The sequence below is a fragment of the Gluconobacter sp. Dm-44 genome, assembly GCF_018256175.1.
Classification (GTDB): domain Bacteria; phylum Pseudomonadota; class Alphaproteobacteria; order Acetobacterales; family Acetobacteraceae; genus Gluconobacter; species Gluconobacter cadivus.
The window spans coordinates 341,202-397,877 of sequence record NZ_JAERLZ010000002.1; the positions used below are offsets into that span (position 1 = coordinate 341,202).

General features: G+C 61.0%; 50 protein-coding genes, 3 tRNA genes and 1 pseudogene (2 of these 54 running past the window's edge). 27 read left to right on the top strand and 27 right to left on the bottom strand.

Features of this window, described 5'->3' with window-relative positions:
* The 3 genes and pseudogenes from JK213_RS04655 to JK213_RS16165 form a co-directional block, all read right to left on the bottom strand.
* Nucleotides 1-581 carry the 5' portion of an LON peptidase substrate-binding domain-containing protein gene (locus JK213_RS04655; protein ID WP_194261216.1) on the bottom strand. The gene continues 106 nt to the left of window position 1, outside the view, so only the first 581 of its 687 coding nucleotides appear in the window; its start codon is at nt 579-581; its stop codon lies off the left edge, out of view.
* 4 nt (nt 582-585) lie between these two features.
* Nucleotides 586-1,116 carry a tetratricopeptide repeat protein gene (locus JK213_RS16160; RefSeq protein WP_408872059.1) on the bottom strand — a complete coding sequence of 177 codons (531 nt, stop codon included), beginning with the start codon at nt 1,114-1,116 and terminating at the stop codon, nt 586-588.
* 39 nt (nt 1,117-1,155) lie between these two features.
* Nucleotides 1,156-1,539: pseudogene (locus JK213_RS16165) on the bottom strand (thioredoxin family protein); the annotation flags it as partial.
* 171 nt (nt 1,540-1,710) lie between these two features.
* On the opposite strand from JK213_RS16165, the gene JK213_RS04665 reads away from it, so the two are divergent.
* Nucleotides 1,711-1,785, top strand: a tRNA-Gly gene (locus JK213_RS04665).
* Between the two features lie 125 nt (nt 1,786-1,910).
* Nucleotides 1,911-1,985, top strand: a tRNA-Gly gene (locus tag JK213_RS04670).
* A 178-nt stretch (nt 1,986-2,163) separates the two neighbouring features.
* Here JK213_RS04670 and JK213_RS04675 read toward each other — a convergent pair.
* From JK213_RS04675 to JK213_RS04690, 4 genes are all read right to left on the bottom strand, one after another.
* The gene (locus JK213_RS04675; RefSeq protein ID WP_194261218.1) at nt 2,164-3,750 is read right to left on the bottom strand and encodes a carbohydrate porin; all 1,587 of its coding nucleotides are present in this window, start codon (nt 3,748-3,750) and stop codon (nt 2,164-2,166) included.
* 222 nt (nt 3,751-3,972) lie between these two features.
* Nucleotides 3,973-4,494 (bottom strand): inorganic diphosphatase, encoded by a 522-nt coding sequence (ppa, locus tag JK213_RS04680; protein ID WP_062030065.1) that lies wholly within the window; start codon nt 4,492-4,494, stop codon nt 3,973-3,975.
* A 174-nt stretch (nt 4,495-4,668) separates the two neighbouring features.
* On the bottom strand, nt 4,669-5,070 hold the full coding sequence (adhS, locus tag JK213_RS04685; protein WP_011252329.1) for an alcohol dehydrogenase subunit III: 402 nt from the start codon (nt 5,068-5,070) through the stop codon (nt 4,669-4,671).
* Between the two features lie 146 nt (nt 5,071-5,216).
* On the bottom strand, nt 5,217-7,385 hold the full coding sequence (locus JK213_RS04690; RefSeq protein WP_194261343.1) for an FUSC family protein: 2,169 nt from the start codon (nt 7,383-7,385) through the stop codon (nt 5,217-5,219).
* Nucleotides 7,386-7,603: 218 nt separating this feature from the next.
* Here JK213_RS04690 and JK213_RS04695 point away from each other — a divergent pair.
* The 4 genes from JK213_RS04695 to JK213_RS04710 all read left to right on the top strand — a co-directional run bounded on the left by JK213_RS04695 (nt 7,604) and on the right by JK213_RS04710 (nt 10,463).
* Nucleotides 7,604-7,677, top strand: a tRNA-Ile gene (locus JK213_RS04695).
* 78 nt (nt 7,678-7,755) lie between these two features.
* Nucleotides 7,756-9,435: an energy-dependent translational throttle protein EttA gene (ettA, locus tag JK213_RS04700; protein ID WP_141350458.1), complete on the top strand. Its 1,680-nt coding sequence runs from the start codon at nt 7,756-7,758 to the stop codon at nt 9,433-9,435.
* Between the two features lie 75 nt (nt 9,436-9,510).
* On the top strand, nt 9,511-10,008 hold the full coding sequence (locus tag JK213_RS04705; protein WP_194261219.1) for a GNAT family N-acetyltransferase: 498 nt from the start codon (nt 9,511-9,513) through the stop codon (nt 10,006-10,008).
* 122 nt (nt 10,009-10,130) lie between these two features.
* Entirely contained in the window at nt 10,131-10,463 is a 333-nt protein-coding gene (locus JK213_RS04710; RefSeq protein WP_194261344.1) for a pilus assembly protein N-terminal domain-containing protein, read from the top strand.
* A 47-nt stretch (nt 10,464-10,510) separates the two neighbouring features.
* Here the strand turns inward: JK213_RS04710 and JK213_RS04715 are convergent, their stop codons facing one another.
* A complete protein-coding gene (locus JK213_RS04715) occupies nt 10,511-11,104 on the bottom strand; it encodes a phospholipid-binding protein MlaC (RefSeq protein WP_194261220.1) in 594 nt (197 codons plus the stop codon).
* A gap of 10 nt (nt 11,105-11,114) precedes the next feature.
* The gene (locus tag JK213_RS04720) at nt 11,115-11,933 is read right to left on the bottom strand and encodes a VacJ family lipoprotein (RefSeq protein ID WP_194261221.1); all 819 of its coding nucleotides are present in this window, start codon (nt 11,931-11,933) and stop codon (nt 11,115-11,117) included.
* A gap of 316 nt (nt 11,934-12,249) precedes the next feature.
* On the opposite strand from JK213_RS04720, the gene JK213_RS04725 reads away from it, so the two are divergent.
* Complete coding sequence (locus tag JK213_RS04725; protein WP_194261222.1) at nt 12,250-13,410, top strand: aldose epimerase family protein; 1,161 nt, start codon at nt 12,250-12,252, stop codon at nt 13,408-13,410.
* A gap of 44 nt (nt 13,411-13,454) precedes the next feature.
* On the opposite strand, the gene cysE is transcribed toward JK213_RS04725, so the two are convergent.
* From cysE to JK213_RS04740, 3 genes are read right to left on the bottom strand one after another with little or no spacing between them, the layout of a single operon-like run.
* Nucleotides 13,455-14,234 (bottom strand): serine O-acetyltransferase, encoded by a 780-nt coding sequence (gene cysE, locus JK213_RS04730; protein WP_408869883.1) that lies wholly within the window; start codon nt 14,232-14,234, stop codon nt 13,455-13,457.
* Nucleotides 14,231-15,448: a UbiH/UbiF/VisC/COQ6 family ubiquinone biosynthesis hydroxylase gene (locus tag JK213_RS04735; protein ID WP_194261223.1), complete on the bottom strand. Its 1,218-nt coding sequence runs from the start codon at nt 15,446-15,448 to the stop codon at nt 14,231-14,233. The genes cysE and JK213_RS04735 overlap by 4 nt, the downstream gene beginning before the upstream one ends.
* Nucleotides 15,449-15,502: 54 nt before the next feature.
* Complete coding sequence (locus JK213_RS04740) at nt 15,503-16,180, bottom strand: hypothetical protein (RefSeq protein WP_194261224.1); 678 nt, start codon at nt 16,178-16,180, stop codon at nt 15,503-15,505.
* A 267-nt stretch (nt 16,181-16,447) separates the two neighbouring features.
* On the opposite strand from JK213_RS04740, the gene JK213_RS04745 reads away from it, so the two are divergent.
* The 5 genes from JK213_RS04745 (at nt 16,448) to JK213_RS04765 (ending at nt 20,820) form a co-directional block, all read left to right on the top strand.
* A complete protein-coding gene (locus tag JK213_RS04745) occupies nt 16,448-17,671 on the top strand; it encodes a mechanosensitive ion channel family protein (RefSeq protein WP_194261225.1) in 1,224 nt (407 codons plus the stop codon).
* Between the two features lie 138 nt (nt 17,672-17,809).
* Nucleotides 17,810-18,148, top strand: a complete 339-nt coding sequence (locus JK213_RS04750; RefSeq protein ID WP_174694216.1) for a P-II family nitrogen regulator — start codon at nt 17,810-17,812, stop codon at nt 18,146-18,148.
* Entirely contained in the window at nt 18,148-19,422 is a 1,275-nt protein-coding gene (locus tag JK213_RS04755; RefSeq protein WP_194261226.1) for an ammonium transporter, read from the top strand. Before JK213_RS04750 ends, JK213_RS04755 begins: the two co-directional genes overlap by 1 nt.
* 73 nt (nt 19,423-19,495) lie before the next feature.
* Nucleotides 19,496-20,041: a hypothetical protein gene (locus JK213_RS04760; RefSeq protein ID WP_194261227.1), complete on the top strand. Its 546-nt coding sequence runs from the start codon at nt 19,496-19,498 to the stop codon at nt 20,039-20,041.
* 191 nt (nt 20,042-20,232) lie between these two features.
* Nucleotides 20,233-20,820 (top strand): NMCC_0638 family (lipo)protein, encoded by a 588-nt coding sequence (locus JK213_RS04765; RefSeq protein WP_194261228.1) that lies wholly within the window; start codon nt 20,233-20,235, stop codon nt 20,818-20,820.
* Nucleotides 20,821-20,835: 15 nt separating this feature from the next.
* On the opposite strand, the gene JK213_RS04770 is transcribed toward JK213_RS04765, so the two are convergent.
* Both JK213_RS04770 and JK213_RS04775 read right to left on the bottom strand, forming a co-directional pair.
* Complete coding sequence (locus tag JK213_RS04770) at nt 20,836-21,750, bottom strand: retroviral-like aspartic protease family protein (protein ID WP_194261229.1); 915 nt, start codon at nt 21,748-21,750, stop codon at nt 20,836-20,838.
* Nucleotides 21,747-22,700 (bottom strand): tyrosine recombinase XerC, encoded by a 954-nt coding sequence (locus tag JK213_RS04775; protein WP_194261346.1) that lies wholly within the window; start codon nt 22,698-22,700, stop codon nt 21,747-21,749. The genes JK213_RS04770 and JK213_RS04775 overlap by 4 nt, the downstream gene beginning before the upstream one ends.
* Before the next feature lie 45 nt (nt 22,701-22,745).
* Here JK213_RS04775 and JK213_RS04780 point away from each other — a divergent pair, with 45 nt between their 5' ends.
* The gene (locus JK213_RS04780; RefSeq protein ID WP_194261230.1) at nt 22,746-24,986 is read left to right on the top strand and encodes a primosomal protein N'; all 2,241 of its coding nucleotides are present in this window, start codon (nt 22,746-22,748) and stop codon (nt 24,984-24,986) included.
* Nucleotides 24,987-24,996: 10 nt separating this feature from the next.
* Here JK213_RS04780 and JK213_RS04785 read toward each other — a convergent pair whose 3' ends face one another.
* The 3 genes from JK213_RS04785 to ykgO all read right to left on the bottom strand — a co-directional run bounded on the left by JK213_RS04785 (nt 24,997) and on the right by ykgO (nt 26,129).
* Nucleotides 24,997-25,239 carry a hypothetical protein gene (locus JK213_RS04785; RefSeq protein ID WP_194261231.1) on the bottom strand — a complete coding sequence of 81 codons (243 nt, stop codon included), beginning with the start codon at nt 25,237-25,239 and terminating at the stop codon, nt 24,997-24,999.
* A 93-nt stretch (nt 25,240-25,332) separates the two neighbouring features.
* Complete coding sequence (locus JK213_RS04790; protein WP_228125304.1) at nt 25,333-25,986, bottom strand: tetratricopeptide repeat protein; 654 nt, start codon at nt 25,984-25,986, stop codon at nt 25,333-25,335.
* A 17-nt stretch (nt 25,987-26,003) separates the two neighbouring features.
* Nucleotides 26,004-26,129 (bottom strand): type B 50S ribosomal protein L36, encoded by a 126-nt coding sequence (gene ykgO, locus JK213_RS04795; protein WP_007281615.1) that lies wholly within the window; start codon nt 26,127-26,129, stop codon nt 26,004-26,006.
* 215 nt (nt 26,130-26,344) lie between these two features.
* On the opposite strand from ykgO, the gene JK213_RS04800 reads away from it, so the two are divergent.
* From JK213_RS04800 to JK213_RS04815, 4 genes are all read left to right on the top strand, one after another.
* Nucleotides 26,345-26,782: a hypothetical protein gene (locus JK213_RS04800; protein ID WP_194261232.1), complete on the top strand. Its 438-nt coding sequence runs from the start codon at nt 26,345-26,347 to the stop codon at nt 26,780-26,782.
* A gap of 167 nt (nt 26,783-26,949) precedes the next feature.
* On the top strand, nt 26,950-28,959 hold the full coding sequence (locus JK213_RS04805; RefSeq protein ID WP_194261233.1) for an FUSC family protein: 2,010 nt from the start codon (nt 26,950-26,952) through the stop codon (nt 28,957-28,959).
* Nucleotides 28,953-29,153, top strand: coding sequence for a DUF1656 domain-containing protein (locus tag JK213_RS04810; RefSeq protein ID WP_062027417.1), 201 nt, complete (start codon nt 28,953-28,955; stop codon nt 29,151-29,153). The genes JK213_RS04805 and JK213_RS04810 overlap by 7 nt, the downstream gene beginning before the upstream one ends.
* A gap of 39 nt (nt 29,154-29,192) precedes the next feature.
* Nucleotides 29,193-30,143, top strand: a complete 951-nt coding sequence (locus tag JK213_RS04815) for an HlyD family secretion protein (RefSeq protein ID WP_062027419.1) — start codon at nt 29,193-29,195, stop codon at nt 30,141-30,143.
* 107 nt (nt 30,144-30,250) lie between these two features.
* On the opposite strand, the gene JK213_RS04820 is transcribed toward JK213_RS04815, so the two are convergent.
* Nucleotides 30,251-32,362 carry a S9 family peptidase gene (locus tag JK213_RS04820; protein ID WP_194261234.1) on the bottom strand — a complete coding sequence of 704 codons (2,112 nt, stop codon included), beginning with the start codon at nt 32,360-32,362 and terminating at the stop codon, nt 30,251-30,253.
* A 197-nt stretch (nt 32,363-32,559) separates the two neighbouring features.
* Here JK213_RS04820 and JK213_RS04825 point away from each other — a divergent pair, with 197 nt between their 5' ends.
* Nucleotides 32,560-33,051 (top strand): DUF2501 domain-containing protein, encoded by a 492-nt coding sequence (locus JK213_RS04825; protein ID WP_194261235.1) that lies wholly within the window; start codon nt 32,560-32,562, stop codon nt 33,049-33,051.
* A gap of 85 nt (nt 33,052-33,136) precedes the next feature.
* Here the strand turns inward: JK213_RS04825 and mdoH are convergent, their stop codons facing one another.
* From mdoH to JK213_RS04860, 7 genes are all read right to left on the bottom strand, one after another.
* The gene (gene mdoH, locus JK213_RS04830; protein ID WP_194261236.1) at nt 33,137-35,323 is read right to left on the bottom strand and encodes a glucans biosynthesis glucosyltransferase MdoH; all 2,187 of its coding nucleotides are present in this window, start codon (nt 35,321-35,323) and stop codon (nt 33,137-33,139) included.
* Nucleotides 35,299-36,879: a glucan biosynthesis protein gene (locus JK213_RS04835; protein ID WP_194261237.1), complete on the bottom strand. Its 1,581-nt coding sequence runs from the start codon at nt 36,877-36,879 to the stop codon at nt 35,299-35,301. The genes mdoH and JK213_RS04835 overlap by 25 nt, the downstream gene beginning before the upstream one ends.
* A 162-nt stretch (nt 36,880-37,041) precedes the next feature.
* Nucleotides 37,042-37,692, bottom strand: coding sequence for a dethiobiotin synthase (gene bioD / locus JK213_RS04840; RefSeq protein WP_194261238.1), 651 nt, complete (start codon nt 37,690-37,692; stop codon nt 37,042-37,044).
* A gap of 2 nt (nt 37,693-37,694) precedes the next feature.
* Entirely contained in the window at nt 37,695-38,492 is a 798-nt protein-coding gene (locus JK213_RS04845) for a methyltransferase domain-containing protein (RefSeq protein WP_194261239.1), read from the bottom strand.
* Nucleotides 38,479-39,105 (bottom strand): biotin synthase, encoded by a 627-nt coding sequence (locus tag JK213_RS04850; protein ID WP_194261240.1) that lies wholly within the window; start codon nt 39,103-39,105, stop codon nt 38,479-38,481. Before JK213_RS04850 ends, JK213_RS04845 begins: the two co-directional genes overlap by 14 nt.
* Nucleotides 39,102-40,280 carry an 8-amino-7-oxononanoate synthase gene (locus tag JK213_RS04855; RefSeq protein ID WP_194261241.1) on the bottom strand — a complete coding sequence of 393 codons (1,179 nt, stop codon included), beginning with the start codon at nt 40,278-40,280 and terminating at the stop codon, nt 39,102-39,104. The genes JK213_RS04850 and JK213_RS04855 overlap by 4 nt, the downstream gene beginning before the upstream one ends.
* Nucleotides 40,277-41,542: an adenosylmethionine--8-amino-7-oxononanoate transaminase gene (locus JK213_RS04860; protein ID WP_194261242.1), complete on the bottom strand. Its 1,266-nt coding sequence runs from the start codon at nt 41,540-41,542 to the stop codon at nt 40,277-40,279. The genes JK213_RS04855 and JK213_RS04860 overlap by 4 nt, the downstream gene beginning before the upstream one ends.
* A gap of 222 nt (nt 41,543-41,764) precedes the next feature.
* On the opposite strand from JK213_RS04860, the gene JK213_RS04865 reads away from it, so the two are divergent.
* Nucleotides 41,765-41,971, top strand: coding sequence for a hypothetical protein (locus tag JK213_RS04865; RefSeq protein WP_099285674.1), 207 nt, complete (start codon nt 41,765-41,767; stop codon nt 41,969-41,971).
* Nucleotides 41,972-41,989: 18 nt separating this feature from the next.
* On the opposite strand, the gene JK213_RS04870 is transcribed toward JK213_RS04865, so the two are convergent.
* Both JK213_RS04870 and JK213_RS04875 read right to left on the bottom strand, forming a co-directional pair.
* A complete protein-coding gene (locus JK213_RS04870; protein ID WP_194261243.1) occupies nt 41,990-43,444 on the bottom strand; it encodes a YdiU family protein in 1,455 nt (484 codons plus the stop codon).
* Nucleotides 43,445-43,523: 79 nt separating this feature from the next.
* On the bottom strand, nt 43,524-44,441 hold the full coding sequence (locus tag JK213_RS04875) for a LysR family transcriptional regulator (protein ID WP_194261244.1): 918 nt from the start codon (nt 44,439-44,441) through the stop codon (nt 43,524-43,526).
* A gap of 120 nt (nt 44,442-44,561) precedes the next feature.
* Here JK213_RS04875 and JK213_RS04880 point away from each other — a divergent pair, with 120 nt between their 5' ends.
* The 8 genes from JK213_RS04880 to JK213_RS04915 form a co-directional block, all read left to right on the top strand.
* On the top strand, nt 44,562-45,335 hold the full coding sequence (locus JK213_RS04880) for an SDR family oxidoreductase (RefSeq protein WP_194261245.1): 774 nt from the start codon (nt 44,562-44,564) through the stop codon (nt 45,333-45,335).
* A gap of 315 nt (nt 45,336-45,650) precedes the next feature.
* Entirely contained in the window at nt 45,651-47,801 is a 2,151-nt protein-coding gene (locus tag JK213_RS04885; protein ID WP_194261348.1) for a peptidase domain-containing ABC transporter, read from the top strand.
* A gap of 2 nt (nt 47,802-47,803) precedes the next feature.
* On the top strand, nt 47,804-49,267 hold the full coding sequence (locus JK213_RS04890) for an HlyD family type I secretion periplasmic adaptor subunit (RefSeq protein ID WP_194261246.1): 1,464 nt from the start codon (nt 47,804-47,806) through the stop codon (nt 49,265-49,267).
* Nucleotides 49,268-49,361: 94 nt separating this feature from the next.
* Complete coding sequence (locus JK213_RS04895) at nt 49,362-51,134, top strand: tetratricopeptide repeat protein (RefSeq protein ID WP_194261247.1); 1,773 nt, start codon at nt 49,362-49,364, stop codon at nt 51,132-51,134.
* A gap of 5 nt (nt 51,135-51,139) precedes the next feature.
* Nucleotides 51,140-54,103 carry a glycosyltransferase gene (locus tag JK213_RS04900; RefSeq protein WP_322783013.1) on the top strand — a complete coding sequence of 988 codons (2,964 nt, stop codon included), beginning with the start codon at nt 51,140-51,142 and terminating at the stop codon, nt 54,101-54,103.
* A 183-nt stretch (nt 54,104-54,286) separates the two neighbouring features.
* Nucleotides 54,287-55,288 (top strand): hypothetical protein, encoded by a 1,002-nt coding sequence (locus JK213_RS04905; RefSeq protein WP_211571286.1) that lies wholly within the window; start codon nt 54,287-54,289, stop codon nt 55,286-55,288.
* A 133-nt stretch (nt 55,289-55,421) separates the two neighbouring features.
* Nucleotides 55,422-56,669, top strand: coding sequence for a glycosyltransferase family 4 protein (locus tag JK213_RS04910; protein ID WP_194261249.1), 1,248 nt, complete (start codon nt 55,422-55,424; stop codon nt 56,667-56,669).
* A protein-coding gene (locus JK213_RS04915; protein ID WP_211571287.1) for a hypothetical protein crosses the window boundary here: on the top strand, nt 56,659-56,676 show its start. The gene runs 342 nt beyond the window's last position; the window shows 18 of its 360 coding nt (coding positions 1-18); it begins with the start codon at nt 56,659-56,661; the stop codon falls past the right edge of the window. Before JK213_RS04910 ends, JK213_RS04915 begins: the two co-directional genes overlap by 11 nt.

The following is a 56,676-nucleotide window of genomic DNA, read 5'->3' on the forward strand; positions in this document are numbered from 1 at the left end:
ATCGGCAGGACAACCAGCAGCGTCTCATCGTCCATATCCTCGATCAGCGGCCAACTTGCCTGAAGGTCGCGGGACTCGAGATAGGTTTTCAGCCCCTCCAGCAGCAGATCGCGATTGATCGGCATCGGATCTTCCTCGACCAGATCGGCGGCGAATGGGGTGGCATCAATGATGCCTTCGCGCCATCCGTGCTCGGTCGGGGTTTCGCGGATTAGACGGAAGCGGGAAATTCCGAGCAGGGTGACGGTGAAGGTGCCATCCGTATGTTCAGCAAATTCCGTGATGCGGCCCAGGGTTCCTGTCCGGTAGAGCAGGGGGTGCTCGTCCGTATCAGGGTCCATGAGGGGCTGGATGACGCCGATCATCCTGCGTCCGGCCAGCGCATCTTCCAGAAGCGCTACATAGGGCGCTTCAAAGACCAGCAGCGGCAAATGACCGCCGGGCAGCAGCAACGCGCCTGACAACGGAAACAGGCCGACGCGGGGCGGAATATCGGCCAGCGTCAGTTCCGTCAGGGGCGGAGCGCGTCGGGCGGGCTCGTTCGATACGTCGTCAGGCGGGAGATCGGGGGTTTCGGTCATCGGCTCACGAGAACAGAAGGGAAGAGAGTTTGCGTCTTGCGGCCAGCGTATCAGGATCCGTATGTCCCCACGCCTCAAAAAAGCGCAGAAGCTCGGTTTTTGCTGCGCCATCGTTCCAGTCCCGGTCGGTACGGAGAATGTCTAGCAGTGTATCGGCGGCCTGTGCCCGCTGACCGGCTCCGTTAAGGGCGGCGGCCAGTTTGATGCGCAGATCGAAATCATCGGGTGCCGCGGCGCTCTGCTGACGTAGCGTGTCGAGTTCCGAGGCGGCTTTGGTGCCTTCTACATGCAACGCCAGCGCGGCGCGGGCGCCTGTGATTTCCGGATGGGTGTCCAGTTTGGTCGGAGCCTGCGAGGAGGCATCTTCGGCGGCTTCCGGCTCGTTCAGGGCAATGAGCGCACGGATCATGCCACCCCAGCCTTCGGGGCTTTCCGGTTCTGCTTCCAGAAGCTGCGAGAACAGACCGGCCGCCTGATCCGCATGGCCATCTGACAGCGCCTGACGGGCGGCTGTCAGAATTTCCGTGGCGGGCATGACATCTCCGGCCAGTTTGAGCAGGGACTCCACAAAGCGGCGGATTTCGCTTTCCGGCTGGGCACCTTGAAAAAGGTCCAGCACCTGCCCTTTCCAGAACGCCACCACGACGGGAATGGACTGAAGCGGCAGTCCAAGTTGTTCGAGCTGTGCGGCGAGGGCCTTGTTGGCTTCCACGTCCACTTTGACGAGTTTGACTCGTCCTCCGGCCGCGCGGACGATTTTTTCCAGAACGGGCGTCAGCTGTCTGCATGGGCCGCACCACGGCGCCCAGAAATCGACCAGAACCGGAATCGTGCTGCTGGCGTCGACCACGTCCGCCATGAAGCTGGACTGATCGGCGTCGATGATGGTGGCGGTTGCGCCTGCCGGGGGTGTTTTGGGGGATTGGCCGATAATGTGTTCGTCGAATGTGCTGCTCATGGGGGCGGGGACCGTTCGCTGGGAAAACAAGTTCCCTGAAAGATCGGATGTGTGTGCCTGTGGTGCAAGTCCACACCCTGTCGGAGAGGGCGGGAAGCAGATATTGCATCAGAATCGAAAAATCCCTCTTGCGCGGTTCTGCTGATTCAGCCATAAGCCCCTCCACGGAGTGCGGGTGTAGCTCAGGGGTAGAGCACAACCTTGCCAAGGTTGGGGTCGTGGGTTCGAATCCCATCACCCGCTCCAATGAAAAAAAGGCACCTTCGGGTGCCTTTTTTCGTTTCTGCACTCTGTCGCCAAAGTGGTGTTGGGATGGCCTCTTCTTCTCTTGCGCCGGGGCTCTGATTCGGCCATAAGCCCCTCCACGGAGTGCGGGCGTAGCTCAGGGGTAGAGCACAACCTTGCCAAGGTTGGGGTCGTGGGTTCGAATCCCATCGCCCGCTCCAGAAAAAATCCAGCATATTGAAGTGATCAACCAGTCCCTTCCGCGGTGCGGGCGGGGAATTTCCGCTGCATTTTCGAACACTGTTCGAAACTCAGGATGGTCTGGAAAAACGCCGTGCGGGCAGGCGGTTTATCCGGGAAGCCGTCTGTTGAGATCGTGCTTCCCGGACGAAGTGTTGTTCAGAAGAACTGGATGTGGCTTTTGAAGCCAAGCATTGCGGCGTCCTTGAGGGCTTTCTGTGCGCCCGGACGGAAATAGTACTGGAAGTCAGGCGCGAAGGTGACGCCGCGCATCACATGGATGCGGTATGTGGCTTCCAGAACTTCGCCAAATGTCTGGGGCGTCAGGGAGCCTGCCATGAGCGGCACACCGTACAGGGCCTGAAGCCGTTCCGTTGCGGTCGCGTTCTTGGAAACGCGGACATAGGAGAAGTTGATACCGATCGTATCCAGCGGGCGTGAGGCCCAGAATCCGGTATCGATCAGGCCCGCGAAATATTGCTGGCCACGAAGCTGGGTGCGCGGGCTGTTGGCGTACATGCCGCCCAGCAGGATCAGGCCAGCATCGGCATTGCCCTTGACGTGATGGCGCAACACCATCTGATCGGCCAGAACCCAGGCAGACCATGAATAGTTCACTGTCCGGGCGGGCAGGCCGCTGATGACATAGGGCTGCCCGTTCATGTCATAGTAGTTGTCCTTGTGGGGCGCGTTGTCGATGGCGTAACCAACTTTGTAGTGACCGGGCAGCTTGTCTTTGCCGAACAGCGGTTCCCACCCGGCTTCGACCGGGATTGCTTCGCCATGGATGTCTCCGCCGTTGAACTTGAAGCCCGTGCGATACTGCGCGTTGCCGTAAATCCCGGCCTGCGCGAAATAGACACCGGTCTGAATGTAGGTGCTGACGGTTGGCCGGGTCCGGGCGCGGAAGGCCCAGCCCGCATCCGGGTAGGATGAATGGGTCGTGTTGTCTGACGATGCTTTCGGGTTTCCGCAGAACGCATTGTTCTGGAAGGTGCAATACAGCGGATTGGACGAGAAATCGTTCAGGAACGGGATACGCCCAGCCGCAAGGTCCACGCGGCCCTTGGCGATTGTCTCTTCGGCATAGGCATAGACGAGATGGACGACCACGTTGCCGCCTGCGCCGTAGATTTCGGAGCTGGGGTTGAGGTTATCGCCAAACATGCGGCTGCCGGGGATACCGTACCGGCCCACGACAAGTGCATGGGTCGAGAAGCCGCGGACATTGGCGAGCTTTTCCCAGTCGATATCGTTCTCAAGGCTGTACTGGCCAGCGTTGCTGCTGCCCTGTTTCAGACCATAGCCCGGTGTCGGGCTGGTGATGGCGCCGGAAAACTCGTTGGTGGTGTCCATCGTTAACGCGATGCCACGGTCGCGCAGCCAGGTATTCCAGCCGAACGGGTTCGTCAGAAGAGCTTCGGGTTTTGGAAGGGGAGGAACCCATTCATTGCCGAAATAGATCTGGTTCAGAGGCGTGTTGACTCGCTCGCTGGGGAGTTCCGAGTTTTCGGACGGCCAGATGACGGGCGGAATTCCCTGCTGCGGGGCTGTGACCTTGATCTGTGTGACTTTTGCGTCCGGGCTATAGGCCTGAAAGGTCGAGAGCGTCCGGTCTGAAGCGGATCCCGTGCTGGGTGTTGAGGAGGTCCCTGAGGTGTTCTGGGTCCCAGCACTCTGGGCCATGACGCAGGACGGAAGAATTGTGGCCAGGCAGAAGGCTGCGTGGAGATGAACTCGAGACAATCCGCTGATTCCTTGGAAAAGCAGGTTAGCATCTCGGAGGTAACATATATTTACCGGTAAAGAACATAATATAATGTTACTTGTATCATAAATTCCCACAAATATATGTGATATCGAACAAAACCCCCTGCCTCCGGGGGAAGCAGGGGGTTTTGAAAACGTACCCGTCAGGGTGTCCGTCGGGGGCACGCTATGGGCGTTCCTCCGACGGAAGCCGGGGGCTTACTTGGCGGCGGCGACCGAAGCCATGATGACTTCGCCTGCGGCGGCCTTGTCAGCCCAGCCCGTGACCTTGACCCACTTGTTGGGTTCCAGATCCTTGTAGCGCTCGAAGAAATGCGTGATCGCCTTCTTCGTGATTTCCGGCAGGTCGTCCACGGAATGGACGTTCGTGAACTGCGGGTGGACCTTGTCGTGCGGGACGCAGATGATCTTTTCGTCCTGTCCGCTTTCGTCTTCCATCTTCAGCATGCCGATCGGGCGCGCACGGATCACGGCACCCGGCACGACGGCGGACGGCGTCAGGACAAGAGCGTCAGCCGGATCGCCATCGGCGGCCAGCGTGCCCGGAATGAAGCCGTAAGCAGCCGGATAGGCCATCGGCGTGAAGAGGAAACGGTCAACGACGAGGGCGCCACTGTCCTTGTCCACTTCGTACTTCACCTGCGATCCCTGCGGGATTTCGATGACGACGTTGATGTCGTTGGGCAGGTCTTTGCCGGGCGAGATCTTGGAAACGTCCATGATGTTCATGTCCTGAACTGTTTGGAGAGGCGGGGATATTACCGGCGCCTGTGGCCCGTGCCCAGAGCGGAAAGGAGGGAAGTCCGGTCTGATGGCGGGAAGCGGGCATAAAAAAACTCCCCGTGCCGTGGGGCAGGGGAGTTTTTGCGAAAATCCGGGTCCTGCGGGCAGGGCTCAGAGCATCGGCTGTGCGGCCTTGACGGCGGCGTGACAGGCGGCGCGGCGGTCGTCTTCATTCGTGTAGGCCACGAGGTAGAAGCGCTTGCCGTTGCTGTCGAAGTAACCGGCGGTGCCGAGCGCGTAGTCGAAATTGCCGACCGTCTGTTCGGTGGCCTTGTACTTCTCGCTCAGCCCGTAAAGAACCGGGTTGCCTTCGTCATAGGACACATACTGCTGTTCGACGCAGTAGTTCATGATGCCAGCGAGGTTGGCGGGCGAGACGCCCGTGAAGTCCTTGCCGGGCGTACCCTGAACGGCCGGCGGGGGCGGGGGGGACTGTTCCTGTGCCATGGCGGCCTGGGAAGCCAGACCGAGCCCGAGGGCGAGGCCGAGGACGGGCACGATACGACGAAACATCACGGTATCCTTAGTTCTGAAACCCAGTAGGTCTTAAACCTGTCGTCCGCGGTATCCCGCGGCTGAAAACGAACAATTCCCCCGTTTCCCGGAAAAGGGAAGTGTGTTTCAGAACATTTCTTCGTGATCGGTTCGTGAGGATTGTGTCAGCCAGTCGATTCCAGTTCCTCGGAGCGGACGGACGGATCGAGGTACGGGCTGTTCGCGTCGAAGAAAACGCGGTTCGTGTCCAGCTCCGTGGCGATAACGTCCAGACTGGTCAGGGCGGCGATCAGGATGAAGCGTTCGCGGGGGCGGGACTCGTTGCGCTCGCATGTCCGCAGATGCAGGATTGCGAGCTTTGTCGCCCGTAGGGTGCGGCCGTAATGGCCGTGATAGCGTCCGCTGAAATGGCTCATGCGCCCCATGACGAGGGAAAGCGCCTTGCTGGCCTCCCCGACAAGCCGCGTATCGCGGCGGATGGCCTGAAGGCGCAGAAGATTGAGCATGACGCGCATGCCCGACAGAATTCCTGTCAGATAGGCCTGAATAACGGGCGAGGGGGTTGAGCCCGAATTGGTCATGAGCCGCACGAAGCGGTCCACATTACGCGAGACCACGCTGTCCACTGTTTCCCGTGCGCTACCATCCGCGATCCGATGTAGGTCACGCAGGATGTTCTCGCGCATGGTCCAGCGTTGATGGGCGGGGTCGTAGGGCAGAAAAACGCGATACATCCACGAGGCGTAGAGCAGGCCCAGAACGAGCGGCATGGCCGTGTTGAAATAGGTAATTTCGTCGGTTTTGGCCTGATTGGACGGGCCGATCAGAATGGGCAGGAACAGGTTGTACGATACGGCCGGGAGGGTCAGGGGCGGGTAGGCAAAGGCCAGTCCACCGATCATCATCGCAAGGCCCGACCACATGCCCAGCATTTCAAACGTCGTCGATTTGCCCATCAGGGCCAGATTGAGGATGCCCGCTGCGACGACCGCACAGCAGGCTCCGCGCAGGAACGCCTGCGTGGCCAGCGCGGGGCGCTCCAGTGTCGAGAATAGGCTGCACACGATGCAGACGAACATGATGAAGGTCAGCCCGCTGGGCCAGGCGGTGCAGATCCAGATCAGCCCTGCTCCGAAGACCGTGACGGATGAGCGCAGGCTATTGGTAATGGCCTGCTGCCAGTCGCGGTAGGAGCGGATCGGCGCATGGAAATGGTCGTGCGCTTCGGGGTGTCGGCTGGCTTCGAACTGGCTTAACGCCATGCGGAGTGCGTCGATCAGTTCGACGAGGGCCTGCTGAAGCATGCCGTGGCGAAGGACGGCTTCGCGCGCGGCATCGTCCGGCTGAGCGGTGTTGAAATCAATCACCACCTTCTGGCGGCACTGACGGCGCAGGGCCAGCAGATCGGCCAGAAGGACGCTCATAGTCTCCGTCCCTTCCAGCCGGGCGGGGAGTTTGAGAAACACGTCCCGGATGGCCTCGGCTTCCTGATGGAACATGTCGTCCTGACTGAGCGGCAGGCGCATGAGGGTCGCCAGATCGAGGGCGCGGGCGAGGAGGACGGCGATATCCGCCAGCGCCGCGCGGGCATGGTCTCCGGCATGATCGCGGCGGCCAAGCTCGACTTCCGCGAACTCCACCTGATCGCCGAGCGTCGTGATCTGGGTGAAGATACCCTGCACGTTCTGCATTGCCCCCTCCTTGCCGATCAGGATGTCCGCGATGGCGGTCAGGGCGGGTTTGAGCGTGTCTTCAAACGTGCTGGCAAGCTGGTGGCGCGTGCGTTTGGTCAGGCCGAGCTGAAACAGTCCGGAAATCGAGGCTTCGAGCACGATGCCCAGCAGAATGTAGGTGGCGCGCGCCATGGCGATGGCGAAGATGTGGTGCGGGTCCGCGATGCCGTCGAGGGAGACGATGGCGTAGGTGAAGCCCGAGGCCCGCATACCGTGGATGCGGTAGTTCGTCATCGATGCCGGACCGGGCATGAATGTGCCGATCATGCAGAACGCGCCGATTCCGCCTGCCAGCAGGAGAATGAACATCAGAGGCGACTGCGGAAAGGAAGCGACCAGTATGATTCCGCTGATGACGCCGACCACCATGCCGAACAGGTGCCATTTGGCTTTCGCAAGGCTGCGTCCGCGTGTGCCCTGTGCCACCATCCAGACGGTCAGCGCGGCCCATTGCGGGCTGCCAAGCTCCATCCGCAGCGCGATTCCGAGTGCGAGCAGCGAGGTGAACGTCGTCCGGAGCGCATATCCGGCCATGACCGGATCGGGAGCGTAGAGCCAGCGCAGTTTGCGGATAAGCGCGACCGGCCCGGTCTGTATCATGTCTGCGGAGTACTGCTGGGTATTTTCGCGATATTTGCAGGCATCGGACATCCCTTCGGGCAATACGGACCAGTGAGGCCATCTCGCAACGGCAGCAAAGGTCGCCTGAACGGCCTTTAGGGAACGGGAAGGCGTGACACACTAACTTAAAAAGACACATTCCACCATGTCAGCCCTTGCAAAAAGACCCGAGTTGGGCGATTGCGGACTGCACCCGCGCGCCTGTAGCTCAATTGGTTAGAGCCGGCCGCTCATAACGGCTTGGTTGGGGGTTCGAGTCCCTCCGGGCGCACGGTGTGCCGATCTGATCTGCGTGGAACGGATGTGTTCCGCGTCTTCCCCGCCCATCCACCGATTGAGGAGACCTCCCATGGCCGCCTACCAGTACGTCTATGTCATGAAGGACCTTACGAAGGCCTATCCGGGTGGGCGCGAAGTCTTCAAGGGCATCACGCTGTCCTTCCTGCCGGGTGTGAAGATCGGTGTGCTGGGTGTGAACGGCGCGGGTAAGTCCACGCTGCTCAAGGTCATGGCGGGCATTGAAAAGGAATATGGCGGCGAGGCCTGGGCCGCCGAGGGCGTCCGCATTGGCTATCTCGAACAGGAGCCCAAGCTCGACGAGAGCATGACGGTTGGCGAGAATGTTGCGCAGGGCTTCGGGGACCTGAAAAAGGCCGTGGACCGCTTCAACGAGATTTCGATGAAGTTCGCCGAGCCGATGTCGGACGACGAAATGACCGCGCTGCTCGCCGAGCAGGCCGATCTTCAGGAAAAGATCGACGCTGGCGACGGCTGGGAACTGGATCGCAAGCTGGAAATCGCGCTCGATGCGCTGCGTTGCCCGCCCGCCGACAGTCCGGTCACGAAGCTTTCGGGTGGTGAACGCCGCCGCGTGGCGCTGTGCCGCCTGCTGCTCGAAAAGCCCGATATCCTGCTGCTTGACGAACCGACCAACCATCTCGACGCCGAAAGCGTGAGCTGGCTCGAAAAGACGCTGCGGGACTATCAGGGCACCGTCATGGTCATCACCCATGACCGTTACTTCCTTGATAACGTCACGAACTGGATTCTCGAACTCGAGCGTGGCCGTGGCTATCCGTTCGAAGGCAATTACTCCTCCTGGCTCGTTCAGAAGCGCAAGCGTCTGGCGCAGGAAGAGAAGGAAGAAAGCTCCCGTCAGCGTGCTCTTGCTGCCGAGCAGGAATGGATTTCCAGCTCGCCCAAGGCCCGTCAGGCCAAGAGCAAGGCGCGTATCACGAAGTATGAGGAAATGCTGGCCGCCAATGCTGAAAAGGCAGGCGGCACGGCGGATATCGTAATTACGCCGGGCCCGCGTCTGGGTGGCACGGTTATTGAAGCCGAAAATCTCAGCAAGGGCTTTGGCGATCGTCTGCTGATCGACAATCTCAGCTTCAAGCTGCCGCCGGGTGGCATCGTGGGCGTGATCGGACCGAACGGTGCAGGTAAGTCCACGCTGTTCAAAATGATCACGGGCGATGATGCGCCGGATGGCGGGTCGCTCAAGATCGGCGAGACGGTGAAGCTGGGATACGTCGATCAGTCCCGCAACACGCTCGATGACAACAAGACGGTCTGGGAAGAAATTTCCGGCGGTACGGACGTCATCCAGCTTGGCAAGCGTACGGTGCCATCGCGGGCCTATGTGGGCGCGTTCAACTTCAAGGGGGCGGACCAGCAGAAGCGCGTGGGCATTCTGTCGGGTGGTGAGCGCAACCGCGTCCATCTTGCCAAGATGCTCAAGCAGGACAGTAACGTCATCCTGCTCGACGAACCGACCAACGATCTTGACGTCGATACGCTGCGTGCCCTCGAAGACGCTCTGGCGGAATTTGCCGGTTGCGCCGTGATCATCACCCATGACCGCTGGTTCCTTGACCGTCTGGCCACGCATATCCTTGCGTTCGAGGGTGACAGCCATGTCGAGTGGTTCGAGGGCAACTTCCAGGACTACGAAGCCGACAAGCGCCGTCGTCTGGGCCCGGACGCCACCGAACCCGGCCGCATCAAATACCGCCCGCTGGCCCGCTGATCCGGCGTTTTCCGTTCAGCGGACGGGGTGATCCTGTCCGCTGAAGGTTTCTGCTGATGGTCTGGGGAGAGCTGCGTGCTGGGGCGTGAAATCCGAACCGCCCGTCTTGTCCTGACTCCGGTCAACTGGCCGGATCTAGAAGACATGATCAAGCTCAAGGGCGATGCCGGTGCCTTTGCCAAAATGTTGGGCGGCGTACGCAACCGGACCATGACCGAACAGGAAATGGCGGAAGACGTCAGTTTCTGGGCACGGTGCGGTGTGGGGATCTTTGCGATCCGCGAAAATGGCCGTTTTGTCGGCATTACCGGTGTTCACGAGCGCCCTGACGGGCGTGGTCTGGGCCTGAGATTTTCCATTTTTCCATGGGCTGCCGGGCGCGGCATTGCCCGCGAAGCCGCGGCCGCGGCCCTGCGCTATGTGCTGGATACGGGCGAAAAGCGCATCGTGGCCGTGGCCAGGGAAGACAATCTGGCCTCCCGCACGGTTCTGGGTAGTCTGGGACTGCGTCATACGGCCACTTTCGACCGCGATGGCGATACGATGTTTCTCTACGAAATCACGGCGGACTGACAAACCTGCACCGATTTTTCCGGACGGCCAAAGCGGCCGTTGTGTTTTCAGATGCTCCTGCCTATCCATAACAAATCGAAAAATTTTGTTACAATTGGGGCAGGAGTTTTGTCGTGAGATTTATGAGTGTCTGCACACGAGGTCTGGGACTTGTCGTTCTGATTTTTGCTTCTCAGGCCTCTGCCGAGATCTCAAAGCCCGTTGAGAGCGTGGTCAATGGCGTGCATATCATGGACCGGACCATCACGCTTCAGGCAGGTGCGAGCGAGATTGTGGCGCTTCCCCCAAACGTCCAGTCAGCCTCGACGCCGCTTCCGGATATTCTGAGTATCAATCTCGTGTCCCATCAGGTCGCGGAAATCATGGGACGACGGGAAGGGCGGACAGACGTCCTGTTTACAGGTCGGGATACGATCTATCGTTATCATGTCACGGTGCAGCGCCCCGTGCGCTGAGCCGCACCGGCAGGACCGGCCCGTGTCGGGCGGCCCTGCCTGATGTCTTACTTGTGGGCTGAGAGCTGTCGTTCGAGAGCGGCGTTCAGGGCGTCGACGTCGCCGTTATGGCGCGCGAGATAGGAGCTGTAGTCGCCGCGCTGGTTCATGCGCAGGCTGGCACCTTCGCCATACATGTCCATGACCTTGGGCGGGTTACCGCCGATGACCAGCTGCATGTTGACTTCCGGCTGGCCCGGACGGTCGATCAGCGCATTGACGCGTTCGCCTTCGGGCGTGGTCGTTGTGGATGTGACGCGGAAGCTCACGCCCTGATAGCTGCCGATCTGGTCCGTGATGGTGTTGACCAGAACCTGATCGAACAGGGAGAGGTACTTGTCACGCTGGGCCTGCGTTGCGGTCCGCCAGTATTTGCCGAGGCAGTAGCGGCCAATCCCGGCGATATCGACATTCTCTTTAAGCAGCGGAAGGACTTCCTTCTTCTTCTGCTCAAGCGGCTCTTTGGAGTTGACCACGCCTGCCAGACGGCCCCCGAAAGAGTTTACGAAGTCCGTCGCCGGGTTGGCGTGTGCGGCTCCGGTGGCGACGGCGAGGGAGACAACGGCCCCGAGAATGGTGCGGCGCGAAAATACGTTGAACATGTCGTTGTCCTCAGTTGTACCAGTCGGGGGTCGTGGCGCGGTCGTCGTTCTTGATCGTGTCGATCTGGCTCTGGCGGTTCTGCTGCCATGCACTCCGGATATAGGAGTACGGGTCCAGACTGTCCTGTTCGACATGGTCGATCTGGTCGATGGAGCTGGCATAGCCTTCCATGGTCCCGGCCACGTTGTAAGCCCAGTTGAAGGTTAGCAGATCATAGCCGCGCGGCACATAGTTGATCGGCGTCAGGCCCTGACCGATGCCGTAACCGGCACCATCACGGAAATTGGACGGGCCGACAAACGGGATGAACAGGTAAGGCCCGCTCGCCACGCCCCAGGTGCCCATTGTCAGGCCCGGATCGGTTTCATGCTGGTTGTAGCCGACCAGCCCTGCGACATCGAAGAAACCGCCAACGCCTGCGCTCATGTTGATTGCAAAGCGCATGAAGGCATCGCCTGCGCGGCGCGGCTTGCCTGCGCCGACGTCGGAGAAAAACACCGCAGGCTCGCGCCAGGTTTCGTTGATGTTCGCAATGGAGTGACGCACGGGCTTGGGAATGGCCCAGATCCATGCCTTGCCGACCGGACGCAGGACCTTGTGATAGGCCCACATCTGGACGTTGTACATCTTGCGGTTCAGGGGCTCGTAGGGGTCGTTCGCGGCCTTGTAGTCCGCAAGATCGTCCGGATCTGTCGGGGGAGGGTTGCGCAGTGAGCCACAGGCGCCCAGTGCCAGCAGGGCGAGCGTACCTGCGAGAGCTCTGCTGCGACGTGACACACGGCGTGAGCGCGTCTCCCGGATTGCGTTGTCGTCCTGCCGAAAGTCCATAACCATCCCCAAAATACCCTTCCCGGCCCAGTGCTCACGAAGAAGTCACCGGAAAACGGAAATTTTCGTAATCCGTTCCCTGAAGGACTCCATGAACCCCGATCGGCCACGCGCCATCCGTCGCGGAAAACTGCGGAGGGGCGTAGTCATAACGTATCCTCCGATAGCGTGCATCCCTGTATGTCTGCAAATGCTGCTCGTTTGAAGAGGCCAGATGCTTTAACGATCCAGATGCTTTCTGGCTGCTTTCCGGGCTTTGACCCCTCGGGATTTTTGGGATCAGTGTGGCCTCAACTCAACACCCGGGAGGTTTTCAATGTCCAGATTCTTCGGCTCGAAGGGTACGTTTCTCGCCACTGTCGCAGCTTTGGCCCTGAGCGCCGGTGTGGCGCAGGCGCACCCTACCGTGGCCAATCAGCCCTGGGGCAGCACGCCGGATGGCAAGCCCGTGCGGATCGTGACCCTGAAGAACGGTCTCGGTACCACGGCCCGTATCATCACCTATGGCGGCATTATCCAGTCCGTCGAGACGCCGGACCGCGAAGGACATGTTCAGGACGTGGTTCTCGGGTTCGACAATCTGAAGGGCTATACGGTCGACAGCGCGAAGGGTGGTCTGTTCTTCGGCGCCATCATCGGTCGTTACGCGAACCGTCTCGCCGGCGGCAGCTTTCCCGTGGACGGCAAGATCTATCATACGGACGTGACCGCCCCGCCGAATGCGTTGCATGGCGGCAAGAAGGGCTTCGACAAGAACGTCTGGACGATAGAGAAGACCGGCACCAACGACAATGGCGCGTATGTGACGCTCAAGCTGGTCAGCCCGGACGGTGATCAGGGCTTTCCGGGCAAGCTGACGACGCATGTGACCTATACGCTGGGCACGGACAACGCCCTGTCGCTGCATTATGTTGCCACGACTGACGCGCCGACGGTTCTGAACCTGACGAATCACAGCTACTGGAACCTGAACGGCGAGGGTTCGGGCTCCATTGAGCCGGAAATTCTTCAGATCAACGCCGATGGCTTCACGCCGACCGACGCAACGTCGATCCCGACTGGCCAGATCGCGCCTGTCGCCGGGACGCCGCTTGATTTCAGCAAGCCGACCGTCATCGGCGATCGTCTGCGCAGCAACGACCAGCAGATGATGTATGCGCGTGGTTATGACATGAACTGGGTCGTCAACGGGCCGTCTGGTCAGGCGCCGCGTCTGGCGGGCAAGGTCTATGATCCGCGTTCGGGCCGCAGCATGGAAATCCTGACGAACCAGCCGGGGCTTCAGGTCTATACGTCCAACTCGCTGGATGGTGGTTATGCCGGGGTGTCCGGTCATGCCTATCGTCAGGGCGACGCGATTGCGTTCGAGGCCGAGCATTATCCCGACAGCCCGAATCACCCGTCTTTCCCGACGACTGAACTCAAGCCGGGCCAGACGTTCGATTACACGACGATTTTCAAGTTCTCGAACAAGTAAGAGACATCAGGGTCCGGGGCGCAGGCTCCGGACCCTGACTGCTTTTATGCCGGGCGAGGAGTGGTGCCCACGATCCGTGCCGGATTGCCGACGGCGGTGGAATAGGCCGGGATATCTTCAAGCACCACCGAAGCCGCGCCGATCCGCGCATATTCCCCGATGACGAGGCGACCGAGGATTCTGGCGCCTGCGCCGATCATGGCCCCGCGTCGCACGATGGGGTGACGGTTGCCGCTCAGCTTACCCGTGCCGCCCAGCGTGACATCCTGAAACAGCGAGACGTCATCTTCGACGATGCAGGTTTCGCCAATGACGATGCCTGTTCCGTGGTCGATGCTCAGCCGACGCCCCAGACGGGCCGCGGGGTGAATGTCGATGGCGAAAAGCTCGTTGATCCGGCTCTGGAAATGATGGGCCAGATGCTGACGGCCCCGCGTCCAGAGATGATGCGAGATCCGGTAGGCCTGAAGCGCCTGCCATCCCTTGAAGAACAGGAAGGGCGTGACGAGGTCCGGGCAGGCCGGGTCGCGGTCATAGGTCGCGAGAATATCGGCGGCGGCCGCTTCGGCGATGTCGGGATCGGCGCTCAGGATTGAAGCGACGAGCCGGGTGATGCTTGTCGCCGGGATGGAGCGGTCCGCGAGTTTAGTGCCCAGCAGGGAGGCCAGCGCGGATGCAAAATCCGGGTGGTCTCCGATATTGGTGGAAAACACGTCCTGAATCAGCGGATCGTGGCAACTGCAGGCCTGCGACTGCATGTCGTGCCAGAAGGCTGTGAGGTCCGATGTTCTTTCGAAGGGCGTTTCGATGATGGCTTCCGTCATACGCCCATGGCCTTTCGGACGAAGGCCCGGCGCAGGGCGGGGAAGCGCTGAACGCCTGCGATACCGATATCGCGCAGGCGGCGCAGGACCGGATTGTCGTTGCCGAACAGACGTTCGAGCGCATCCGTAGCGGCCAGCATCGCCATGTTGCCGGGACGGGTGTTGCGCTGATAGCGGACGAGAAGCTCGCGGCTTCCCATGTCCTTGCGTGTGCGATGCGCCTCGATCAGCAGGTCTGCGAGCGAAATCACGTCCCGGAAGCCGATATTCAGACCTTGCCCTGCGATCGGATGGATGCCGTGCGCGGCGTCACCCGCCAGAGCGAGGCGCGGGCCGATATAGCTGTGGGCGTACTGTGCCGAGAGCGGATAGATCCAGCGACGACCGGTCGGGGTGATCTCGCCCAGATCCTCGTCCGCCATGCGGGCCTTGATTTCGCGGGCGAAAATCTCGTCCGGCAGATCATGGAAGCGCTGGGCTCGGCCTTCGCCTTCGGCCCAGACGATGGCGGAACGGTGCGGGTGTTCGGCGGTGCCGGGCATGGGCAGGCGCGCAAACGGGCCTTCCGGCAGAAAATGTTCGAGCGCCACGCCATGATGCGGCTTTTCATGCGCGATCGTCGCGACGATACCGTACTCGTTATACGGAATCTTGGTCAGGCCGATCCGCGCCTGACGGCGAAGCGGTGAACGGCGTCCTTCCGCAGCGACGGCCAGCTTCGCCGTCACGGTGTTGCCCGACGCCAGACGGATGGAGACATGATCGGGGTGGAACGTGAAGGTTCCCAGATCCGGCGCATGCACATCAAGCGTGTCGTACTGCTTAAGCGTCTGGTTGATCGCCAGACGCAGATCCCGCGCCTCGACCATCCAGCCGAAGCTCTGGCCTTCGGGAGCGTCTTCCGGGCCGAAATGCAAGGTCAGCGGGGAGGGTGCCTCATGCGGGCGTCCGTCCGACACGCAGATTTCGTGGATCGGCTGGGCCACATTGGGCAGATTGTCCCAGATGCCTGCGTCCGCGAGCATCCGGCGGGAGCCTTCCGCGATGGCATAGGCCCGCCCGTCCAGAGCGGGATCTTCCATGCCGGGCAGGGCATTGCGGTCGATGAGCAGGACGCGCACGCCCTCTGCCGCCAGACGACACGCCAGCGTAGCGCCCACAGGGCCGGCGCCGTTGATGCAGAGGTCGTAATGGGTTTTTTTCATCGTACTCATCTCCCTGCCCCTGTCCTACTCCTGCGAGGGTTCGAGCGGAAGGGGGCGCTTTCCTTATGGAGGGCAGCGGGCGAGACGCATCTGAAGCAGGGTGAGGGCAGCCTGATGGAAACTGCGTTCGGGGTGTTCCCGGCAGTACTGGGCAAGAAAGGTTTGATCCTCGCGCACCACTTCGGCGTTTAGATCAAGTGTCATAACGCTTTTTCCGTCCTGGTGGCGGGCGGCGTTAACGGCCGTTACTACCCCGAGATACCAGTTGTAGAATATGACGCTTTTGGGGGATGCCGCGTCGGTGATGGCCTGTGTGAAATCCGCGCAGGACCGCGCCCCTGCGCCGTAAACCATGGGTCGCGGAAGGTCCGCAGGCGCTTTCTCGTCGACCACGACCTTGCCGTTCGGGTCCAGATCGTAGCGTTCGCCATTGTCGCCAACGACAACCGCCTTGAGGCGACGGCTGATCTGGACCATTTTGGCCATCTGCTGTTCATCGGGATATTTGCAGCTGATGGCGTTTCCTGCCCAGTAGAACAATGTGTCTTCCGGCTTTTTGGAGGCGGTGGGATGATTGAGCCATTCCGCGTCCTGTGTCGGATATTTCTTTGGCTGGCTCGATACAGCGAACTGGAGTTCGTCATCCTTCTGGATGACGTCGAACCACTCTTCCAGCAACAGGGGGGTGCCGGGCCTACCAGACCAGATGGGGTTGCGCGTAATCTCTAGATTGTACCCCATGGAGGCATCCTTGAATTGCTGAACTATAACGTTCAAGACAGACTGAAAACGGATCTGCGGTCCATAGTCAAAATGTCTTCTTTATGTGAAAAATGGGTGTTGTGGTCCTCCGTGTGAGGATTCTGTGCTTTCACGGAAGGGAATTCGACAGGCACGCTCCTGAATGATTTCAATCCGCGTACGCGATTCGGGAACGATCTGCAGCGGATGATGTTGTCTTGCGGAGACCCGCGCCAGACAGCAAGAAGATAAGGAACCGCAGAACGCATGATTGAAAACTCTTACGTCAGGTCCATCAGACGGATCGGGCATCTGCTGGACTGGCTTCCGGCTCCGCTGGGCTCGATTCTGATTCTGGTGTTCGCGGCGGGTATCGCGCTGCTGTCCAGCCGCATCATTACGGATGCCCTCCCGCGGCTGCCGGGGCTGCGGCGTGTCCAGTTCATTCATGCCATTATTGCGCGGCTGCGGGCGCCTATCCGCAATGGCCTGATGATCATTGCCGCCAGTGCCGCCCTTCAGGCCACGATCGGTTTTACGGATGCAACGACCTCGTTTCTGGAACAGGTCTTCATCTGCCTTTTCATTCTCAATCTTGGCTTTGGCATCATCCGGACGTTCCGCCTGCTGACAGATCAGTATCTGACGCGGATCAGCGCCAAGGAGCATATGGATGATATCTCGGTCCGCTCGCACCAGACGCAGATCCGAGTTCTGCGCCGCCTGATCGAGATTTCTTTCGGTGTGCTGACAGTCGCGTCCTCGTTGATGGTGTTTCACTCGGTGCAGAAATTCGGCGTGTCGCTGTTTGCGTCTGCTGGTGCGGCATCCCTGATCGTCGGTCTGTCGGCCCGTCCGGCCCTGACGAACCTGATCGCGGGCATCCAGATTGCCGTCACCCAGCCCATCCGCATGGAGGACATGCTGATCCTCAACGGAGACTGGGCGTGGGTGGAAGAAATCAACGCGACCTATGTTGTTCTGCGGACGTGGGATCGCCGCCGCTATATCGTGCCGATCTCGTATTTCCTTGAAAATCCGTTCCAGAACTGGACGCACAGTTCGCCGTCCCTGATCGCCTCCTTGTTTCTGTGGCTGGACTACCAGACGCCGGTTGATCGCCTGCGGGAGATGTATTTCGAGGAACTGGCCAAATGCCCGGACTGGGATCAGGACAAGACCTCCATCGGCTGTCAGATCGCGGACAGTAATGCGCAGGTCATGTCTATCCGTCTGATCGCAGGGGCACCCGATGCGGATTCGATGTGGAATCTGGCCTGCGACATTCGCGAGCGCATGTTGCGTCGCCTGCGTCTGGAAATGCCGGAATGTCTGCCGCGTGGTCGCACGGCCATCGTCTCGGGTGCGCCGGATCAGAACGCCTGGCCGGATGCTCTGGTTGCGCCGCCAGTCAACCGGCCGCAGGATGGTCCCTATCGCGGCCCCGATATGCCGGGCTCGCCACCCGCCGCAATGCCCGGACGTGCCTGAGGCGAAGCGTTCAGGCAACGCGTCATGGGAATTTCAACACCAACGGCATGATCAGGCTGCCAATATCATTATGAGACTGGCATGATCTGAGGCATACTCTGACAAAGATTACCCGATCGCAACGAGGATATGCCGTTCGTGAAGCTCGTTACTGCCATCATCAAACCCTTCAAGCTTGATGACGTCCGCGAAGCCCTGACCCCGCTGGGTGTTCAGGGTCTGACAGTTACCGAAGTCAAAGGTTTCGGTCGCCAGAAAGGCCAGACCGAAATCTATCGTGGCGCCGAGTATCACGTCAGCTTCCTGCCCAAGCTTAAGATCGAGGTCGCCGTTTCCAACGCGATCGTCGAGGACGTGATCGAAGCCATCATGACAGCAGCCCGTACCGGCAAGATCGGTGACGGCAAGATCATGGTCTCCAGCCTCGACCAGCTCATCCGTATCCGCACGGGAGAAACCGGCGAGGGCGCGCTCTGATGCGCGCGCCGATTGATACGGGCGATACGGCCTGGATGCTCGTCAGCACGGCTTTCGTGCTGATGATGACCATTCCCGGTCTTGCGCTTTTCTATGGCGGCATGGTCCGCAAGAAGAACGTGCTGGCGACGCTGATCCAGTCCTTCATGATCTGCTGCATTGCCAGCCTCGTCTGGATGGTCGCAGGTTACAGCCTTGCGTTCTCGACTGGCTCGCCATGGATCGGGGATCTGTCGCGCGTCATGCTGCATGGCGTGGCGGATAATTTCCGCGCAGGCGTCGATTCCGCCTTCACGCTGGGCGCTGGAACGCCCGCTGCCGTGACGATGACGATCCCTGAGAGCGTCTTCATGATGTTCCAGATGACGTTTGCCGTCATCACCCCCGCCCTGATCACGGGCGGCTATGCGGATCGCATGAAGTTTTCCGCCATGTGCCTGTTTAGCGTGGCGTGGCTTCTGCTCGTTTATGCCCCGGTCGCGCACTGGGTCTGGAGCCCGACTGGTTGGGTCGCCGGGCTTGGTGCGGTGGACTTTGCGGGCGGGACGGTCGTGCACATCAATTCCGGTGTGGCCGGTCTGGTCTGTGCCATCATTCTTGGTCGCCGCAAGGGTCTGGGGCATGAAGACTTTTCGCCCTTTAATCTGACCTACGCCATCATCGGCGCGTCCCTGCTCTGGGTGGGCTGGTTCGGCTTCAATGCCGGGTCTGCTCTGGGCGCCAATGGCCGTGCGGGCATGGCGATGCTGACAACGCAGGTCGCGGCAGCTGCGGGCGGTGTGGCCTGGATGGTTGTCGAATGGGCGCGGACGGGCAAGCCGACGGCTCTGGGCATCATTTCGGGTGCGGTGGCCGGTCTGGTTGCCATCACGCCAGCGGCGGGTTTCGTACTGCCGGGAAGTGCGGTCGTCATCGGCCTGATCGCCGGAGCGGGATGTTTCTGGAGCGCCACATGGCTCAAGCATCGTTTTGGCTACGATGACAGTCTTGATGCGTTCGGCGTTCATGGAACAGGTGGCATCATCGGCGCCATTCTGACGGGTGCGTTTGCCTATGGTCCGCTTTCGGCCACGGCGTCCAACCCCGAAGGAACGGTCGCCAGTGCTCATCAGGTCATCGCGCAGACCGAGGCCGTAGGGGTGACGATTGTCTGGTGTGTTATCATGACAACCGTGATCCTGAAGGTTCTGGATCTGGTGATGGGCCTGCGGGTGTCGCCGGACGAAGAGCGCGAAGGTCTCGACATGGTTCTGCACGGTGAGCGCATTAACTGATCGCGCTTCTCTGACGCTCAAGCTGCGGGGGGCTGTCATCTCCCGCCGATTTCAGAATGAAGGTTCTTTCTGCATGACGTTTACAAAAGCCTTTTCCGGCCTCTCCCTCGCCGCCTTGCTGGCCGCAGGACTGAGCGTCGCACCCGCTCACGCCCTGACCGCCAAGGAATGCCATGCCGCGTTCAAGACGGCCAAGCAGAACGGCTCCCTGAACGGCCAGTCCTATAAGGCATTCAAGGCCGCTTCCTGTGGCGATACAGCCAAGGCCGCCGCCCCGGCTGCCGCAGCCAGCACAACGCCTGCGGCTGCTGCTCCGACAACGGCACCAACCACGACGGCCCCAGCCGCCCCTGCAAGCGCCGCGCCTGCGGACTCGTCTCCGGCCGGTACGAAAGCCCCGATCGCTCCGAAGGCTGCCGTTGCGTCCTCGGGCAATGTCGTGTTTCCGACTGCCATTTCCCCCGAGTTCAGCAAGCTCTCCGCCGGTCGCGCCCGCCAGAAGACCTGCGTCGCCCAGTACAACGCCAACAAGGCGAATGGCGGCAATGGGTCGCTGAAGTGGATCCAGAAGGGCGGCGGCTACTGGTCGCAGTGCAATTCCCGCCTCAAGGGTGAATAATCTGACACCTTAGTCGAGCCTTATCGGCCTGAAAGCTCCTCCTTTGCGGGAGGAGCTTTTTTTTATTTCTGAGGGTCAGTTCAAGGCATGCCCAGCTGATTTATGGAATTTCCGCAAGGTTTTCCGGGTTTCTGGTGAACAGTTTCGGAGTGTAACATGTCGGTCAGTGGTGAAGGAAAGAAAGAGGGACCATGACATTAAGATTTTGCGGAATAATCGGGCCGACCTCCGTTCTTGTCGCTCTTCTGTTCTGCGTTCCGGCCTCAGCCCGCGATTTGGGCGCGGCGAATGCTGTGGGTCTATTTGGTCAGAGCTGTCTTTCCTTTACGGGTAACCCTTCCGGTTTGCGGGAATGGGCTGCACGCTATCACCTTCCTGAAGGACCGCCCCCGACGCGGGAGGGGTTTCTGCACGGCAATCAGGGACGTGTTTATGTGGCCAGTACGGTCTATGGACAGATGGCTCTTGTGTCGCTCGACAAAGGGTATTGTCAGGTCGTGATGCGGCAGGGAAACGTCGCGAACGTTCAGACGGAATTGCGGGATCAGCTTCTGGCCCGCCATGCCACGCTCAACCTTCTCCTGCAGCAGCAGGATCCGCAGCGTGGTGCGGCTCAGAAAATTTTTGCCTATGAGCAAGGTGCTGTGCATCTTCAGCTTTCCATCACGGCTCATGGAATTTCCGGGCCTGTGGCAGAAGTTATTCTGACATCGACCTTGCCTCCCGAGAGTTCAGACCCGCCAGCGCGATCTCCTGCGCCAGCCGGTAATGGGTCTTAATATCGTCGGCAGAATCTACCGAAAGAACAACCGCCCACTGGCATAGGACAGCCAGATGTCGTGATGGGCGAACCAGTCGGAGCCCAGCAGCATGTCGGCCTGATCGTGGACCGGGGCGACGGTCAGGACGGGACGGGGCCAGACGGTACCGCCCAGTTCGAAGCGTTTGAAATGGTGCCAGTGATACGCGCGTTCGTGCAGATCCACGCCCGAGGTCATGCCGCCGGGATCAAGGGCGAGCTGCTCGTCCGTCAGGCCAAGGCGATGGGCGAAATCCGTGCTGACGATATGCGAACGCGCACCGCTGTCCAGAAGCGCCGTTCCGCTTAATCCGTCCAGTGTGAAAGGCACCGTCAGGCGGCCTGAGATCCGGCGGACAGGCACACTTTTCCAGTGGCCGCTCCAGACGGGTGGGGGCTGGCAGGCATGGGAGCCCAGACGGACGCGCCATAATGTCAGGCGCTGGCGCGGGACGTCGAATTCCAGATCGTAATCCGCCAGCACATCCGCGCCGAGCAGCCCGAAAACGGGCGGCGTGATCATGGGAGAGCCGGGGAGAGCGCCAACCGCCATCGTTCCGGCCCCGAGCGCGAGTTCTTCCGAACGCGGTGTGCCGAGTTTCAAATCCTGTATCCGGACATTCGGCACGACGCGCGGGGCACCGTTCGGGCCCTGCATCATTGTCCGATGCTGGGGATCGGGCGGCAGATGGAAGGCTGCGACGCCTGCCGGAGTCATGAGGCTGCCTTCGGAGCCAGTATCGACGATCATCGAGGCGTCATGGCCATTTACCGTTACCGGCACGCTCAGATAGCCGCCATCGTCGCGCAATGGCAGCACCACGGCGCGGCTCATCTCGCAGACCGGAGCCGCATGGGCTGTCGTCATGCACAGGCCCAGAATCAGGGCAGCGGACAGGAGGCGTTTCATGACTCCTGATCCGCGCGGGGATGGGCCTTGCGCCACACATCCAGCAGGTGTTTTTCGTCCGCCAGCGTATAGGCCTGCGTGGTCGAGAGGCTGGCGTGGCCCATGAGTTCCTGAATGGTGCGCAGGTCTGCCCCGCCTTCCATCAGATGCGTGGCGAAGGAATGGCGCAGGGCATGGGGCGTTGCGGAATCGGGCAAACCTTCGCCTTTGCGCCAGTTACGCATGGCGCGCTGGGCCACGCCGGGATTGAGACGTCCGCCCCGCACGCCGCAGAATAGCGGCGCATCGGGCGCGGGGGAAGGATGGGCCACTTTCCAGCTTTCCAGCGCCTCGATTACCGCAGGAAGCAATGGCACGAGCCGTTCCTTGCCGCCTTTGCCAACCACACGCAGCATGTTCTGCCCCGCATTCGTCAGGTCCCGAATGTCGAGCGACAGCGCCTCGCCGATCCGCAGCCCCGTGCCGTAAAGCAGCGTGAACAGCGCGTGGTCGCGCAGAGCGGCCTGACTGGTCTCGGCGTCATCGGAAATGCCTTCCGGGGCCGCCAGTGCCGCCTCCTGCCCCAACGGACGGGGCAGGCGTTTTTTCATGCGTGGCGTGGCCAGCAGGGACGGGGCGGGGTTGGAGAGATCATGCCGCAGGGCCAGATACCGGAAAAAGGACCGTAGTGCTGAGACATGCCGTGCCCGGGAGCGTGCGCGCGAGTCGGCACTGGTGGCGCGACGGGTCGGTTTTTCGCTGCGGGCCGTTTCATGGGCGAGCCAGGCGCGCAGGTCGGCGAGAGAGAGCTTTCCCAGATCGGCCAGCGTGACCTCCCCGCCCAGATGCTGCTGGAAAAACGTGAGCGCCAGAAGGATGTCGTGGCGATAGGCCTCAACCGTGCGCGGGCTGGAGCGCTTTTCATGCGTCAGCCATTCGGTCCAGTCGCGCAGGGCATCGAGCGCCATCAGGGATGCGGTCATGGCATTTCGGAGCGGGGGAGGTTAGACACGGTCATGGCATCCAGCAGCCTATCCAAGCCTGATCCCCGGCGAAAGCCACCTTGCACCGGAACGCGTGTTTCGGTGCTCGTGCCGCTGCCTTTTCCGGGACCGCTCGACTATCTGGCCCCCATGCCGCTTGAGCCGGGAGACCTCGTGACGGTCCCGCTCGGCCGCCGGGAAACCGTGGGCTGCGTGTGGGAAACCGATCGCACGGTGCCGCCGGATTTTGCGCTGCCGGTGGGGCGTGAACTTCCGCTCGAACGTCTGCGGCCTGTCGTCGGGAAGCTGGATGTGCGCCCGCTCCCGCAGAGCCTGCGCCGCTTCATCGACTGGGTGGCGGCCTATACGCTCACGCCGCCGGGGCTGGTTCTGGCGATGGCGACGCGCATTCATCTGAAGGATGCGCCCAAGCCCACTCTGGGCTGGGTGCGGACGGAAGCGCCGGAAGGCGATCTGCGGATCACGCCCGCGCGCCGGTCCGTGCTGAATTTTGCGTCGTCCACACCCATGAGCACTGCCGAACTGGGAGATCGCAGCGGGGCGAGTGCGGCCGTTATTCGCGGTCTCGCTACGGCCGGTCTGCTGCGGGAGGCTGTCATTGCTCCGGCCGCTCCGTTCGGTTTGCCAGACCCGGCGCATGGCGCGCCGAAGCTTTCCGAAGAGCAGGCTGAGGTCGCGCAGGAATTGTGCAGCCCCGTCGAGGCCGGGCGGTTTCAGGTCACGCTGCTGGAGGGTGTGACCGGATCGGGCAAGACGGAGGTCTATTTCGAGGCCGTGGCCGCCTGTCTGGCCAAGGGAAAGCAGGTTCTGGTCCTGCTGCCGGAAATTGCGCTTTCCGCCCAGTGGACGGACCGGTTCATCCGGCGTTTTGGGTCTGAACCTGCTGTCTGGCATTCCGATCTCGGAGCCAAGCGTCGGCGCGAGACTTGGCGCGCCGTGGCGGAAGGGAGCGCCCGCGTTGTAGTTGGGGCGCGATCGGCTCTGTTCCTGCCGTTTGCTGATCTGGGCCTCGTCGTGGTGGACGAGGAGCATGAAAGTGCCTTCAAGCAGGAAGAGGGCGTCATGTATCATGGGCGGGATATGGCGGTTGTTCGCGCCCGTTTGGCGGATGCACCCGCCATTCTTGTCTCCGCCACGCCATCGCTTGAAACGCTCGCGAATGTAGAGAGCGGCCGGTATCGGCATGAACTTCTGACCGCGCGGCATGGTGGGGCGACCCTGCCGGATGTCTCGCTGGTGGATATGCGGTCCGATCCGCCCGAACGCGGCCTGTTTCTGTCTCCCAAGCTCTGTACGGCGATTGATGAGACGTTGGAGAAAGGGGAGCAGGCCATGCTGTTCCTCAACCGGCGCGGCTATGCGCCGCTGACACTGTGCCGGGCGTGCGGGCATCGGATGCAGTGCCCGAACTGTTCGGCCTGGCTAGTGGAGCATCGGGCGCGGGGTATCCTGACCTGCCATCACTGCGGGCATAACGAGCGGATTCCCAAGGACTGCCCGGAATGTCACGCCGAGAATTCGCTCGTGCCCATCGGGCCGGGAATCGAACGCATTACGGAAGAAGCAAAACTACGCTTCCCGGAGGCGAAACTGCTGGTGATGTCCTCCGATACGCTTGGCTCTCCGGCCGCCACGGCGGAGGCGGTGCGGAAGATTTCGGACGGGGAAGTCAATCTCATCATAGGCACGCAGATCGTGGCCAAGGGCTGGCATTTCCCGAAACTGACACTTGTGGGCGTTGTGGATGCCGATCTTGGTTTGGGCGGCGGGGATCTGCGCGCGGCGGAGCGGACGGTGCAGCTTCTGCATCAGGTGGCGGGCCGTGCGGGCCGTGCGGAGCATCGCGGGCGCGTGCTGCTTCAGAGCTATGTGGGCGAGCATCCGGTCATGACGGCGCTGGTCTCTAACGATTTCCAGACCTTCATGGAACAGGAAGCGGAGCAGAGGCGCCCGTCTTTTTGGCCGCCTTACGGACGACTTGCGGCGCTGATCGTGAGCGCGCCCAGTGCGGACGCGGCGGACGCATTGGCGCGGGAGATTGCGCTCTCCGCGCCGGAGCGGGAAGGAGTGCAGGTTCTGGGACCTGCTCCCGCCCCGCTCGCCGTCTTGCGTGGACGACACCGGCGCAGACTGCTGCTACGGACGATGCGGGGCATTGCCGTACAGCCGATCCTGCGTCAGTGGCTGGGAGATATCAAGCCCATGGGCGGAGCGAAGGTCGATATTGATATCGACCCCATTTCCTTCCTTTAGGGCTGGAAAATCAGCCCTTGCGCTTGCGGAAGAACTCGACCGTGGCGGTCACGACTGCGATGACTGCCAGAATCTGCTGGAAATACGGGCGGAAACGCTTGGGTCCGAACGTCGCCATGGCGGTCATGCCAGCGAGGCCGATTTCACGGGCGCGCGTAGCCTTCTGACAGCAGGTCTTCATTTTGGAGCAGCAGCTTTTCTTGGAGCTGACGTCTGCGATGGCGATTTCGGCGGCGGGGGATGGCTTGGTCATACGGGATCTCCTGAAAAATGGAATCAGGGGATCAACACATCACATTACAAGGGGTTGCCAGAGCAACTCGTGGAAGAGAAGGGCGCGGAGGCGTCAGTCCTGCTGGCCGTCGCGGGCCTTTTCCAGTGTTTTAAGCTGCGTGTCGGAATCGGGTGTTTTCGGGTTCAGAAGCAGCATCTGGTGGAAAGCCTGAAGGGCGGCTTCGGGCTCATGCCGGTCATGTTCGGCTTCCGCGAGCATCCCCCATGCCATGGGGTCGCCGGGATCGGCCTGAAGGGTGACGCCCAGATCGGCAATAGCGCCGTTATTGTCGCCCGCTGCCAGCCGGATGGCTGCGCGCTGACGATAGAGGATGGGCTGGTCGGGCTGGATGGTGATGGCGGCGGTCAGATCGTCCTGTGCCTGCTGGAAATCATGTTTTTCCAGCGCATCGTGCGAATCGGTAATGAGTATCTGCACGCTGCCGGTCAGGGCGCGGCTGCGGAGGCCTTCGGCACGCTCGGAAATCTCGCCAGCCTGTTTTTCGTTCCCGGCCATGGCGAGCGCTTTTTCCGCGTCCATGAGGCGGTCATGAAGCGTTTTGCGCGGGGGGCGGGGCGCGGAGGCGGGCGGTTTGGCAGTCGGAGAGACTGCGGGGCCGGGCGCGGCAGGATTTGCGGCGGGTGCGGCCTGAACTGGCAGAAAAGTCAGGGCCGGGCTACAAAGCAGAACGGCGCCAGCCATCAGCCAGCGCCGTTTGTCCGTCATCCGGCAGACCAAGGGGTTCAGCCCTGGCGAGCCTTCATGCGCGGGTTCTTCTTGTTGATGATGTAAACGCGGCCGCGGCGGCGGACAACGCGGCAGTCCTTGTCGCGGACCTTGGCGGACTTCAGGCTGTTGCGGATCTTCATGGTTGCAGGCTCTCGACGGGTAAGGCCCTTGCGGACCGGACAGCGGGCCAAAACGCCCGCGAAAGAATGGCCCCGATTACCCATCCCGCCCTGTAGAGTCAAGCTGACAAGCCATTCGTGTGGCGGAATTCCTTGATGCTGCCGATTTGCAACAACCTGCAACAGCGTCGTTCAGGGTCTTTGTCCGGCCGGGATTTTCTCCTAACGTCAGTTTCATGATCAAGCGCCATTCCCGCCCCGCCCTGCTGCTGGCTCTTCTTCCTCTCGCCGTCGCCCTTGCCGTGCCCGTGGCCGCAAGAGCGGATGACGGAGAGGCCAAGACTAACGACGACGATCCGACGATCAACCAGCAGGGTTTCGCCATCAACAAGATCCTCCGGGTGCTCCAGACCAATCCGGATGCCGCGGGCGACTCCTGTATCAACGCGCTCAAGGAGATGCATCAGGCCCAGACGGCTCTGGGCAAGGAGGAGGGCATCGACCCCGAACACAATCAGGATATTGGCGTGGCGCGCGATGTCCTGTCCTCTGAAATGGAGGATGTCACGAATATGTGTGGTGCCGATGCACGGACTTACTGCCGCAAAGCCACCGATCATCCGGACCCCAAGCTGACAGCGGCCTGCAACGCCCTGCCTGCCGAAGAAGACTGAGTGGTGCGCTCTGGCAGAGGGATCGGGGCCGTCTGTCAAAACATGTCCAGAAGATTCGAGGACTAACTTTTCCGGTCCACTGCTCTTAAGGTCGGAAGTCTGATTCTGGTAATGAGGGCCGTGGGACTGTTTCTGATGAAGTCTGTGTCGGGTGGGGGGCATCGCTCTTGACCGCTGCACTACAGTCAGTCTTCCGCCCCGGATGGGTCCAGTTCAGTCTCAGAACATGGTCTGCACTTGTTCTGGCACTGGGAACGGCCTTCTGGTCCCAGCTTGATTCACCCGCCAGTGCGGGCGTGACGGTCATGATCCTCGCGCAGCCTCTGCGGGGACAGGCGCTGTCCAAGGCGTTTTACCGTCTGGCCGGGACCGTGCTTGGTGTCGGCGTTTCCATCATTCTCGTGGCGATGTTCAATCAGGAGCGCGCCCTGTTTCTCGGCGGCGCGGCCCTGTGGATTGCGGCCTGCGCGTTCGTGGGGTCGCTTGAGCGCGATTTCCGCTCCTACGGCGCGCTGCTGGCGGGGTATACCGTCGCACTGGTTGCGCTCCCGACGATGGATGATCCGCAGAACATCTATCCCGTCAGCATCGCGCGCGCGTCTGATATCGCCATCGGCGTTGCGTCTATTGCGGTTGTGAACATTCTCTCCGGGTCTCCCGAAGCCTGGCGCAGGCTTTCGAAGGCCATGGAGACCCTGTCGCATCGCGTGAGGCAGACCGGCAAGTCCGCCATTATGGGCGATCCGATTGCCACGCCTGAGGAAATGATCGGGTTGAGCGGCGAAATCCTCGCGCTTATGACCCAGATTTCCTACGCCAGAACAGAAGTCGAGCGCGGGCGTTTGCGGATGGCGGGCGCGCGGCTGGGTATTATTGGCATGCTCACGGTTCTGACCACGAGCCGTGCAATCGCATGGCTGCTGGAGACCGGCGGCATTTCCGACCTGCTGATCCGTCACGTTCGGGCCTGGCACGAGCGCTCCGAGGACGGCACGACCCGTCTTGAGACGATGGACACGATTCTGGATAAAATTCGTGCGGAAGACCCGGATTTCGTTCCCTCCGCCCGCGAAGCATGGTTTCTGGAGCGGTGTTCGACGCTTCTCAGCAACCGTCTGCATATCCGTACCGGCATGAATACGCTCCTGCGCGCCACACCGGCGGGCGATGCGCTCAAGCTGGCGCATCTTGCAAGCAATCCGGATTACGTGACGGCCTTCATCAACGCCATGCGCGTGTTGCTGGGCTTCAGCGTTGCGGCCGCTCTGTGTCTGGCCTCCAGCATTCCGGCCTCCGTGACATCCCTGTCCCAGACGGCGCTGGTCCTGACGCTGGCCTCCACCGCGATCGACACGGCGGAGTTCGGCAAGGGCGCTATTATCGGGATGCCCGCAGGTATTCTCGTGGCGGCGTGGCTGGATTTCATGATCCTGCCGCATGTGGGCAGCATGCTGAGCCTTGCGCTGGTGCTGCTGCCGCAGACCGTGATTTCCTGTCTGCTGTTGATGAACCCGAAAACCAGCGCCATCGGCTTTAATTATGGTGTGTTCTTTCTGGTGTTCATCGCGCTCGGCAACCATCACAACTACGATCCGCTGGCCTTCATCACGCGCAACACGTTCTATGCGATGGCGGCCGTCCTTTCTTTCGTATTGCTGGTGTTGCTCTGGCCACCGACCGCGCGACGGCATCGGTTCCGGCTGGCGGTCTCCATCGCCCATGATCTGGAACTGCAACTTGCCGGTCATGGTGAGAGGATGGGGCCGCCGCTGCTGAGCCGGAAATACGAGCGCCTCAGCCAGTTTCTGATGTGGACGGAGCGGCTGCACGATCCGGGGCTGCGTTCCCGTCGGGTTTTCAACCGTTTCGTCGCGTTGGAGGATTTTTCCAGCACCATTGCCCGCGTCCGGAATTATCTGGATCAGGCGGGGCATCTTCCCGGCCTCAAACCTATGGTGCGGCATGTGCGGCGTCTGCTGGCGCATGACAGGCTCGGTCTTCTGGAAGCTGAAATCCCCGAGCTTCAGGCCATGTTTTACGAGCGGCTTTCAGACGGCATCCGCGAGGAGCAGTCCATGATCATCAACTGTATCGGCGGTCTGGAATCGGTGCGGACCATGGTGCGTCTGAATCGCTCAGCCGTGCATCACTATGGAATAGGACGCAAGCGATGGTGACGACACAGGTCGTTGACCTTGATGGCGTTCTGGTGTCGGCCTTCGTCATCAATCTGGCCTTGGCCCTGCTGACACTGGCCGTTCTGCGCTGGATTTTGGCCTGGTTCGATCTGTGGCGTTTCGTCTGGGATCCGCCTCTGGCCCAGTTCGGCATCCTGATTTGTCTGATCGGCCTTTACACCCTGATCCTCTGACCTTTTCCTGTTTCGAACCGAACCCAAGGTGACCGTCCCGTGCTTTCCAGTGCCCATCGCCTGATCCGCCTGACCATCACGCTCTGCATCCTTGCAGTAGCAGCGCTCGTGGTCGTCATTCTGTGGGATTACTACACCGCCTCGCCCTGGACGCGGAACGGACAGGTGCGTGCGCAGGTCGCCAATATCGCGCCGCGCGTTTCGGGACAGATCATCGAGGTTCTGGTGAAGGACAACCAGTTCGTCCACAAGGGTGAGGTGCTCTACGTCATCGACCCGTTCGATTTCAAGGTGGCGCTGGAGACGGCCAAGGCCCATGTGGCCGAGCGCAAAGCTGATCTGGAATTCCGCCTCGTGCAGTCCCAGTGGCGCAAGGCCATTCCCGGCACTGCCGTTTCAGTTGAGGAAAAACGGCAGTACGAAGCGCTTTCGCAGCAGATGCAGGCCCAGTACGCCGCAGCCGAAGCCGCGGAGCATCAGGCCGAAATCAACCTTGAGCGAACGCAGGTCCGCAGTTCCATCGACGGCATCGTGACCAACCTCATCATGCGGCCCGGCGATTTCGCCACTGCCGGTGTGGTCAACATCCACATCATCGACACCAGTTCTTATTGGGTGGACGGTTATTTCGAGGAAACCAAGGTCCATGATCTTGATGAGGGCGATCTCGTTCGCATGGATCTGATGGGGTATCACGATCCGCTGTTCGGGCATGTCGAAAGCATCACGCGCGGTATCGCCAGCAACAATGCGCAGGTGAACAAGCAGGGCCTGCCGGAAGTGGACCCGGTCTATACTTGGGTGCGTCTGGCGCAGCGTATTCCGGTGCGCGTGAAGATCGACAAAATCCCTGATGATCTGACGCTGGCGGCCGGTATGACGGCGACCGTGACCGTCGTGTCAGAAGAGGGCAACCGCCGGCACCGCTCCACCCACGCTGCCTTCCAGCATTTCGGCGACGACATCCGGCATCTGTTCGGGCATCGGTAAGGATTTTGGAATAAAAGTTTTTGGTGAAGCTTTTTTCAAAAAGCTTCGACGTTCTCCGCCTTTTTGTAAAAAGGCGGAACCCAAAAACTTTTATTCGTCGGGCCTTTTCAGGCTTGGTCGATGGTCCAGATGGCGAAGGCCTGAACGAGGGCGACTTCTTCCAGGCGTTTAAAGCGGCCTGACGAACCGCCATGTCCGGCTTCCATGTTGATACGGCACAGGAACGGGCCGCCGGACGTCACTTCGCGCAGTTTGGCGATCCATTTCGCGGGTTCCCAGTACGTTACGCGCGGGTCGGACAGGCCGCCCATTGCCAGAACCGGTGGGTAGGTTTTGGCGGCGATGTTGTCATAGGGCGAATAGCTGGCGATCAGGTCATAGGCGGCGGGGTCTTCCAGCGGGTTGCCCCATTCCGGCCATTCCGGCGGCGTCAGCGGCAGGGAGACGTCGGACATGGTGTTGAGCATGTCGACAAACGGCACCTGCGCGGCAATGCCTGCGAACAGTTCGGGCGCCATGTTCGTGATTGCGCCCATCAGCAGACCACCGGCCGAGCCGCCCTGCGCGACGATATGTCCGGCCGAACCATAGCCTTCCGACACGAGATGCCGGGCGCAGGCGATGAAGTCGATGAAGGTATTGGGCTTCTTCGTCCCGCGGCCGTCCAGAAACCAGTTCCAGCCCTTTTCGGAGCCGCCGCGGACATGGGCGATGGCGTGAATCCAGCCCCGGTCCACCAGGCTGAACACGGTCGTGGAGAAATCGGCATCCATGGCGATGCCGTAAGAGCCGTAGCCATACAGAAGCAAGGGGGCTGAGCCGTCCAGAACCTGACCTTTGCGCATCAGGACCGTGACGGGAACCTGCGCGCCGTCAGGCGATGTTGCGAATAGGCGGCGCGTTTCGTAGCGGCTCGCATCATGGCCGGACGGGACCTCGCGGATTTTGCGGAGGATGCGCTCGCCGCTGGCCATGTCGTAATCGTACCAGTGTGCCGGATTGGTGGGGGACTGATAGATGTAGCGCAGGATCGGGGCGTCATATTCCAGCGTGCCCAGCATCGTCAGGTCATAGGCCGCTTCGTCCATGCCGATGGCTTTTGCCTGCGTCCGGACATCGCCCTGCGTGCCTTCGGGGATCACGAGGATATGGATGTTTCCGTCCCGCCGCTCGGCCCAGGCGAGATGCCCGCGCGAGGCACTGGCGCCCAGCAGGTAGTGGCCCTCGCGGTACGGCACGAAGGGCGTCCAGTTCTCGCGCCCTGTGGCCGTGTCCGGTGTTTGCATGAACTGGAAGTCCACGGCGCCACCGGCATTGGTCAGGATGATGAAGCGGTCATTCCAGTGCGTCAGGGAATAGCGCTCACCCCGCACTAAGGGGGCCGCCACAACAGGCAGGGCTGTCGGATCGGAAGCCGGGATGAGCAGCGTTTCGTTCGTATCGTGGTCACCGCGCTCGATGACGATCCATGTGCGCGACGCGCTGACGCCGATGCTCAGGAAGAAGCCCGGATCGGTTTCGTCGAACACCAGAACATCCTCGCCCCCCGTCAGCGGGCGGCGATAGATCTTCGAAGGGCGGCCATTATCGTCGCGATAGATCCAGAACAGCCACTGGCTGTCCGGTGAAATGGCGAAGCTGCCCGTCGTGCTGGGCACGGGGTCGGCGCAGAGCGTTTCTGTTTCCAGATCCGCGACCTGAATGCGATAGACTTCGGAGCCCTGAATGTCTTCCGCGTAGACGAAATAGCGGTGATCGGGCGAGTGGTCCGTCTGTGAGAGCGCGTAATAGTCATGCTGTTTGGCCAGCGCATCGGCATCGAGCAGAACCTGTTCCGCTCCGCCGCCGCGTGGGGAACGCACCCGCAGCGGATGCTGGGCACCGTCTTCGAAACGCACAGAATATTCCCACGGGCCGTCGGGAACCGGAACCGAGGATTCTGCAGGCGGAATACGGCCGATCATTTCCTGAAGCAGCGTTTCGCGCAGCGGCTCCATTCCGGCGAGAACGGCCTCCGCATAGGCGTTTTCCGCCTTCAGATGCGTGGCGATGTCTGCGCGCAGAACCGACGGGTCCCGCAGCACCTGCTGCCAGTTCTCGTCCTTCATCCACGCATAGGAATCCGTGCGCGTGCGGCCAAACTGCGTGGTGCTCAGTGGCTCACGACGGGCAACGGGAGGAACGGGTGCGGCGGAGGGGGCATCGAGGCGCTGTGACATGACCAAACTGTGACGCAGAAACGCCCGGCATTCAATCGGACTTTGATTGGAAAAGAGGCCCCTTCAAGAAACTGTAACTGCTCTCAAGTGTTATTCAGGGCAACGGAGCGTTCTCAAAGATGCTCCAGACCGGATGAATTCTGTTTCTCCTTTTGGGGCGCAGACAGAACATCCTGTGATGTGGAAAGAAGAGTATCATGATTTCAAGCAAGTATTTTGCTGTTCTTGCCGCCGCCGGCCTGAGCATTTCCGGTGCTGCCGTCGCCCAGACCGTACCGCCGGTTCCGCAGAGCAGCCCTGTGACGACCATTCCCGCGGGAACGCAGGCCCGACTGCCCGGCGCTCATGTTCAGGCTGTCGCAGGTGGCAAGAATGTCCTGAGTGCTGCGTCACCGGGCGTTCTAGGTGCTGATGGCCTCCCGTCCATCGAAGGCGCGCAGGCTGGCAATATTGCCGGTCTGACCTACTACTGTACGCATCACAAGCTGGTGCTTGGAACGTCGCCGATCGTGGCGGCCCGCAAGATCGCCAAGCGCCCGGATGTCCACAGTGACGAGTTCTACTCGCTGGGCGGCAAGGGCCTGCTTCAGATGACGGACGGAAACGTCTTCGATATCGGCACCCTCTCCAAGGACAAGCGCGTCACGACGTGCAACGACCTTGTTAAGAAGGCCCAGTCTTTCAAGTAATTGCTCCGGCCTACAGGTCTGCAATGAAAAACGCCCCGGCTGTGATGGCCGGGGCGTTTTTTGTGTCGTGACGTCTTGTAGTTCTTCAGACCGCGAGCTTTTCCATGAGCGCCAGACCTTCGGCACTTCCCAGAACTGCGGCCTTTTCCTGACGGGAAAGGCGTTCCAGCGCGACCTGAAGCGACGGAGCTTCCCGTAGCTTGAGCAGACCGACCAGAAGATGGGCGTCGATCGGGCTGCCGGGGCTACGGGCCGGAGGAAGCGCGCCTTCATGGGCGTTGAGAAGGGTCGCGTTTTCGCGAAGTGCGGCAAAGGCTTCTTCCGGTGGCGCATCGGGGGCGTGGGCTGCGCGTTCACGCGCGGCGTCGTTTGCGGCGGCGAGCTGAAGGATCGGGGGAGGGGCGGTTTCCTCCTCAATCAACAGAAGCCCGGCCCGACGCAACCCCAGACCAACGTCTCGGCTTGCGGTCAGCGCTGCCAGCGGGATGGCGAGCACCAGTCCGAGCAGCACCGGCGTCATCCATAGGAACAGCGCCTGTGAGACCGACCATGCCGCCACGGCCAGAAGCAGGCCGAACACGGTGTAGATCCAGTAGCCATGCGCCACGTCTTTCAGCGAAACCCGGCCATCGTCGCGGTTCTGCGCATTCCATCCCGAATCCCGGCCCAGCAGGATCGAAATGACGCCGGATGTTTGAATCAACATGGCAATCGGCGCGATCAAGCCGCCGATCAGGGTTTCGAGCACGATAGAGACCGCGAGCCGGAAAACGCCGCCAGAACCCTTCAGGGCCGCGCGATCGAACATCATGGCAATGAAGGCCAGAGCTTTCGGTGCGAGCAGAATGCCCATCGTCCCGATGAAGACAAGCTTGGCCTGTACGGGATCGACGCGCGGCCAGTGCGGATAGAGCGTCGGGGTCGAGCCGAAATATTCGGGATGGTAGAAATGCGACTGGAGCGAAATCAGGATGCCGAAGAGCAGGAACAGCAGCCAGAGCGGGGACATGATGTAGGACCCGATGCCCGTCAGCATATGAACGCGGCTGACCCAGTGCATGCCTTTTGTGCCGAGGATCTTGCTGTGCTGCAGATTGCCCTGACACCAGCGGCGGTCCCGGATGGCGACATCCGTCAGCGATGGCGGGCTTTCTTCATAGGAGCCGAACAGTCCCGGTACCATGTGAATGGCCCAGCCGCCACGGCGCATAAGCGCGGCTTCCACGAAGTCATGGCTCAGGATGTGCCCTCCGAAGGGCGGGCGGCCCTTCAGATGCGGCAGCCCGGCCTGTTCGGCGAAGGCCTGCGTGCGGATGACGGCGTTATGGCCCCAGTAATTGCCTTCCGAACCGTGCCACCACGCAATGCCATGCGCGATCAGCGGCCCGTAGACGCGGCCTGCGAACTGCTGCATCCGGGCGAAAAGCGTGCGACCACCGACGATGACGGGGAGCGTCTGGATCAGGCCCACGCCCTCATGCTGTTCCATGGCCGCCGTGATCCGGACGATCAGGCTGCCATCCATCACGCTGTCTGCATCGAGGGTGAGCATCTGCTGGTAGGAGGCGCCAAATCGGATCACCCAGTCGCCCAGATTGCCCGCTTTGCGATCCGTATTCTTGTGACGGCGGCGATAGAAGACGCGCTTTTCGCCGTTCGTGGCTTTACGGAACTCAAGGAAGGCGCGCTCTTCCTGCACCCAGACGTCCGGATTGGTTGTGTCGGACAGGATGAAGAAATCGAAGGCGTCGATCTGTCCCGTCGCCAGAATGCTGTCATGAATGGCGCGCAGGCCTGCGAGAACGCGCGTCGGGTCCTCATTGTAGGTCGGCATCAGGACGGCGGTGCGGTTTTTCAGCTCCGGCAGCGGCCCCGTCCGGTGGATGCCAAGCCCGAGCCCGCCCCGCCGGATCAGCGAGACGAAGCCGCCGAGGCAGGACATGAAGGACAGGGCGATCCAGAAGGCGAGAATGGCGAACAGGATCAGGATGATGACACCGAGCGCCGAGACGCCCAGTGAGTTGAAAACCTGATTGATCCTGTAAATGCCATAGCCCGTCAGCAGCATCGCGCCACCGAAGACGAACAGACGGCGTGCCCAGAGGAACGAAGGCGTCGTCGGCAGCGGATCGAAGGGCCGGCCATGACGGTCCGGCTGCTGCTGAAGGTTTTGTGGCTTCATTGCCAGCGGCGCTTCAGGCGGCAGGAAGGGGGCGGCTTCCGGGGTGGCGTGAGAAGACAATTCGGTCACGGCGTCCAACGATACATCCATTTTTCTGAAACCGGACCTTGATCATTGGCGAGCTGGGCCTGAAGTTCGCAGCTCTTCGCATCGCCCGGCACGAATTCGAAGGTCGCGCGCCAGCCCTGGATTTCCGGGTTCGGTTCCACGACGACATTGCGGATCGTGCCAGGGCTGGCCTGTGTGATCAGATGGAAATTCGTACCCGGTGGCACGTTTTGGAAGGGCGCGCCCGTGAAATCGATCGCGAAGAAACGGGCGTCCGGATGGTCGGTTACGCTTCCGATCCGCGTTGCGGCAACGCGCGCCATCTGGGTTGGCCAGGGGGTGTCCCAGCCCCAGTACATTCTGTAGATGTAGCTGTATTCCTGACCGCCCTTCATGGGTTGTTTGGGGCGCCAGAACGAGACGATGTTGTCGTTTACCTCGTTGGGGGTCGGGATCTCCACCAGATCGACAGCGCCGTCGCCCCAGTTACCGATGGGCTCGATCCAGAGAGATGGGCGCTTCTGATAGTTGAGCGCCAGATCCTCGTAATCATGGAACGAGCGCTTGCGCTGCATCAGACCGAAACCATGTGGGCTGCTGTCTGCGAAGGCCGAGAACTGGAGATCGGTCGGGTTGGTGAGGGGACGATAGAGCTGCTGTCCAGCGCCCGTCCAGATCTGGAGGGCCTCGCTGTCATGCGCGGCGGGGCGCCAGTCATCGACGTGATTGCGGGCGTTCGCGTCGAAATAGAACATGCCCGTCAGAGGGGCGATGCCGGATTCCGTAATGTCCTGACGCGGGAACAGCGAAGACTGAACGTCAAAAACGGTCGTATCGCCCGGACGGATGGTGAAGCGGAACGCACCTGTCAGGGACGGGCTGTCGAGCAGCGCGTGAATGACGATGGACTCCACGCCCGGTTCCGGTTTTTCGATCCAGAACTCCCGGAACAGCGCGAATTCTTCGCCTTTGGGGTTGCCGGTGCCGTTTGCGAAAGCGCGGGCCGACAGACCGTAATTCTGACCCTTGGCCACGGCTCGGAAATATGATGCGCCGAGAAAGACCGCACATTCTTCCATCATGCCTGCCGTGTTGATGGCATAGCGCAGACGCAGGCCGGCGTAGCCGAGATCGTCCGTGACACGCAGAACGGGGTTGGCATAGGTGAAGGCGTCAGGGTCGTAGGGAATGGGGGTGGACTGTCCGCCCGTGACTTCGTTCATGCCGATCCGCGGCTTGTACAGGAAGCCGCGCGGGAAGAACTCTACGTCGAACGCCAGATTCTGGCCGTGCCACAGGGCTTTGTCGGGATTGAAGGCAATGCTGCGGAACTGGTCGAAATCCATGTTCGCAATGGCACTGGGGAGCGTCTGGGACGGCGGGGAATAAGCCTTTTTCGACAGGCGCTGTGCCACAAGCCGAACCGTGCCGTCGTCAAACGGGGTCGCCTGCGGTGCAGGAGGGACAGCGGGCTTGTTGGCAGCCAGAGGAGCTGTGGCCAGAGGAGCAGTGGACTGGGCATGGGCCATACGGGAGGCTGTTCCTAGAAGGGTCAGTCCGGCCCCAAGCTTGACCAGATCACGGCGCAGGATACTCATACTTTTCCCAATATCCCTGTTTCTGTCGGCATCTCCGCAACGAAGCCCGATGTCCCAGCGATACGCCGGAAGCCTTGCGTTGCGAAGAGCCCTTCTATGACGAGGACGTTATTTCACAAGGGTTGACGCGGCCTTTTTATGGCATGCGCCCAAGATGACACATTATTGTGAAATCTGTTGCTGCAAGACATCAAGTGACGGAACGTGACCCGATAATTCAGAGACGACCGTTTCCGTTATCGCGTCAAACTGCGGAACCCTGAACAGGATATGCGTTTTTCCGAAGCGTGCAATATCGCGTTCATTTCCGGGATTGGTCGGTCCGACCGGAACCACACCCAGAACCGGAACACCGCGTCGTCGCAAAGCCTCAAGGCTCAGAAGCGTGTGGTTGATCGTCCCCAGCCCGCTGCGCGTGACCAGAACGACGGGCAGGTTCAGACGCTCGATCAGGTCCACGATCATCATGTCCTCACGCACCGGCACCATCAGTCCGCCCGCGCCTTCTACGACAAGTGTCTCCGGCACCTGTGGCAGGACGAGCCGCCCCGGATTGACCGTCACGTTTTCCAGATCCCCTGCCGCAAGTGGCGCGAGTGGGGCCTGAAACGCATAAGCCGGGGGAATGATGCGGGACGGGTCCAGACCGGCCAGATTCCGCACGGTTGGCGTGTCGCCATCTTCGTCCGCAAGGCCGGTCTGAAGCGGCTTCCAGTAGGTGGCGTGCCAGGCGCGGCATAGAATGGCGCTGACGAGAGTCTTGCCGATGCCGGTATCCGTTCCCGTGACGAAGACGCCGCGTTGCGAGCTCATAACTATGGTCCTTCTCCGGATTTCACAAACATCCCGATACCGATCTGATAGGTCACGTCGGAACTTGTGCGGTCAAAATGTCGCATGGCCCGGCGCAGGGCCGCGCTGCTGGCGGGGGGGCTGTCCTGACGGGGCAGGGACGCCCCGATCTGCCTCAGACCGCGCAGGAACTCCCGCGCGCTGCTGACAGGATCATGTAGCGTCAGCACCTCCCACGATCCGGCACCGCTGCTGGGCCATTCCGCTTCCACGGTCGGGACGGACGGATAATCCGGCACGCCGCAGGGCGCGCCTTCCACCAGACAGGCCTGTTTCCACTCGTCCAGACTGCCTTGCAGGAGGGTCGCGACCATCAGCCGCCCCTGTGGCGCGAGGAGGTCGCAAAGCCTGCGTAATCCCTCGGTCCTGTTGGAAAACCATTGCAGACATAGGCTGGAGGCGATCAGGTCGAACGGCCCGGATATGTCCGGATGTTCGGCGTCCATGACGTGAAAGCCGATGGTTTTTTCGGCAAAGTGCTGCTTGGCCCGTGCGATCATGCCGGGGGCCAGATCGCTCGCCAGCAGGCTGGCCTGCGGAAAATGTCCAGCAAGCTGGGTCGTCAGGAAGCCCGTTCCACAGCCGAATTCCAGAATGGAGGCGGGTGTCTGCTCCGCCATTTCTTGCCGGATGCGCTCCATCAGCGCGGTGACGCAGCGGCGTTGAATATGCGCGGCGGCGTCATAGCCCACCGCCGCGTCGAAGCGCGCGGCGATGCTGGTCCGGCGCAGGGTGGCGTCGGGAATGTCAGCCTGCGTCATCGAGCCTCCGTCGCACGAAGTCCGCGCAGAGTCCGGGATGGGTGAGGGGCAGCAGATGCCCGCCCGAGACCCGTTCTCCCGGTGAGGCAAACCCGGCCTGTGCGGCCCCGAACGGATCGTCCGTGCCGGTCATCCAGTGTAGCCTGTTTTCCCAGTCGGCTGCCTGCGCCCGATGGTCTTGCTGCTGAAGCGCCTCAAGTCCGTAATCCAGCACTTTCTCATCTGGCTCACCGGGAAGGGGCGCTTCCGTTCCGCAAAGGGCCCGGAAATCGTGCAGCACAGCAGCCGGATCGCGTTTCAGGCGTGCGCGCATCCGGACCAGGACCCGTTCGGGTGTGCCATTCGGGAAGTCGGGTGCAGCAATAAAGCGTGGAAAGCCGTTGAAAAACAGCAGCCCCTCACATCCCGGCAGATCCTGCCCCAGCAGCGCCAGCGATCCGGCGGAATGCCCGATCGCCAGATAAGGTGTGTCGGGCAGCGCAGGACGATGTTCGGAGCCGAAATACCCGCAATCCACGACCTGCGCGCTCACATCCGGCAGATGCGTCAGCAGCGGCTCCCAGAAGGACGCATCGAAGCCCCAGCCGTGAACGAGATAGAGTGCGCGTGTCATGCAACATCTCTTGTCAAAGCGATGACGGCCTCCCCGAGGCGGTCGATCGCATCATCGTCCAATCCGGCATGGAGTGCCAGCCGCAGCCGTGCGGTTCCCGCAGGAACCGTCGGTGGCCGGATCGCAACCGTCAGGAACCCGGCGTCCTCAAGTCGGGCGGCCACGGTCATGGCGCGTTCGGACTCCCCGATCAGCACCGGTACGATCTGGGTCGTGGAGTCCGCCGTGGACAGCCCGGCGCCGTGCAGCATGGTCCGAAGCCGCTCTGCCTGTCCGAGCAGCCGGGCGCGTTCTGCGTCCAGACCGGGCACGACATCAAGTGCCGCATCGATCGCGCCCAGAACCGCAGGGGGCAGGGCCGTGCTGTAGATGAAGCCCGAGGCATGGTTCGCCAGATAGTCGCAAAGTGCCTGCGAGCCCGTGACGTAAGCGCCCATCCCGCCCAACGCCTTGCTGCACGTTCCCATCGTCAGATCGGCCATCCCGCAGGACAATCCCCGACCTTTCGGCCCCAGAACGCCGGTCGCATGGGCCTCGTCAATATAAAGGAACGCACCCGCCCGGTCCGCCAGCGCGCGCAGGGCCGGAATATCGGCGCGGTCGCCGTCCATGGAGAACACGCTCTCCGTCACGATCATCCGCAGGCCGGGCTTTTCGGCCTCGCGGTTCAGCAGGCTTTCCAGATGGGACAGGTCGTTATGCCGGAAGCGGATCTGCCGCACGCCAGCCGCCGCGCAGCCATGATGCAGGCTGGCATGGTTCAGGCGGTCCGAAAACACCAGCATCGGCGCGCCTGTTCTGGCGACGGAGAGGGCGCACAAAGCGGGCATGACAGACGCATTGGTCTGCCAGCCCGAGGCGAACAGGATCGCATCCTCACAGCCTTTGAAGGCCGCCATTTTCGTCTCGACCTGCCGGTGCAGATCCAGCGTTCCGCTGACCAGCCGGGAGGCACGTGCGCCTGTCCCGAAACGCAGTGCCCAGTCGGCAGCGCGTTCACGCAGCAGCGGGTGATCCGCCAACCCCAGATAGTCGTTGGACGACACATCCAGCATCCGCCGTCCGTCACGGACGATCATGCCGTCCTGCCGGACCACGGGCCTAAGGGTTCGGCGCGTCCCGGCGGTTTCGCGTTCGCTCAGAACTGCTGCAAAATGGCTGTCGAACAGGCTCATGCGCCCTCCCGCAACACGTCCACGATGGCCGTCGTCAGGCGCGTAAGCTCGTCGGGTGTGATCGTGAAGGCGGGCGTCAGATAGACGATGTTGCGGAAGGGCCGGATCCATACGCCACGTTCCACGAAGGCGCGGCGCAGGGCGTCGGGGTCGTCCAGCGTTTCAAGCTCCACGACGCCGATGGCGCCGAGAACGCGCACGTCTTTGACGCCGGGCAGTGTGCGACAGGGTTCGAGTTCCCGCGCAAGCTGGGCCGAGATCGCCGCCACCTGTTCCAGTCTTGGCTCGGATTCGAACAGGTCCAGCGAGGCGTTGGCAACCGCGCAGGCCAGCGGATTGGCCATGAAAGTCGGCCCGTGCATCAGGGCGTGCCCGGCGTTGTCGGATAGAAACGCCTCGAAGACATGTCGCCGGGCTACGGTGGCGGCCAGCGCCATGGTGCCGCCCGTCAGAGCCTTCGAAAGGGCTACGATATCCGGCACGATCCCGGCCTGTTCGCAGGCGAACATTGTTCCCGTACGGCCAAAGCCGGTGAAGATTTCGTCGAGGATCAGCAGGATTCCATGCCGGTCGCACAGGTCGCGCAGACGGCGCAGAACATCGGGGTCATGGAACAGCATCCCGCCCGCGCCCTGAACGAGAGGCTCCGTGACCATCGCTGCGATGCTGCCGCCGCGTTCCGTCAGCAGGGCTTCAAGCCGCGCCAGACTGTCCGCATCCACAGGCAGATCGGCCAGAACCTGCTCGGGCAACACGCCTGCGAACAGGCTGTGCATGCCTTCCTCGGGGTCGCAGATGGACATCATGCCCAGCGTGTCCCCGTGATAGCCGCCGCGGAAAGACAGGATTTTCGTCCGACCCGTGGTTCCGCGGTTGATGTGATACTGCACCGCCATCTTGATCGCGACTTCCATCGTGACCGACCCGGAATCGGTGAAGAACACGCGCTCCAGATCCCCCGGCAGTATCTCTGCCAGCCGTGCAGCCAGACGGATTGCCGGTTCATGCACCATCCCGCCGAACATCACATGCGGCATCTGCCCGGCCTGACGGACCAGCGCTTCATAGATATGCGGATGGCTGTAGCCGTGACACGCCGTCCACCAGGCGGCCACGCCGTCCACAAGCTCGCGCCCGTCCGCAAGCGTGATCCGACTGCCGGATGTGCGGACGGCTTCCACAGGGAAAGGCGCGGTTTGCATCTGGGTATAGGGCAGCCACAGATGGGGCAGGTCAGCGGCGGTATGAGGGGTGCGAGGCATGGTTTGCGTTTTCCCGCATGGTTTGGGGTGAGTCCATCCCCCTGTCTCCTGTGACGTCATAGAGAAAGGCGGGATCGTTCCGCAGGCGGGACGCCGTATCATAAAAGGGTCACGTTTTGTCAGGCAACGATGTGGCATGAGCCCCGTTAGTGACGCGTTCCTAAAAGAACGTGGAAACATTTTGTGCTCCCGACGCGGGAGCCATGACGAGGTTGAAGACCAATGCTGAGTTCCAAGGTCATTCATGTCGATGGCGTCTTTCTGGGGACAGCCATCATGACGGGAAGCCTGAACACCCTGCGGTTCTATGCGACGCATGAGAGCGTGCGCGCGTTGCACAATGCCTGCATGTCCGACTTTGGCGCGCTTTATGCTCAGGTCAAAAGCCTGTTCAACCGCAGCCGTATGCTGACGCCCCAGCCAGCCTGATCCTGTTTTCGCGGCGTATCAGGTGCCGCAGAAGGTGTTTTTCACCTGTTCATGAGCGGTCGGCGGGGCTTCGAACCCGTCAGTTCTATCTTCAAACGGATGCGACAGCGCCTCGGTCAGACGATGGAACGGCGCATAATCGCCTGCTACGGCTGAACGGATCATCTCCTCGATCCGGTGATTGCGCGGAATGATGCGCGGATTCGTGGCCTGCATGTCGGCATGACAGGCCTCTGCGGAGCGCTCTTCCCGATCCAGCCGTGCCTGCCAGTCCCCAATCCAGTCTTCAATCTTCGACCCCGGCCCGAACAGCGACATGACTTCCCCGGTTTGGCCGCCCCGAACAACGTCCCCAAGCCTGCGGAATGTGAGCGTGAAATCTGCCTCTCCGCGATGCATGGCCGTCAGAAGACGCCCCGCCAGTCGGGCATCTCCGTCTTCTTCCAGAGCCAGCCCCAGCTTCCGGCGCCAGCCACCGAGATAGGCCTCGTTGAAGACGACATCAAAGCGCATCAGTGCGCTTTTGGCCTGTTCAACCGCCCGCTCATGGTTGGTATCCAAGAGCGGCAGGAGGGTTTCCGCCAGTCGGCCGAGATTCCACAGAGCCATGTCGGGCTGGTTGCCGTAGGCATAGCGGCCGTTCTGATCAATGAAGCTGAAAACTTTTGCCGGATCATAGGCATCGAGGAAAGCACAGGGGCCGAAATCGATGGTTTCGCCCGCGATGGACATGTTGTCCGTGTTCATGACGCCATGAATGAACCCGACCAGCATCCACCGCGCCACCAGTTTGGCCTGTCGGGCCGTGACGGCTTCAAGCAGCGCCAGATAGGGGTTTTCGGTGTCCGATAACTCCGGGTACAGACGCCCGATGACGTGATCCGCGAGAATGCGGACGCTCTGTGTGTCGCCCTGCGCCGCGAAATACTGGAACGTCCCGACCCGCACATGGCTGGACGCAATCCGCACAATGACGCCGCCGGGCTGCATCGTCTCGCGCATCACGCTCTCGCCCGTTGTCAGGGCGGCCAATGCGCGCGTGGTCGGAATGCCGAGCGCGTGCATAGCCTCGCTCACCACATATTCCCGCAGAACCGGCCCCAGAGCCGCCCGTCCGTCTCCGCGTCGTGAAAACGGCGTCGGTCCGGAGCCTTTGAGGTGGATGTCCCGAAGCCGCCGCGCCCGATCCGTCACTTCTCCGACCAGCATCGCCCGGCCGTCGCCAAGGCTTGGAACGAAATGCCCGAATTGATGCCCCGCATAGGCCATTGCCACCGGAGATGTGCCATCCGGTCGGCTTCCGTGACCCAGAAATGCCAGTCCCGCAGGGCTGCGGAGCCAGTCCGGGTCCAGTCCCAGTTCCCGCGCCAGAGGCTCGTTCAGTGCAACGATCTGCGGATTGCGGAGCGGCGTCGGGGTAAGGGGGGCGGAAAACTGCTCGGGCAGGGACGCATAGATGCGGGAAAGCTGCATCGGAGATCCAATCAGGACTGGAAAAGTCTGTCTTTAGATGGCTCACTAAAGACCAAAAGGAAAGACCTCTCTTCTTTGTTCAGTCCCGGAGTTCATGGGGAAAGCAGTGTTGTTCCAGAAGCTCCGTCAGCCACTCCGTAAAGACTTCGAGCCTGCGGGAGAGATGCTTTCTGTGTGGGAAGAGCAGTGTCATCGGCAAGGCCGCGGCCCGCCATTGCGGCAGGACATCCACCAGTTCTCCAGAACGGAGATGGGGCAGGACGTCATAAGCTGGCAGTTGCGCGAGGCCGAGCCCGGCCAGACAGCAGGCGACTGATCCTTCCGCACTGTTCACCGTCACACGCCCCTGAACCGCGCGGCTTTCTTCCCGGCCGTCCCGTTCCCATTCCCATGCCTCGATCCGTCCAGTGGAGGGGGAGGCATAGAGAATGGCCTGATGGGCTGACAGGTCATCCGGCGTCAGGGGAATGCCGAAACGCTCCAGATAGCACGGGCTTGCGACATTGAAGACTGGCAAGAGGCCGAGCCTGCGTCCGATCAGGCTGGAATCCTGCAAGGGGCCGACCCGGAGCACGCAATCGGTTCCATCTTCGGCCAGATTGATACTGCGATCCGTCATGCCGAGCTCGATATCGAGCCCTGGATACTGTTCCAGAAACGCGGGCAGGGCGGGCGCCACCACCAGCCGCCCGATCCGGCTGGGCAGGTTGACGCGCACATGACCGCGCGTTTCCGAACTGTGAAGCCGGAACTGGTTCTCGGCTTCCTCGAAGTCCCCCAGAAGCCGCAGGGCTGTCTGCTGAAACCTCTGCCCGTCATCGGTGAGCCGTACGGAACGCGTCGTGCGGGCCAGTAACTGCGTGTCGAGCCGGTTTTCCAGTTCCTGAATGGCGGTCGAAACCGTGGAACGGGGCATCTGGAGCGTATCGGCCGCATGCGTAAAACTGCCGCTTTCCGCAACCCGGATAAAAATACGAAGCAGGTCGATCCGGTCCATGATGTTTTCCGTGTTTTGTTCGGAAAATCTGACGGATGATGTCAGAATTTCAGACTTTTTCCGGATTTATCGACAAATCATAGTCTCTGTCATCATCCATTACTGCGAGGATATCCTCTCATGGCCGATCACAGCATCAAGGGAAAAACCGCTCTCATTACGGGAGGCGCCAAAAATCTCGGCAGACTGATCGCTCTGGATCTCGCCGCTCAGGGCGTGGCTGCCATCGCCATTCATTACAACAGCGCCGCCACGAAAACTGAGGCGGACGCAACAGTGGCGGCGCTTACGAAGCTCGGTGTTCAGGCACAGGCGTTTCAGGGCGATCTGACGACTGCCGGAGCGAATTCCCGACTGTTCGAAGCGGTTGTCGCGGCTTTCGGAAAGCCGGATATTGCCATTAACACGGCCGGAAAAGTTCTCAAGAAGCCCATTCTCGAGACATCCGAGGACGAGTATGACGAGATGTTCGCGGTCAATGCAAAGGCGGCTTATTTCTTTATCAAGGAAGCCGGACGTCATCTGAACGACAACGGCAAGCTGCTCACGATCGTCACGTCCCTGCTGGGTGCCTACACACCGTTTTATTCAACCTATGCCGGGTCCAAGGCTGCCGTCGAACATGTGACGCGCGCGGCGTCGAAGGAGTTTGGAAGCCGCGGCATTTCCGTCAACGCCATTGGACCGGGCCCGATGGATACGCCGTTCTTTTATGGTCAGGAAGCGCCTGAGGCGGTGGCCTATCACAAAACCGCAGCCGCGCTGTCGTCGTTAAGCCGGACCGGCCTGACCGATATCGAAGACATCGTCCCGATCGTTCGCTGTCTGGTGTCGGATGGCTGGTGGATGACCGGACAAACCATTCTGGTCAATGGTGGCTATACGACGAAGTAATGGGTTCCCGGCATTGCAGGCGTACGAAAAACTTGCCTGCAAGACTGGACTGTTCCTGAAGCTGTTAATGAGTTTTTGATCCTTCTGGACTATGCTGGCGTTAGGTATTTTTCCGTTCCGGCCTGTAGGGGTGGTGACGGAAAAGAGAGTCTTCTCTATTCATGAGAAGACGAACTGGCGTTCCTGCCTTTGGTGCCGCCCTTTGGTCCGCCTTTGGCGCGACAACAGCATAGAGGACATTTCGTGGAGCATACCCAGAGCTTGTCAGGCCCGGGCGGAAGAGTCAGTCCGACCGTCATCCGGCTTTATGCCGTGCTGGCCGCAGCCCGTTATCACGGTCTGGAACTGGATATCCGCGATTTTGCGGCCGAGCCGGGGGAGGATTCACCGTCCCCTGCCACTTTGGCAAGATGGCTGACGGACCAAGGCGCTGTCGCCAAAGGCATGCGTCTTCGCTGGCGTTATCTGGTCAAAATCCGCAATGCCCCGCCTGTTGTTCTGATGTTCAAGGATGGATCGGCTGGGCTTATGGTCCGCGCCGATGCTGAAAAAGGCGTGGTCTGGCTGCGTGACCCGATGGGTGGCGATGGAGACGCGCCGGTTCCGGTCGATGAACTCCGGCTCATGCAGGTCTGGACTGGTGATGTCCTGCTGGTCAAACGCCGTCGTGATGAGTCCGAGGCCGACGCCAAGTTCGACCTGCTGTGGTTCGTCAAGATGGTGTTGCGCGAAAAGAAGATCATGCGAGACATCGCCTTCGGGTCGATGGTGCTGAGTATTCTTCAGATTTTTCCACCATTGATTGTGATGCAGGTTATTGACCGGGTGGTGAACTACCATTCCATGGCGACCCTCATCTCGCTGAGTGGCTTTGTTATCATTCTTTCGTTTTACGAAATCCTGCTGACTTATGCCCGGCGCGAACTGTCCCTGATCCTGTCTACGCGTCTGGACGCCAGAATTTCGCTGCATGCCTTCAACAGACTGCTTGCTCTTCCGCTCGAATTCTACGAACGCGAGCAGACGGGTGAGATTCTGGGGCGGTTCATGTCCGTCTTCAAGGTCAGGGATTTTCTGACCGGCCAGCTGATGACAACCCTGCTGGATCTTTTCACGCTTGTCGTAATTCTTCCCGTGCTGTTTGTGATCAGCTCTACGCTGGCCTGGATGACGCTGGCTGCCGCCGGTTGCATCGGCCTTATCGTGGTGATTTTCCTGCCCCCTGTGACGCGTGTCATGGGCCGCCAGGTTGTTGCGGACATGAAGCGTGGCTCCGTCCTCTACGAGACGGTCGCTGGTATCCGGACGGTCAAAACGCTTGCTCTGGAAGCCACGCGGCGTGAAATATGGGATGAGCGGACAGCCGAAGTGGTGCGCTGGAAACTTGCTGCCGGACGCATGGCCAGTTGGCCGCAGACCCTTGCCATGCCGTTCGAAATCTTCATCAATCGCGGCATTATTTTGATCGGTGCTTACCTGATTCTCACGAATGCAAGTTCGATTCAGGCGGGTGCACTGATGGGCTTTATGATGCTGGGCGGACGTGTCGCCAGTCCGCTGGTCAATCTCGCCAGGCTGATGGAAGCTTTCAACGAAGTTAGCGTTTCCCTTGGCGAGGCCGGTCTGGTGCTGAACCAACCAACGGAAACCAAGGCCCTGACAACCGGCATGCGCCCCGTTATCAAAGGGGCTTTGTCTTTCATGAATGTTGATTTCACATATCCGGGATCGACCAGCAAAGCCCTGAATGATGTGACGTTCGATATCCCGGCGGGCACGATGCTCGGCCTTGTGGGACGTTCAGGGTCTGGCAAGTCGACGATTACCCGCCTCCTGCAGGGTGTGAGCCGCAACTATACTGGCTATCTGCGTCTTGACGGTGTGGATCTGCGGGAAATCAACCTGACGCATCTGCGTCGTTCGTTTGGTGTGGTGCTTCAGGACAACTTCCTGTTTCGTGGCACAATCCGCGACAATATTACGGCAGGGCGCCCGGGACTGACGATCGATGACGCCATCCGGGCTGCGCGTCTTGCGGGGGCCGAAGAGTTCATCGAGCGCATGCCTGCCGGTTACGATACATGGATTGAAGAAGGTTCGACCAATATCTCGGGCGGACAACGGCAGCGGCTCGCAATCGCCCGTGCGGTCATCAGCGATCCGAAGCTCATGATCCTTGACGAGGCGACTTCGGCTCTGGATCCGGAATCCGAAGCGCTCGTGAATGCCAACCTGCAGCGGATCGGCAAGGGTCGAACGATGGTGATCGTCTCCCATCGTCTGTCCTCGCTTGTGAACTGTCATCAGATCGCCGTCATGGACAAAGGCAAGCTGATCGATATCGCACCGCACCGGGTTCTGCTCGAACGCTGCGAGATCTACCGGATGCTCTGGCTCCAGCAGAACCGGCACATGACAGATAACGACGTTCCTGGCTCTGCCGGGCAACTGACTGAAGGAGAGTAATCATGAGCTCTTCCGACATGATTCCGAAGGATGACCGGGGCCCCCGACAGTCCGACGAAGACTTCAACCAGCACATTCCGCGCTCTGCCACGGACCCCTTCGCGCCTGATGATACGCCGCTGGCGCTGCTGGAATTCCATTCGCCAACGGCAGGGCTGGTCAATCTTCCGGCCACACCCTCGGCGCGTTACATCATCCTGCTGATTGGGGGGCTGTTTATGGCGTCCCTGGCCGCCATGGCGTTCTTTCCGATCAACCGTGTTGTCTCAACGCCCGGTCGCCTGATTTCCACGCAGCCGACCATCGTCGTGCAGCCGCTGGAAACGGCGATCATTCGCTCGATTGACGTCCGGGTTGGCGATTTCGTGAAGAAGGGTCAGGTGCTTGCTCATCTCGATCCGACCGTGACCGAAGCCGACATCACGAACATGCGGGTGCAGCGCGATGCCTATCAGGCTGAATATGACCGTCTGAAAGCGGAAGCTGCCGGGCAGGAGTACAAAGTCAATTTGAACGATCCGGCATCCGTGGAGCAGGGCGCTGCTTTCCTGCGCCGCAAGGCGGAATATCAGGGCCATGTCGACAATTACGATCAGCAGATCGCAGGTCTTGAAAGTGATATTCAGGGTTATCGCGCCAATGCGGCCATGTATGGCAGCAAGATGCGCGTTGCGTCCGAAGTCCTGCAGATGCGTCAGCGCGAACAGGCTGATCAGGTTGGTTCCCGCCTGTCGACCCTCGGGGCCCAGACCGATCTGATGGAAGCCGAGCGTTCGGAAATCGCTGCCCAGCAGAGCGCCAACTCGGCCGAAAAAAAGCTGGCCGCCATGAAGGCCGAACGTGAAGGCTATATCGGTAACTGGCAGGCCAAGATCTATTCGGAACTGACGGAAGCCGGTCACCATCTGGCGGAGTATCGCAGTTCGTTTGAAAAAGCCCGTCTGCGTCAGGATCTCGTTCTCCTGCGGGCGCCGGAAGACGGTATCGTCCTGACCATCGGGCAGGGCTCGGTTGGTTCTGTGCTGCAGTCAGCGGGTCAGTTCATCACCCTCGTTCCCACGGGATATGGGCTGGAGATGGAAGCCGTAATGCGGTCGCAGGACGTGGGTTTCGTTCAGGTCGGAGACCATGCGCTCCTGAAATTCGCGACATTCCCCTATGACCAGTATGGTGGTGCGGAAGCGACGGTTCGTATCATCAGTGCCGATGCCTTCACGCCTTCATCGCAGGGGGGCAATGGCGCTGGTGGTAATGCAAGCCAGTCTTCCGAAGATTCCACTGCGTCGGGTATCTATCGCGTGCGTCTGCGGATTGATCGTTACACGCTGCACGGTCAGCCTTCGTTCTTCCATCCGATGCCGGGTATGTCCCTGACTGCCGATATCGATGTCGGAAAACGGACTGTGCTGCAGTATCTGTTCAACAAGATTACGCCCGCCCTCACCAATGGCATGAGGGAGCCATAACAAAGACATGGAGCGTTCCTAAAAACGCTCAAGGGGAACGCCTGCTAAAGTCCAGGCGTTCCAGCACGACAGTCATTCAGGATCCGCGCTGCCCATGTCGTTCAAATCTCGCCTTGCTGCCCTGTTTTCTTCGAAAGGGAAGCTGGATCATGCCATCCGTCTGACGGAAACCGGCAAGGCTGTTCAGGGATTTGCTCTTCTCAGCCGCCTCGCCGCGGCAGGCGATGCGGAAGCATCATTCCGTGTCGGGCGGGCCTATCTGGATGGGATTGGGGTGCCTCCCAGCCTGGAAGAAGGGGCACGCTGGATCTATCAGGCGGCACAGGCGGGGCATATCGAAGCAGCCTTCGTTCTGGCAACGCTTTATACGGTCGGGCTGCCGGAAGGATTTGAAATCCGGCCTGCGCAGGCTGGGCTTGATCTTTCTCACGTTCCCTCAGCGGGCCCCAGACGCCCGGATTTTCACCTCGGCCTTCACTGGGCCCGGATCGCTGCCGAGGCCGGATCGCCCGACGCACAGGCGTTGCTGGGCTATATCCTGACGAACGGGCCAGACGATCTGCGCGATCTTTCACAGGCCCGTTCCTGGTATGATCGTTCTGCCGCCGCCGGATGTTCGCAGGGTCATTTGGGGGTAGCGCTTTCCATTCTCGATGATGCGCGGACAGGTGAGGCGCTTGCCTCTGCTGCCCAACATCTGATGGAAGCGACGAAAGGCGGTCTTGGAACAGCCTTCGACATTCTTGGCCGGATGTATGAGTCGGGTTCGGGCGTGCCGCGTGATCTTGGCAAGGCCGCCACCTATTTCCATGAAGCGGCCGAGCGCAATATCGTCACAGCGCAGGCCCGCTACGGTTTGATGCTTCTGGAAGGGACCGGGATCCGCCGACATTACGGGCGTGCGGAAACCTGGCTGAAGCGCGCTGCGACGAATGGTGATACGCAATCTGCGGCCCTTCTTGGCGATTTGTGTGCCAACGGCGGCGACCTGCCGCCCAATCTTGTTGAAGCGGCCAAGTGGTATCGCCTGGCAGCCGAACAGAAACATGCGGGCGCGGCGCGGGCTCTGGGGCTGTTGTATTTGACAGGGAACGGGGTGCATCAGGACCCGGATGTCGCAGCGCACTGGTTCAAAATTGCATCCGAGTCAGGCGATGCGCATGCCGATGCCGATTTTGGAAACCTGATCCTTGCAGGCGCTTCCGCTACCCCTGACGAGAAGCAGGCTCTGCACACCCGGTTTGAGAAAGCAGCGGAAAAAGGTGATCTGATTGGAGCTTACAATCTCGGCGTCTGCTACGCCGAAGGTGTTACCGGCGAGCAGAATGGCCGTGAGGCTGCGCGCTGGATGCAGAAGGCCGCGGATGGTGTGGTCAATGCCCAGTATTGGTATGGCAGGATGCTGCTGGAAGGTCGTGACGTTCAGCCTGATCCGACACAGGCCTTGTACTGGATGGAAAAAGCGGCGGATGCCGGCATGGCCGAAGCTCAGGTTATGGTTGCCGGGCTGCTGGTTGACGGAAACATCAATGGACGCCGGGACCATGAAAAAGCCCTGACACTGTATCGTAGGGCGGCGGAAAGCGGCAATGTGGATGCCATGTTCTCGCTGGCTGCGCTTTACGGCGGTGGTCATGATGTTCCCGAGAACCGGCCTCAGGCACAGATATGGTTCCGTAAGGCCGCCCAGCGCGGCAACGGTCTGGCCCAGATGATGCTGGGTCGTTATCTCTGCCGTGGGCTGGCAGGCGTGACGGACCCGGTGGAGGGACGCATTTGGCTGGAACGGGCGAAAGCGCAGAACATCAAGGATGCCGAAGCGGAACTGGCCCTTCTGGACGAAGCGCAGCCTGACGACGATGACTGATCTACGTGTCTTCTGATCCTCCCGCGTCCAGCGGACGCAAACCGGACGCATCCTTCGCGGGTTTTGGCCGGATTGTCAGTGCAGAAGACCGGAGCCGGTGGCGGGAGGCCATGAGCCGCCGGGCACAGGATGCTTTCGCCCGGGGACAGGCGGCACTTCAGGCCGGCAATACATCCCTCGGCCTGTTCTGGCTTGAGCGCGCCGAGAGAATGTCCCGGCATAATCCCAATCTGAAATGGTCTGTCGGTCTGGCTTGCCTGTCTGCGGGGCGCGTCTTTGATTGCCTCATGCGAATGGAGGAATTGCGACAGGATTTCGATCTGCGGGAAGCGGCATTTCTGGAAGTCATCTGTCTCGTACGACTTCAGCGGATGGAGGACGCCGCACACAAGATGCAGGCGGCCCTCTCGCGCTTTCACGCCACACCGCAGACATATCCGCTGGCAGGACAGATCGCGTCTGCGGCAGGGCGTCCGGGTTGGATGACGGCGTCCAATACAGGCACCGTCTTTGTCGAGACCGCCCGAGCGTTCAGGCTGTTTCTGGATGGGCAGGAGCACCTTCTGGGCGCGGGCAGCGGCACATATGACCTGCCGCAAGGCTGGCGCTCGGCCCGCTCTTTGGAAATCAGGGTGGGACGTCGGCATGTTTTGGGCAGTCCGCTGGACATTGCCGCCCTGACGCGGTGTGAATCCTTTGTTGAAGCCGCCGCTGGCGGACTGAGAGGCTGGATCTGGACGCCCGCTGAACCCGAATACAGTCCTCGTATCCTGCTTTGGGATGGCTCCACTGTCGGGGCTGAGGCATTTTCGGAGGACGTGGACAGCGATATTCCTCTTGCGCGCACGAGGGTCTTTCATGTTCCGGCCAGCCGTCTCCCCGAAGAGGGCACGGGTCTTCTGGAACTGCGTGACGAGAACGGACGTCTTCTGACGGGTGCCCCCGTCGATCCGCGCGTGGGGCAACTGGTTTCAGGACTTACTGACACTCTTCCCATCGGGTTACGTCCCACAAAGGTCAGAGCGTGGAAGATGCGCCCGCATCGGCCCCGCACCAGCCCCGGCTGTGCGGTCGTGATCCCAGTGTACGCGGATCTGCGCCGAACGATGGATTGTCTGCGCACCGTGCTGTCGACGTGTCCGGTTGATGTCCCGGTGATTGTCGTAGATGACGCCACTCCAGAACCCCTTCTGGCGCGTGAGCTCGACCAACTGGCTGAGCAGGGCCGGATTACTCTGATTCGTCATTCCCGGAACTGCGGTTTTCCGATGTCCGCCAATGACGGCATGAGGGCGGCTGAGGGGCGGGATATTCTCCTTCTCAACAGCGATACGCTCGTTCCCGCAGGTTGGGTCGAGCGATTGCGGGCGAGGCTGGCCTTTATGGATGTCGGGACAGTTACTCCCTTTTCCAATGATGCGACGATCCTGTCCTATCCCGCCGTGGACCGTCCCAATCCGGTTCCGTCGCTTGCGGAGATGTGCGCGCTGGACCGCCTGTGTCAGGCAACGTTCAGGTACGATGATGCGGCATCCTGCGACGGGCTGGAGCTGCCGACGGCTCACGGATTCTGTATGGCGATTTCTGCGGAGTGTCTGGCCGAGATCGGCCTGTTCCGGGAAGATCTGTTCGCGCAGGGCTATGGCGAGGAAAACGATTTCTGCCTTCGCGCGTCTGCGAAGGGGTTCCGGCATGTCGCCGCGCCTGAACTGTTTGTCGCGCATGTCGGGTCGGCGTCGTTCGGGACGGCACGGAAGTCTCTTGGCGCTCGCAACCTGAAGATTCTTAATGCCCTGCATCCCGGCTATGACCGGCTGGTGCAGCGCTTCATTGAGGCCGATCGGCTGCACGACACGCGACGCAGGCTGGATATTGCCCGTCTGATCCGTGTGTCTCGGGGTAGGGCCACGATGCTGATGGTGCAGCATGACGCCGGAGGCGGCGTGGGGCGCGTGGTGCGTGAGCGCTCGGAAGCGTTCGGATCCGAGGGTGGATTTGCGCTGGCATTGCGTCCCCATGAACAGGGCTGCCGACTGGAAGATGCTCTGGACAGCAAGCGCTTCCCCAACCTGAAATTTCGCCTTCCCGACGAACTGCCGCTTTTGCTGGACGTGCTCCGGGACGTGCATGTTGAATCCGTTGAATGGCATCATCTGATCGGTCATGCCTCCTGCATCAGAACGCTACATGAACGGCTGGGCGTGCCGTATGACGTGTTCATTCACGATCACGTCTGGTTCTGCCCGCGTATTTCGCTTTGCGATGGAGAAGGCCGTTATTGCGGGGAGCCTGACATCGCCGGATGTGAACAGTGTGTGACACGCTGGGGCGGTTATCTTGGGGAAGACATTTCAGTCTCCGATCTCGTGGCCCGTTCAGGGCGGGAATTGTCCAGCGCCCGTCGGCTCATGGCGCCGTGTGAGGACACCGTGCGACGGATCCGGCGGCATTTCCCCGGCCTGACGATTGAGGCTGTTGCGCTGGAAGATGACACCGCGCTCAATAAGTTCATTCGCATAAACCATCGCGCCGTTTATGGGCAGCCGCTCCGGGTCTGTGTCGTGGGCGGGATCAGCCAGTGGAAGGGATATGACACGCTGCTCGCACTTGCAGCGGAAATCCAGACGCACCGCCTGCCAATCGAACTCTCGCTGGTCGGACACACACATGACGACGATGCCCTGATGGCGCTCGGGGTGCGGGTGACGGGGGAATATCGTGAAGACGAGGTGCAGGCTCTCATCCGCCAGCAGCAGCCGGATGTCGGGCTGATTCCTTCCATCGCGCCCGAGACCTGGTGCTACGCCCTGGGACAGATCTGGCGCAGCGGTCTGGAGGCTGTCTGCTTCGATCTGGGCGCGCAGGGAGAACGGGTCAATCGCAGCGGGACCGGGTTGGCCGTACCGCTTGGAATGCCGCCATTTCAGCTTGCCATGCTGCTGCTCAGACGCTGGGGAGATGCGCGGTGAGGGGTGGTTTACCTTTTCTAACGAAACAGTCCATTATGCTGTTTGAACAGGAACCGGTATTTGTCGAAGGCTGTTGTAACACATCGTCGGGATACCGCTCATAACTGTGACGACCATTCGTGACAGTTCATGGAACATGCCAGTATTATTGCCCGCAAGAACGGACGCAATTGGGAGTAGGGAATGTCTAACGCCGCCGAAGCATCACGACAGAACCGGGTCATCGACCTTAAGGCCGGTGCGCATATGATGGTGCTGGATGCAGGGATTTTCTGCATTTTCCATGCAGCCGGTCAGGCTCCTGCCGGCCCCGCCGGACTGCCGGGCGTCAGAATTTCCCGCGCGCCGGGAACACCCCCGGGGATCGTGACCGTCAGCACCTTTGAAGAGGACGGCTGGATCGGCGGTTCGAACGGCGCGGCTCTCGTCCGGGTCATGCGGGGTCCGGCCGCCGTTCTTGTGACGACCTACCAGGAACCGGGCAGCACACACGCCGCCCCACGCTTGCAAGTTGCACAGCTGGCTGGTCCCGTCACCGCATCCCCGGCGCAGTCGGCTGTCTCGGAAGCTGCGCCTGTGTCTTCTGCGCCAGTATCCCCAGTGCCGAAGGCGCCGGAAGCCGTGGCCGAGCCTGTGGCCGCTCCTGTCGAAGCCGCTGCTTCGAAAGACATTTCCGCGCATATCCAGCGTCGTGGTGACGTAACGAGCGGTATCGGACACTGGATGGGCGTTCCGGGCAGTCAGGGCTGGATCGAGGGCTTCAGCATTGCTCCCGAGACGGGTGTTCCTGCTTCGGACATCGAATATCAGGCCGTTCTGGGCAAAGGCTGGCTGTCTCCCTGGGCTGAAGGTGGTCAGTATTGTGGATCGCGCGGCATGGCTCTGCCGATCCTTGGACTGCGCGTCCGTCTGAAGGGCGAGTCCGCAAAGACGTCCAAGATCCGTCTTACCGCATCTTTCATCGACGGGACGCGTCTCGGCCCCGTGGATGGAACCGAAGCGCTGGAAGCTGAAAGCCTCGCCCCTCTGGAAGCCTTTCTGCTGGAGATCGTGCCCGCAGGAGAAGAGGAACCGGCACCGACGGCCCCCATCAAGGCTGCGCCCAAGTCCCGCGCTACAGAAGCGGCTGATGCTCCGGCCAAGCCTGCCACGCCCAGAAAGCGCAAATCCGTCAAGGCCTCCTGATCCGTTCAGGTCTGACACAGTGACCGGGGAAGAAGATTTTCTTTCCCGGATTTTTTGAAAACTGCCGCCATCTGCTGTCTTCTCCGTGCGCGAACAGGACTTCACGGAGGCTTTCAGTCGCTCCGGAGACGTCGTGCGCTATCTCTTCGTCCATCAGAATTTCCCGGGACAGTTCCTGCATTTTGTCCGGCATCTTCTCGCGCAGGATCATGAGATCGTCTTCATTTCGGAGGCGAACAACAATCATATTCCTGGCGTCCGACGCGCCATCTACCGCGTGCCGCGTCTGCCTTCGATGGAGACGCACCCTCATCTGAGGGAGTTCGAATATGGCCTGCTCCGTGCCGAAGCCGTCGCAACTGCGGCGCGTACGCTCAAGGGGCTGGGCTATGAGCCGGATATCATTGTCGGACATCACGGCTGGGGCGAACTGCTCAATCTGGGCGACGTTTTTCCTGACTGCCCGATCCTCGGATATTTCGAGTTTTTCTACCACGCGGATCAGAATGACGTGGGTTTCGATCCCGAATTTCCGCCGTCGCCGGAACTGGCGGCCGCGGTTCGGGTCAAGAATTCAATCAATCTGCAGGCCCTCTGCCTGAAAAACGGATATGGTCAAAGTCCGACGCAATTCCAGCGCGGCACCTATCCCGGATGGGCGCAGGAAAAGATCTCGCTGCTGCGGGAAGGCGTCAATCTGGACCTCTGCTCTCCCGAGCCCCAGGCCAGACGGCGTAATCTTGTCATCAACGGGGTGCGGATCACGCCGAAAGACGCCCTCGTCACCTATGTCGCCCGCGATCTTGAGCCTTATCGTGGTTTTCATGTGGTCATGCGTGCGCTGCCTCGCATTCTGGCTGAACGCAGGGACGCGCAGATCATTCTCGTGGGTGGAGACAGGGTCAGCTACGGCACGCTTCCTCCCGGCGGCGGAAGCTGGCGCGAGTTCATGCTGCGCGAACTGGAAGGCAAGCTGGACCTTGATCGCGTGCATTTTGTCGGCAAGGTCGAGTACGATGATTTCCGGGCCCTGCTGCGGCGGTCCGACGCCCATCTGTATCTGACCTATCCATTCGTTGCGTCCTGGTCCCTGCGCGAAGCCATGGCGACAGGATGCCCGATCATCGGAAGCGACACGGCACCGGTCAGGGAATTCATCACGCATGATGTTACGGGCCGTCTGGTGCCGTTTCTGGACTCATCGGCAATTGCCGAGGCCACGCTCCAGCTTCTGGAGGAGCGTCGAACCGCACGCCGACTGGGGCAGGAGGCGCGGCGTTATGCCGAAGCGGAGCTCTGTCTGGATGACTATCTGAGTCGGTATGACGACCTTGTGAGCAGGATCACAAACAGGAAAGGAGCTGGGGATGATGGACAATGAAGTCGTT

Excerpts from the sequence above, each read along its gene's own strand:
- JK213_RS04880 (WP_194261245.1), top strand. The coding sequence starts at position 44,562 with ATGGCCGATCACAGCATCAAGGGAAAAACCGCTCTCATTACGGGAGGC.
- JK213_RS04800 (WP_194261232.1), top strand. The coding sequence starts at position 26,345 with ATGATCAAGCGCCATTCCCGCCCCGCCCTGCTGCTGGCTCTTCTTCCT.
- JK213_RS04740 (WP_194261224.1), bottom strand. The coding sequence starts at position 16,180 with ATGGGGTACAATCTAGAGATTACGCGCAACCCCATCTGGTCTGGTAGG.
- JK213_RS04890 (WP_194261246.1), top strand. The coding sequence starts at position 47,804 with ATGAGCTCTTCCGACATGATTCCGAAGGATGACCGGGGCCCCCGACAG.
- JK213_RS04755 (WP_194261226.1), top strand. The coding sequence starts at position 18,148 with ATGCGCGCGCCGATTGATACGGGCGATACGGCCTGGATGCTCGTCAGC.
- JK213_RS04745 (WP_194261225.1), top strand. The coding sequence starts at position 16,448 with ATGATTGAAAACTCTTACGTCAGGTCCATCAGACGGATCGGGCATCTG.
- JK213_RS04895 (WP_194261247.1), top strand. The coding sequence starts at position 49,362 with ATGTCGTTCAAATCTCGCCTTGCTGCCCTGTTTTCTTCGAAAGGGAAG.
- JK213_RS04780 (WP_194261230.1), top strand. The coding sequence starts at position 22,746 with ATGGCATCCAGCAGCCTATCCAAGCCTGATCCCCGGCGAAAGCCACCT.
- adhS (WP_011252329.1), bottom strand. The coding sequence starts at position 5,070 with ATGTTTCGTCGTATCGTGCCCGTCCTCGGCCTCGCCCTCGGGCTCGGT.
- bioD (WP_194261238.1), bottom strand. The coding sequence starts at position 37,692 with ATGAGCTCGCAACGCGGCGTCTTCGTCACGGGAACGGATACCGGCATC.
- JK213_RS04825 (WP_194261235.1), top strand. The coding sequence starts at position 32,560 with ATGATTTCAAGCAAGTATTTTGCTGTTCTTGCCGCCGCCGGCCTGAGC.
- JK213_RS04710 (WP_194261344.1), top strand. The coding sequence starts at position 10,131 with ATGAGTGTCTGCACACGAGGTCTGGGACTTGTCGTTCTGATTTTTGCT.
- JK213_RS04855 (WP_194261241.1), bottom strand. The coding sequence starts at position 40,280 with ATGAGCCTGTTCGACAGCCATTTTGCAGCAGTTCTGAGCGAACGCGAA.
- JK213_RS04905 (WP_211571286.1), top strand. The coding sequence starts at position 54,287 with ATGTCTAACGCCGCCGAAGCATCACGACAGAACCGGGTCATCGACCTT.
- JK213_RS04810 (WP_062027417.1), top strand. The coding sequence starts at position 28,953 with ATGGTGACGACACAGGTCGTTGACCTTGATGGCGTTCTGGTGTCGGCC.
- JK213_RS04835 (WP_194261237.1), bottom strand. The coding sequence starts at position 36,879 with ATGAGTATCCTGCGCCGTGATCTGGTCAAGCTTGGGGCCGGACTGACC.
- JK213_RS04720 (WP_194261221.1), bottom strand. The coding sequence starts at position 11,933 with ATGGACTTTCGGCAGGACGACAACGCAATCCGGGAGACGCGCTCACGC.
- JK213_RS04790 (WP_228125304.1), bottom strand. The coding sequence starts at position 25,986 with ATGACGGACAAACGGCGCTGGCTGATGGCTGGCGCCGTTCTGCTTTGT.
- JK213_RS04760 (WP_194261227.1), top strand. The coding sequence starts at position 19,496 with ATGACGTTTACAAAAGCCTTTTCCGGCCTCTCCCTCGCCGCCTTGCTG.
- JK213_RS04860 (WP_194261242.1), bottom strand. The coding sequence starts at position 41,542 with ATGCCTCGCACCCCTCATACCGCCGCTGACCTGCCCCATCTGTGGCTG.
- JK213_RS04735 (WP_194261223.1), bottom strand. The coding sequence starts at position 15,448 with ATGAGTACGATGAAAAAAACCCATTACGACCTCTGCATCAACGGCGCC.
- ykgO (WP_007281615.1), bottom strand. The coding sequence starts at position 26,129 with ATGAAGATCCGCAACAGCCTGAAGTCCGCCAAGGTCCGCGACAAGGAC.
- JK213_RS04870 (WP_194261243.1), bottom strand. The coding sequence starts at position 43,444 with ATGCAGCTTTCCCGCATCTATGCGTCCCTGCCCGAGCAGTTTTCCGCC.
- ppa (WP_062030065.1), bottom strand. The coding sequence starts at position 4,494 with ATGGACGTTTCCAAGATCTCGCCCGGCAAAGACCTGCCCAACGACATC.
- JK213_RS04765 (WP_194261228.1), top strand. The coding sequence starts at position 20,233 with ATGACATTAAGATTTTGCGGAATAATCGGGCCGACCTCCGTTCTTGTC.
- cysE (WP_408869883.1), bottom strand. The coding sequence starts at position 14,234 with ATGACGGAAGCCATCATCGAAACGCCCTTCGAAAGAACATCGGACCTC.
- ettA (WP_141350458.1), top strand. The coding sequence starts at position 7,756 with ATGGCCGCCTACCAGTACGTCTATGTCATGAAGGACCTTACGAAGGCC.
- JK213_RS04690 (WP_194261343.1), bottom strand. The coding sequence starts at position 7,385 with ATGATACAGACCGGGCCGGTCGCGCTTATCCGCAAACTGCGCTGGCTC.
- JK213_RS04725 (WP_194261222.1), top strand. The coding sequence starts at position 12,250 with ATGTCCAGATTCTTCGGCTCGAAGGGTACGTTTCTCGCCACTGTCGCA.
- JK213_RS16160 (WP_408872059.1), bottom strand. The coding sequence starts at position 1,116 with ATGCCCGCCACGGAAATTCTGACAGCCGCCCGTCAGGCGCTGTCAGAT.
- JK213_RS04850 (WP_194261240.1), bottom strand. The coding sequence starts at position 39,105 with ATGACACGCGCACTCTATCTCGTTCACGGCTGGGGCTTCGATGCGTCC.
- JK213_RS04715 (WP_194261220.1), bottom strand. The coding sequence starts at position 11,104 with ATGTTCAACGTATTTTCGCGCCGCACCATTCTCGGGGCCGTTGTCTCC.
- mdoH (WP_194261236.1), bottom strand. The coding sequence starts at position 35,323 with ATGGATGTATCGTTGGACGCCGTGACCGAATTGTCTTCTCACGCCACC.
- JK213_RS04785 (WP_194261231.1), bottom strand. The coding sequence starts at position 25,239 with ATGACCAAGCCATCCCCCGCCGCCGAAATCGCCATCGCAGACGTCAGC.
- JK213_RS04845 (WP_194261239.1), bottom strand. The coding sequence starts at position 38,492 with ATGACGCAGGCTGACATTCCCGACGCCACCCTGCGCCGGACCAGCATC.
- JK213_RS04820 (WP_194261234.1), bottom strand. The coding sequence starts at position 32,362 with ATGTCACAGCGCCTCGATGCCCCCTCCGCCGCACCCGTTCCTCCCGTT.
- JK213_RS04865 (WP_099285674.1), top strand. The coding sequence starts at position 41,765 with ATGCTGAGTTCCAAGGTCATTCATGTCGATGGCGTCTTTCTGGGGACA.
- JK213_RS04770 (WP_194261229.1), bottom strand. The coding sequence starts at position 21,750 with ATGAAACGCCTCCTGTCCGCTGCCCTGATTCTGGGCCTGTGCATGACG.
- JK213_RS04875 (WP_194261244.1), bottom strand. The coding sequence starts at position 44,441 with ATGGACCGGATCGACCTGCTTCGTATTTTTATCCGGGTTGCGGAAAGC.